47 protein-coding genes and 1 pseudogene (2 of these 48 cut by a window edge) are annotated in these 57,671 nt (G+C 39.5%); 14 read left to right on the top strand and 34 right to left on the bottom strand.

Annotation, left to right across the window (positions count from 1 at the left end; translation table 11 throughout):
* The 9 genes from trmB to tsf all read right to left on the bottom strand — a co-directional run.
* Positions 1–213, bottom strand: partial view of a tRNA (guanosine(46)-N7)-methyltransferase TrmB gene (trmB, locus tag ACED20_RS12100; RefSeq protein WP_345766629.1) — the start only. 465 nt of this gene lie to the left of the window's left edge; 213 of the gene's 678 nt are visible here — the first part of the coding sequence; its start codon is at positions 211–213; the stop codon falls past the left edge of the window.
* A gap of 82 nt (positions 214–295) precedes the next feature.
* On the bottom strand, positions 296–1,081 hold the full coding sequence (locus ACED20_RS12095) for a DUF6759 domain-containing protein (protein ID WP_294236416.1): 786 nt from the start codon (positions 1,079–1,081) through the stop codon (positions 296–298).
* A gap of 205 nt (positions 1,082–1,286) precedes the next feature.
* A complete protein-coding gene (locus ACED20_RS12090; protein ID WP_294201069.1) occupies positions 1,287–2,075 on the bottom strand; it encodes a hypothetical protein in 789 nt (262 codons plus the stop codon).
* A 164-nt stretch (positions 2,076–2,239) separates the two neighbouring features.
* The gene (locus ACED20_RS12085; RefSeq protein ID WP_345766628.1) at positions 2,240–5,641 is read right to left on the bottom strand and encodes a T9SS type B sorting domain-containing protein; all 3,402 of its coding nucleotides are present in this window, start codon (positions 5,639–5,641) and stop codon (positions 2,240–2,242) included.
* A 278-nt stretch (positions 5,642–5,919) separates the two neighbouring features.
* A complete protein-coding gene (locus ACED20_RS12080; protein ID WP_294236411.1) occupies positions 5,920–8,769 on the bottom strand; it encodes a T9SS type B sorting domain-containing protein in 2,850 nt (949 codons plus the stop codon).
* Positions 8,770–8,891: 122 nt separating this feature from the next.
* Positions 8,892–11,984, bottom strand: a complete 3,093-nt coding sequence (locus tag ACED20_RS12075) for a gliding motility-associated C-terminal domain-containing protein (RefSeq protein WP_294201075.1) — start codon at positions 11,982–11,984, stop codon at positions 8,892–8,894.
* A gap of 180 nt (positions 11,985–12,164) precedes the next feature.
* A complete protein-coding gene (locus ACED20_RS12070; protein WP_345766625.1) occupies positions 12,165–16,271 on the bottom strand; it encodes a T9SS type B sorting domain-containing protein in 4,107 nt (1,368 codons plus the stop codon).
* Positions 16,272–16,468: 197 nt separating this feature from the next.
* Positions 16,469–20,563 carry a gliding motility-associated C-terminal domain-containing protein gene (locus ACED20_RS12065; protein ID WP_378104788.1) on the bottom strand — a complete coding sequence of 1,365 codons (4,095 nt, stop codon included), beginning with the start codon at positions 20,561–20,563 and terminating at the stop codon, positions 16,469–16,471.
* Between the two features lie 196 nt (positions 20,564–20,759).
* Positions 20,760–21,584, bottom strand: a complete 825-nt coding sequence (tsf, locus tag ACED20_RS12060; RefSeq protein ID WP_294201079.1) for a translation elongation factor Ts — start codon at positions 21,582–21,584, stop codon at positions 20,760–20,762.
* Positions 21,585–21,729: 145 nt separating this feature from the next.
* On the opposite strand from tsf, the gene ACED20_RS12055 reads away from it, so the two are divergent.
* Positions 21,730–22,422, top strand: coding sequence for a DUF6759 domain-containing protein (locus ACED20_RS12055; protein WP_294236404.1), 693 nt, complete (start codon positions 21,730–21,732; stop codon positions 22,420–22,422).
* Positions 22,423–22,488: 66 nt separating this feature from the next.
* On the opposite strand, the gene ACED20_RS12050 is transcribed toward ACED20_RS12055, so the two are convergent.
* Positions 22,489–22,878: a helix-turn-helix domain-containing protein gene (locus ACED20_RS12050; protein WP_294236403.1), complete on the bottom strand. Its 390-nt coding sequence runs from the start codon at positions 22,876–22,878 to the stop codon at positions 22,489–22,491.
* Positions 22,879–23,049: 171 nt separating this feature from the next.
* On the opposite strand from ACED20_RS12050, the gene ACED20_RS12045 reads away from it, so the two are divergent.
* From ACED20_RS12045 to ACED20_RS12025, 5 genes are all read left to right on the top strand, one after another.
* The gene (locus tag ACED20_RS12045) at positions 23,050–24,351 is read left to right on the top strand and encodes a hypothetical protein (protein WP_294236401.1); all 1,302 of its coding nucleotides are present in this window, start codon (positions 23,050–23,052) and stop codon (positions 24,349–24,351) included.
* A gap of 10 nt (positions 24,352–24,361) precedes the next feature.
* A complete protein-coding gene (locus ACED20_RS12040; RefSeq protein WP_294236399.1) occupies positions 24,362–24,928 on the top strand; it encodes a DUF6705 family protein in 567 nt (188 codons plus the stop codon).
* 293 nt (positions 24,929–25,221) lie between these two features.
* Positions 25,222–25,485 (top strand): hypothetical protein, encoded by a 264-nt coding sequence (locus ACED20_RS12035; protein WP_294236396.1) that lies wholly within the window; start codon positions 25,222–25,224, stop codon positions 25,483–25,485.
* Positions 25,486–25,659: 174 nt separating this feature from the next.
* Positions 25,660–26,025 carry a hypothetical protein gene (locus ACED20_RS12030; RefSeq protein ID WP_294236394.1) on the top strand — a complete coding sequence of 122 codons (366 nt, stop codon included), beginning with the start codon at positions 25,660–25,662 and terminating at the stop codon, positions 26,023–26,025.
* Positions 26,026–26,088: 63 nt separating this feature from the next.
* The gene (locus ACED20_RS12025; RefSeq protein WP_294236392.1) at positions 26,089–26,301 is read left to right on the top strand and encodes a hypothetical protein; all 213 of its coding nucleotides are present in this window, start codon (positions 26,089–26,091) and stop codon (positions 26,299–26,301) included.
* Positions 26,302–26,432: 131 nt separating this feature from the next.
* Here the strand turns inward: ACED20_RS12025 and ACED20_RS12020 are convergent, their stop codons facing one another.
* Genes ACED20_RS12020 through ACED20_RS12010 form a run of 3 tightly spaced genes read right to left on the bottom strand, consistent with a single transcriptional unit; the run spans position 26,433 to position 29,911 of the window.
* Positions 26,433–27,389, bottom strand: a complete 957-nt coding sequence (locus tag ACED20_RS12020) for an acetyl-CoA carboxylase carboxyltransferase subunit alpha (protein WP_294202109.1) — start codon at positions 27,387–27,389, stop codon at positions 26,433–26,435.
* A 47-nt stretch (positions 27,390–27,436) separates the two neighbouring features.
* Positions 27,437–28,942, bottom strand: a complete 1,506-nt coding sequence (gene gltX, locus ACED20_RS12015; protein WP_294219790.1) for a glutamate--tRNA ligase — start codon at positions 28,940–28,942, stop codon at positions 27,437–27,439.
* Positions 28,943–28,996: 54 nt separating this feature from the next.
* Positions 28,997–29,911, bottom strand: a complete 915-nt coding sequence (locus ACED20_RS12010) for a hypothetical protein (RefSeq protein WP_294265998.1) — start codon at positions 29,909–29,911, stop codon at positions 28,997–28,999.
* Positions 29,912–30,217: 306 nt separating this feature from the next.
* On the opposite strand from ACED20_RS12010, the gene ACED20_RS12005 reads away from it, so the two are divergent.
* From ACED20_RS12005 to ACED20_RS11990, 4 genes and pseudogenes are all read left to right on the top strand, one after another.
* Positions 30,218–31,642 carry an MAC/perforin domain-containing protein gene (locus ACED20_RS12005; RefSeq protein WP_294318692.1) on the top strand — a complete coding sequence of 475 codons (1,425 nt, stop codon included), beginning with the start codon at positions 30,218–30,220 and terminating at the stop codon, positions 31,640–31,642.
* Between the two features lie 153 nt (positions 31,643–31,795).
* Entirely contained in the window at positions 31,796–32,140 is a 345-nt protein-coding gene (locus ACED20_RS12000; protein ID WP_294318694.1) for a phosphomannose isomerase type II C-terminal cupin domain, read from the top strand.
* Positions 32,141–32,241: 101 nt separating this feature from the next.
* Positions 32,242–33,402 (top strand): hypothetical protein, encoded by a 1,161-nt coding sequence (locus ACED20_RS11995; protein WP_294318696.1) that lies wholly within the window; start codon positions 32,242–32,244, stop codon positions 33,400–33,402.
* A gap of 228 nt (positions 33,403–33,630) precedes the next feature.
* Positions 33,631–34,446 (top strand): annotated as a pseudogene (locus ACED20_RS11990) (IS256 family transposase); the annotation flags it as partial.
* An 18-nt stretch (positions 34,447–34,464) separates the two neighbouring features.
* On the opposite strand, the gene ACED20_RS11985 reads toward ACED20_RS11990, so the two are convergent.
* The 14 genes from ACED20_RS11985 to pdxA all read right to left on the bottom strand — a co-directional run bounded on the left by ACED20_RS11985 (position 34,465) and on the right by pdxA (position 48,076).
* Positions 34,465–34,887, bottom strand: a complete 423-nt coding sequence (locus tag ACED20_RS11985; protein WP_378104778.1) for a transposase — start codon at positions 34,885–34,887, stop codon at positions 34,465–34,467.
* Between the two features lie 132 nt (positions 34,888–35,019).
* A complete protein-coding gene (locus ACED20_RS11980) occupies positions 35,020–35,829 on the bottom strand; it encodes a DUF6492 family protein (RefSeq protein WP_378104776.1) in 810 nt (269 codons plus the stop codon).
* A gap of 11 nt (positions 35,830–35,840) precedes the next feature.
* The gene (locus ACED20_RS11975) at positions 35,841–36,980 is read right to left on the bottom strand and encodes a glycosyltransferase family 4 protein (RefSeq protein WP_378104773.1); all 1,140 of its coding nucleotides are present in this window, start codon (positions 36,978–36,980) and stop codon (positions 35,841–35,843) included.
* Positions 36,981–38,228, bottom strand: coding sequence for a glycosyltransferase family 4 protein (locus ACED20_RS11970; RefSeq protein ID WP_378104771.1), 1,248 nt, complete (start codon positions 38,226–38,228; stop codon positions 36,981–36,983).
* A gap of 23 nt (positions 38,229–38,251) precedes the next feature.
* Positions 38,252–39,529: a glycosyltransferase family 4 protein gene (locus ACED20_RS11965; protein WP_378104769.1), complete on the bottom strand. Its 1,278-nt coding sequence runs from the start codon at positions 39,527–39,529 to the stop codon at positions 38,252–38,254.
* Position 39,530: 1 nt separating this feature from the next.
* Positions 39,531–40,523 (bottom strand): hypothetical protein, encoded by a 993-nt coding sequence (locus ACED20_RS11960; RefSeq protein WP_378104767.1) that lies wholly within the window; start codon positions 40,521–40,523, stop codon positions 39,531–39,533.
* 78 nt (positions 40,524–40,601) lie between these two features.
* Positions 40,602–41,555, bottom strand: a complete 954-nt coding sequence (locus ACED20_RS11955; protein ID WP_378104764.1) for a hypothetical protein — start codon at positions 41,553–41,555, stop codon at positions 40,602–40,604.
* Between the two features lie 24 nt (positions 41,556–41,579).
* Positions 41,580–42,584, bottom strand: coding sequence for a glycosyltransferase family 9 protein (locus ACED20_RS11950; RefSeq protein ID WP_294330635.1), 1,005 nt, complete (start codon positions 42,582–42,584; stop codon positions 41,580–41,582).
* On the bottom strand, positions 42,584–43,834 hold the full coding sequence (gene rocD / locus ACED20_RS11945; protein ID WP_378104761.1) for an ornithine--oxo-acid transaminase: 1,251 nt from the start codon (positions 43,832–43,834) through the stop codon (positions 42,584–42,586). The genes ACED20_RS11950 and rocD overlap by 1 nt, the downstream gene beginning before the upstream one ends.
* Before the next feature lie 214 nt (positions 43,835–44,048).
* Positions 44,049–45,404, bottom strand: a complete 1,356-nt coding sequence (accC, locus tag ACED20_RS11940) for an acetyl-CoA carboxylase biotin carboxylase subunit (RefSeq protein WP_294199287.1) — start codon at positions 45,402–45,404, stop codon at positions 44,049–44,051.
* 94 nt (positions 45,405–45,498) lie between these two features.
* Positions 45,499–45,984 (bottom strand): acetyl-CoA carboxylase biotin carboxyl carrier protein, encoded by a 486-nt coding sequence (accB, locus tag ACED20_RS11935; RefSeq protein WP_294199288.1) that lies wholly within the window; start codon positions 45,982–45,984, stop codon positions 45,499–45,501.
* 127 nt (positions 45,985–46,111) lie between these two features.
* A complete protein-coding gene (gene rpmF, locus ACED20_RS11930; protein ID WP_007843326.1) occupies positions 46,112–46,315 on the bottom strand; it encodes a 50S ribosomal protein L32 in 204 nt (67 codons plus the stop codon).
* Positions 46,316–46,374: 59 nt separating this feature from the next.
* On the bottom strand, positions 46,375–46,899 hold the full coding sequence (locus ACED20_RS11925) for a DUF177 domain-containing protein (protein WP_294199289.1): 525 nt from the start codon (positions 46,897–46,899) through the stop codon (positions 46,375–46,377).
* An 85-nt stretch (positions 46,900–46,984) separates the two neighbouring features.
* A complete protein-coding gene (pdxA, locus tag ACED20_RS11920) occupies positions 46,985–48,076 on the bottom strand; it encodes a 4-hydroxythreonine-4-phosphate dehydrogenase PdxA (RefSeq protein ID WP_294199290.1) in 1,092 nt (363 codons plus the stop codon).
* 49 nt (positions 48,077–48,125) lie between these two features.
* Between pdxA and ACED20_RS11915 the strand changes: the two genes are divergently transcribed.
* The 3 genes from ACED20_RS11915 to ACED20_RS11905 are packed head-to-tail and all read left to right on the top strand — an operon-like array spanning position 48,126 to position 50,863.
* The gene (locus ACED20_RS11915; RefSeq protein WP_294233469.1) at positions 48,126–48,710 is read left to right on the top strand and encodes a riboflavin synthase; all 585 of its coding nucleotides are present in this window, start codon (positions 48,126–48,128) and stop codon (positions 48,708–48,710) included.
* A gap of 3 nt (positions 48,711–48,713) precedes the next feature.
* Positions 48,714–50,168, top strand: a complete 1,455-nt coding sequence (locus ACED20_RS11910) for a HAMP domain-containing sensor histidine kinase (RefSeq protein ID WP_294199292.1) — start codon at positions 48,714–48,716, stop codon at positions 50,166–50,168.
* Positions 50,168–50,863, top strand: coding sequence for a tRNA1(Val) (adenine(37)-N6)-methyltransferase (locus ACED20_RS11905; protein WP_294219772.1), 696 nt, complete (start codon positions 50,168–50,170; stop codon positions 50,861–50,863). Before ACED20_RS11910 ends, ACED20_RS11905 begins: the two co-directional genes overlap by 1 nt.
* 6 nt (positions 50,864–50,869) lie before the next feature.
* Here the strand turns inward: ACED20_RS11905 and ACED20_RS11900 are convergent, their stop codons facing one another.
* Positions 50,870–51,580, bottom strand: a complete 711-nt coding sequence (locus ACED20_RS11900) for a cell division ATP-binding protein FtsE (RefSeq protein ID WP_294199294.1) — start codon at positions 51,578–51,580, stop codon at positions 50,870–50,872.
* A 154-nt stretch (positions 51,581–51,734) separates the two neighbouring features.
* Positions 51,735–51,893 carry a 50S ribosomal protein L34 gene (rpmH, locus tag ACED20_RS11895; protein ID WP_007843334.1) on the bottom strand — a complete coding sequence of 53 codons (159 nt, stop codon included), beginning with the start codon at positions 51,891–51,893 and terminating at the stop codon, positions 51,735–51,737.
* 233 nt (positions 51,894–52,126) lie between these two features.
* Between rpmH and ACED20_RS11890 the strand changes: the two genes are divergently transcribed.
* Positions 52,127–53,131: a bifunctional oligoribonuclease/PAP phosphatase NrnA gene (locus ACED20_RS11890; protein ID WP_294233527.1), complete on the top strand. Its 1,005-nt coding sequence runs from the start codon at positions 52,127–52,129 to the stop codon at positions 53,129–53,131.
* Positions 53,132–53,289: 158 nt separating this feature from the next.
* On the opposite strand, the gene ACED20_RS11885 is transcribed toward ACED20_RS11890, so the two are convergent.
* The 5 genes from ACED20_RS11885 to ACED20_RS11865 form a co-directional block, all read right to left on the bottom strand.
* Positions 53,290–54,099 (bottom strand): patatin-like phospholipase family protein, encoded by an 810-nt coding sequence (locus ACED20_RS11885; RefSeq protein WP_294199295.1) that lies wholly within the window; start codon positions 54,097–54,099, stop codon positions 53,290–53,292.
* A gap of 1 nt (position 54,100) precedes the next feature.
* The gene (locus ACED20_RS11880; protein ID WP_378104749.1) at positions 54,101–54,883 is read right to left on the bottom strand and encodes an alpha/beta fold hydrolase; all 783 of its coding nucleotides are present in this window, start codon (positions 54,881–54,883) and stop codon (positions 54,101–54,103) included.
* Positions 54,884–54,893: 10 nt separating this feature from the next.
* Positions 54,894–55,403 (bottom strand): hypothetical protein, encoded by a 510-nt coding sequence (locus ACED20_RS11875; RefSeq protein WP_345766609.1) that lies wholly within the window; start codon positions 55,401–55,403, stop codon positions 54,894–54,896.
* Between the two features lie 63 nt (positions 55,404–55,466).
* Positions 55,467–55,985 carry a biopolymer transporter ExbD gene (locus tag ACED20_RS11870; RefSeq protein WP_378104745.1) on the bottom strand — a complete coding sequence of 173 codons (519 nt, stop codon included), beginning with the start codon at positions 55,983–55,985 and terminating at the stop codon, positions 55,467–55,469.
* A gap of 250 nt (positions 55,986–56,235) precedes the next feature.
* Positions 56,236–57,671, bottom strand: partial view of a cytochrome c biogenesis protein CcdA gene (locus ACED20_RS11865; protein WP_378104743.1) — the 3' portion only. It continues 631 nt past the right edge of the window; the window shows 1,436 of its 2,067 coding nt (coding positions 632–2,067); the start codon falls outside the window, past its right edge — the gene reads right to left on this strand; it ends in the stop codon at positions 56,236–56,238.

Here is a 57,671-nt window from a genome sequence, read left to right as displayed (position 1 = left end):
AAAGTTCTTTTCCGGGAACGCTTTGGCAAGACCTACGGTGTATTCTCCCTTTCCGCATCCAAGCTCCAGAACGATAGGATTTTCATTTTTGAAGAAATCCTTTCTCCATTTTCCTTTAAGATCAAAACCATTCAGAGCTTCTTCTCTTGTCGGCTGGATTACGTTTGGTAATGTTTTGTTTTCGGCGAATCTTGCTAATTTATTTTTACCCATGAGAAATTTATAAAATCCCGCAAAAATAATGAATTTTACGCAAATGCCTCTTTTTTAGAGCTAAAAATAAGACCAGCCGTTTTTATTTCTTCGCAGAACTTCCCAAAGCAACCATAAGAGGTTTCTGTATGGTTTTCTGGGAGGCATACTGCGCACCGCAGACAATACTGGTAAAGAGATAATCTCCCTTCTCGACAACGATGGAATTGTCGCCGTGGGAAGGTACGGGAAGCCTGTATTTCGTGGTGCCTACTCCCTCTATTCTTACGATGATGTTACAGTCGGATTTGTTTTCGATCATGACGATGCATTCTTTCGCATTCGGGTCATTATCAAAAAGTGAATTTAAGATCTTTACGGTTTTGTTTTTATGTTCAGAAGGGTTTTCTGCCATCAGCATATTGAATTCCGATGCCTCGGCATCCGGAATCGCTGCAACCGTTGTTGTCGTAAAGGCAGCGGCGGCAACATATACATTTTTCGGATTACTTGGCGTGTACACTACGGCAGCCTGGCCCACCTGTAGTTCTTTCTGGTATTTCGCAATCTGCTTCTGCTTGATGATGGCATTCATTTCATCAAAGGATATTTTCGTGGAAGGACGCCTTTTCAGCATAGCCAGCCAGTCCTGCATCTGCTTCACTTTGATGTCTCCGGGCTTGGCATCTTTAATGTATTCTTTCATCATTTCCATCACCCGCGGCTTCAGTACACTTCTTCTCGGATCATCCGGATGGGCATCCCTCAGGAAGGCATTGATTTCGTAAATGCTTTTGCTCTTTAAAATGTTACTGTAATCTTTCCCTCTTGATTGTGCAGAAAGATTAATGCAAAGAATGGCAGTGAAAAATATAAGCAATTTATTCATTTACTAATATTTAGGATTAAAAAAGACAATAGCAATTTCTCTCTTTAAAGTGAATTCTTAAGGTTATCGGCGGATAAAACGCTGGTGTTGATCAAGCTGTCGCATGGCACACTTTAATTTTTGCTAAAATTAAACATTATTTGAATAAAACAAAAAATGTATACCGCGAATTTGCAATATACATTTTTTATAGACGTTATCTGAATTATTTTACAATATCCTGAAGATGAGAATTTCTCAGTCTCCTCTGGTAAATCGGCAGGTACTTTTCTATCGGAATTTTTACCGCTTCAAAATTGCCTGCAAGCACGTACGGCTCAATATTTTCCGAGGTATATACAAACTGAAGGAAATTATCGATCAGATTTTCAGGAATTTTGAACCTTGTGAAGTAATCCTTTCCCAGGTAATTTTTGATCTGGGTAATGGAGCTGTTCATTTTTTCGTACGCTACATACCGTTGTTTTTTCTTTCGTTCTCCGGAAAGAATATCATAAATGCTTTCCAGACTGAATGTGAGTCCGCCGTCACGTAACCCTGCCACCGGCAGCTGCGGAGGGGTGCCATCGCCTTTCGGCTCCGGAAGACCGATTACTTTTTTAATGGCCAGTGCTTTGTCTTCTTTCCGGATCGAATTGATATCGTACCTTAAGTTTCCGGTAGGCCTGAAACGGCTGATTACCACCTCCTGAATATCATGATAGGCAATTTTCAGTTCCACTAAATTTTTCTGATCAATCATTTGTGGCGTCAGCTTAATATCTTTCCTTTCGGTTACAATGGAAGTAAAACGGATCACGTCACCCGGGTTTGCCGAAATCGAAAAATCACCGTTGTAATCACTCAGAACTGTCTTAAGCGTTGAAAGATTGGTAACATAAATCTGGTTGAGATACAATACGGAATTATCTTTCAGGAATACTTCGCCGGAATATGACTGTGCGTTAATTTTTGCCAGAAAAACCAACAGCAATAAGGTAAATAGTTTATTCATACAATACTGCAAAATTACACAGAAATTGTCCTAATTCGTACCTGTTTTCACTTTGTAAGCTGGTTAAAGTTATATTAAACTTTAATTCAAAACTGTTAATGAATGTTATAATGTTCTGATTTAATTAGAATCTACGTCTGCCCACCTTACATTCATGGTTATGATTAATAATTTTTTACCAGCAGCCAGCTTGTATATTTCACTGTTGTTGATCCTCCGAATTCCGTCCAGCTGACGAAATACCAGTACGTTGCCGTATTTACGGGGCGTCCGGCTATTTTTCCGTCCCAGGTAAATTTATTGGAATTAGAGCCCCGGAAAACCTCTGCACCATACCGGTCGAAAATCCGGAATATGATATTTTCATTATTCATTAATGCAGAATAGTCAATCGCATCGTTGTAGCCGTCCAGATTCGGAGTAATGGTGTTGATCAGGTTGATGATTACAAATGGTCTGGTTGCTTCCTCACATCTGTTGGAGTCTCGTACGTGAGCAACATGATTTCCGCGCGGTACATTATAGAAAACATTGGAACTCTGCCAGGTTATACCGTCCACGGAATATTCATATGGTGGAGTCCCGCCGCTTGCCCCGATGGTTACGGTACTCCCGTTGATTTCGATCAGGGTAATCACCGGAAGGGTAGATTCCGTAACGTCTACCGTTTGCCGGTATGTACATCCGTCAAAAGTAAGATCTACATAATAAGCTCCGGAAGAAACGTTGGAGATAGACTGCGTTGTAGCTCCCGTACTCCAATGGTAGCTGTCGAAGCCAGGTCCTGCATCCAGGCTTGTTAAAGTGTTGGGGCAGATAATCTTATTGCTTAATACCGCAGAATGTTTCGGGATTTTAATGGTTACGGTGATGGATGCAATATTGGGGCATACTCCTGATTTCTGAAATCTTATGTAAATGGTGGTGGTGCCGGTTACATTCATAGGGTTCGTAAGCACTCCCGTATTGTTTTGGGCGTCCGGTAAAGTAGGATGGAAGGTTACCGTTACCTGTGGATCGGTTGTAAACTGGTTGATGAAAGACAGCAGGTCAATCGATTTGGTCCCGTCCAGATCATCATCACACATCGTCACGATATGAGTGGTTTTAAGCAGCGGAATTCTGGAACCGATCGTAAAAGTAAGAGGTTTAATGACAGGCGGGCATCCGTCCGGAGATTCCACACGGATATAAATTGTCGTTGTCGCCGTGTAAGACCAGTTATTAGGCAGCGTATTCGTGCTTCCAAGATTGGCCTCCGTAAGGTTTGCATAATATCTTACATTGGTAAAATAAGAAGGGTTGCTCAATACGATAGGGGTAATGTCTGATAGCGTCACATTCACCGTACCGTCAAGATTATCATCACAGAAAGTTCCCGTATAATTGCTGAGTACATTTGCGAAAGGGTATAAGTTTAGGGTAATCTGTGCAATCTCCTTACAGCCGATATTATTTTTTACGACTGCGTAAACCACGGTTCCGTTAGCTGCATTATAGGTGCCGGGAGTTGTAATGGCTGTTCCGGCAGTTTCATTCTGAGCATTCAGCAAAGACGTGTAATAGGTGATCGTTACCGGAGAATTGCCGGTAACATTCGCGGCGGTTAAATTGAATGTTCCTTGTCCTGAGCCGTTGTCACAGGCTTTAAGTACTGCATTATTCACCGTAAGAACCTGGATATTGATGGTTACCGTTACTGTTTCGCAATCGGGAAAATCAGGATTGTTTCCGCAGAATGTATAAGTGAATGTATCCGTACCGGTAGTTCCGGGATTGGTAACCGTGTAAGTGATGACCCCGGTAGTGGGGTTTACAGTGGCTGTTCCCAGTGTTGGTGCGGTAAGGATGGCTACCGTAGAAGGTACCGGTGTCTGGCTTGAGCTCGTAAACGTTGGAGTAATGGTTTTGGTAGTGCAGACTCCATAGGTTGTACTGGTAAGTTTTGTACAGTTCAATACTTTAAACTGTTCTGTGACCAAAGGGGCACAGCTTCCCATGGTTACGGAACAGGTGTAATAACCCGGCTGGGTCGGGGTGATCGATGAACCGGTAGCTCCCGGAATCAGTACCCCGCCGACATACCATTGGTAAGTATCGTAAATAATAGGATCTACGGTAAGTACAATTCCCGGGATACAGCTTCCTCCTGATGTCAGGATAACAGGCTGTGTGGGAAATCCGGCAAAAAAACCGCCGTAGCCGACAGCATCACTTCCTGCATTGATTCCGGCCGTAATGGCTTTTGATGAATTAACGGTAATTGTTCCTGTAATATTCGGGATGCCATAAGTTACCCAGTTATTTGTTCCGGTCATATCAAAAGGACCGGTAGCAGCAGGAGGAACAGTTCCGTTTACCGTTACAACGGCGCCTCTTTCGGTAATCAGGTTCAGCTTTGTAGGAATATTCAAAATCCCATTTGGATTTCCTTGGGAATAAACAAAATTCTCATTGATAAGACCAAGCTCATTGATCTGTTTCGGAAGGTAGCAGTTGAGCGCAGGAATAAAATTAAAACCACCTGTGGCTACTTCATCTCCTGCAGTGCCATTACCGGCAAGCACCTGATAAATGTAAGCGTTTTTGGTAGTCCTAATGTACAGGTTATAATGCCCGTTCCCCTGAAGCTGGTACTTCGTACCGGGAATCATAAAATATTGCCCGATATTTAAAACGGCAATGGGTGCGGTTTCGTTGTTGACCCGGACTTCCGTATTGTTCTCAGTGGCAATGACAAGTGCCCCTTCCATATTGGCCCCTATGCTTCCGTTGCCTTTTACAAGAGCAAATTCATTTCCGAGTCTTTCTACAGGAACGGCCTGATCCATCAGGATATCAGAACTAAAAGGAAGGTTGCCCGCGTACTGTCCGTTAAAGTTTCCGTTGGTTACATTTATGTTTTTATTGGCCACGATCTTGGCTCCGATGAAACCATCGGAATTTCCGGTATTGCTGCCGCTCCCGTCGATGATGTATGATTGTCCTTTGTTTAAAGTAAACGTCATGGTGGGGGTAGTAGCTCCTGTCGTTCCGTTTGAAAATTGTACGGTGGGCTTATATCCCGAAACGGTAACGGTGGTGTTATCATCCGTTGCTAGAATACTCGTCATAAAATTCAGGATCGAATTGTTAACAGTAATGGGAGCAGCGGCTGCATAGAACAGTTTTCCGGTAGAGGGTATCCCTTTGGAAGTTATAATTTCGGCATGATTGAAAACCGAAAACCGTAAGTTGGCATAGAAGGGAAATTCCGCTTTTACATAAATCCCCTTTGTGGTTGGCGTAAAAAGATCAGTTTGCTGGGTTGTAATGATATAATCCCGTAAAATGTCCACTTTCTGAGGATTTCCTTTGCTGATGGTTGCTGTTGCAATTAATATATTGTTATTGTAAATGCTTACCGGAAAAGGTGTTGTACGGTTGGTGGAAAGGTATAATTTCTGATAAGGATTGGGATTTCCCGTTCTGTCTACCATGGGGGCAAACCAATGTTCCCTATCCAGCTGAGCAAATGTAAAGGTGAAAAAATAAAATACAAATAAAAGGGATAGAATTTTCTTCATTTAAGTTGCCTTTTAACACAAATTTAATAATAAAAAGGATTATCCTGTTAAAAAATTAATAAAAACCCGCTAATTTCACATCATGAGTATCAGCATTTTATAATTTCCATTTTTTCCGGAATGTATATCTTTAATTTACAGCTCTGCCATTACCGTATCCAGCGGAATGCGCTCTGTCAATTCAGGTCATGCAGGATTTGTAAAGCCCGGTTATTTCAGAATGAGGCAAAAAAAAGCACAGTCTTACACTGTGCTTTGATTATAGATTACCAATGATATTAATCTCTGTTTTTAACGACAATCCAGCCTGAATATTTTATTGGAGTCTGTTTGCTGTTCGGCTCGTTCCAGCTCAGATCAAACCAGTAATTTCCGGTAGGTACCTTTGTGCCTCCTACACTGCCATTCCATTTGTATCCGTTGGTTTTATTCCCCTGATGCATTTTTGCTCCGTAACGGTCATAAATATTAAATACGAAATTCGGTTTATGGGCCAGTGCCGAATAATCCAGTACGTCATTTATTCCGTCTCCGTTTGGTGTAATGATATTGATAAGGTTCGGAACCGTAACTTCTACATCAATAGGATCACAATCGTAAGAATCTTTAAGATAGAATGTATTATTTCCTCTCGGAACGTTGGTAAACACATTGGAATCCTGCCATTTGATATTATCGATAGAATACTGGTAAGGGGCTGTTCCTCCTGTCGCATTCACGGTAACGGTATTGTTTGAAATATCGATACTTGAAATTACCGGTTGCTCGGAAGCATACACTTTTACGGTTTGTTTTGTGACGCATTCTCCCGTTTTAAGTTCCACCCAGTATGTTCCTACCGTTACATTAGTAATGCTTTGGCTTGTAGCCCCGGTACTCCATTTATAGGATGTGAATCCTGGGCCTGCATCCAGGGTTGTAGTATCTTCCATACAGATGATCTTATCGTCAAGAAGGCTGGAATATACAGGAGGAAGTACTAGCAGCGTAATTTTAGCTATCCTGAAACATCCGTTTGCATTGGCCACTCTTACAAAAACAACTCCGTTAGGAGCAACATAATTTGAAAAATTTAAAATTTGGTTCGTTCCGTTTTGTGCATCTGTAAGAGAGGGATAATATTTTTTTGTGGTTCCCGGCGTATTTGTCACTAAAGCCGTTGTAAGATCAAACTGTGCCATAGCAGGAGTCGCTGTAATGAAACATGATCTTAAAGTCGCATCGCTTACATCCGGACTCGCCGAAACCGTGAACGTCAAGGTTACCTGTTCGCAGTCTGTAAATTCAGGATCGTTTCCGCAGAATTTGTAAACAACGGTATCCGTTCCTGCAAACCCGAAAGTCGGAGTATAGACAATAACCCCGTTAGGATCAATAGCTGTCGTACCGTTAGTTGGGGGTGTTACAATCGTTACCGTACTCGGCACATAGGTTTGGGTAGAATTGGTAAACGAAGGAACTATCGCCTGAAATCCTTCACATACAGTAAGTGCTTTTGTCGTTTGGTTAAGACAGGTAAATACTTTAAATACAGGAGTTACAACCGGCGCACAGGTACCCACGACAACCCGTACCGTATAATTACCGGATTGGGTAGGTGTGAAGGTGTTTGAAGTGGCTCCCGGAACAGGTGTGTTTCCTCTGAACCACTGGTAAGAATCGAACCCGTCGTCTACTTCAAGAATAAGCCCCGGAATACAGTCTCCGGCCTGTTTTGCAATAACCGGTATGGAAGAGAAACCTGCAAAATAACCACCATATCCTACAACACCGCTGCCTCCGGAAATACCGGCTGTGACAGCTTTTGTAGAAGTAATCGTCATATTCCCGGTGACATTGGGAACGGAGTAGGAAACCCAGTTATTGGTTCCTGTCACATTATAAGGTCCCTGGGCTGGTGTAGGAGTAGCTCCGTTTACCGTTACTGCAGCTCCTTTTTCCGTAAGAATGTTTAATTTTACACTGTTCGTTGTTGGCGGAAGGATGTTAATCATCCCAATTTCATCAATTTTCCTCGGTAAATAACAGTTTAACGGTGGAATATAATTAAACCCGATCGTCGCGTTGCTGTTGGCCACCCCGGCTAATAACTGATAAACATATACATTCTTTGTTGTTTTAATGTACATATTATAATGGCCATTCCCCTGGTCGATGTAGTTTGTATTGCTTACTTCATTTACACGGTAACTTTGTCCTTCGTTAAGAACAGCAGCAGGAGTGGTTCCTGCATTAATGTATACTTCGGTATTGTCTTCCGTTGCCACAATCAGGGCATCTTCCATTCTTTTGCTGATATCTCCGTTTCCTTTTACCACTACGAATTCATTTCCAAGCCTGTCAGTGGGTACAGACTGGTCCATAACGGTATCGGATCCGTCATAAAAACCGGTGGTAATAGCAAATTGCCCGTTAAAATTTCCGTTGGTTACCGAAACCGGTTTGTTGGATACAATTTTGGCACCGATAAATGATTTCTTATTGGCAGCTGTATTTCCGATCCCTTCGATAACATAGGATTGCCCTTTGTTTAAGGTAAAAGTGAGCGTAGGATTGGTAGCGCCTGTCCATCCGTTGGTAAATACAATGTTTGGAGAATAGCCGGAAACAGTAACGGTTGTATTGTCTTCAGTTGCTAAAATTCCTGCTGTGAAATTAAGAATTGCAGAGGAAGCAGATCCTGTTGTGATATTTTCTATCGGTGATACAACGGCATAAAATTTTGTACCGATTCCTGCTTTTCCTTTCGATGTAAGAATTTCACCGTGGCTTAATACGGAAAAACGCAGGGTAGCATAATAAGGTTTTGTACCTTTTGTATATAATCCTTTATTAACAGGTGTAAAAAGATCCGAATCTGAGGAAGTAATAATTGATGCCAAAGGAACAGGAAATGTCTGTGGATTTCCCTTACTGATAGTTACCGTACCGATTAGAGCATTATTACTGAATATCTGCACAGGAAACGGAGTTGCGGAGTCCGTCGAAAAATATAAAGCCTGTTGCGGACTGTTGAGAACAGGGCTTCTGGCTGCCATAGGAGCAAACCAGTGATCTGTATCCCTTTGTGCAAAGGCTGTATTAATCCCAAAAAGAATCAATACGAACGATAATAAAATTTTATTCATAGTTATGGAATATGGATTTTCACAAAAATAATATAAAATGCAATAGATATTGCAATTATTGTTGAAAATTGCAGAAATGTCCATAAAAAAACCACGATTTCAAAATCGTGGCTTAAGAATTTTTAGTCTATATTTTTTACCATAATCCAACCGGAATATTTGATCGGTGTCTTTTCTTTATTCGGTTCATTCCAGTTGATGTGGAACCAATAAGTCCCTGTGGAAATTTTCTTATCGAAATGTCTGCCGTCCCATTTATAGTTATTGAATTTATCTCCGGTAAAAATTTTGTTTCCGTACCGGTCATAGATCACAAAGCTGAGATTTTCTTTATAACCTAATGCACTGTAATCAATATAATCATTTTTGTTATCACCGTTTGGCGTAATGGTGTTTATTAAATTCGGTACGGTAACTTCTACGGAAACCGGTGTACAGTTGTAAGAGTCTTTTACATAAAATATATGCTGACCTCTTGAGAGACCTGTAAATACGTTGGAGTCCTGCCAGTTTGCAGGAGAATCTACGGCGTATTGATAAGGTGACTTTCCTCCTTTTACATGAACGGTTGCCGTATTGTTGGAAATTTCAATTTCTGAAATTACAGGATCTTCAGCCTTTTTCACACTTACGAGCTGCTTAACAGAACATCCGTTATCTTTAAGAATTACCCAGTAGTTTCCTACGCCTACCCCTGTAATTGCCTGTGTGGTAGCGCCTGTGCTCCAAAGGTAAGACTGATAACCAGGTCCGGCATCAAGATTGGTTCTTGCGTCGATACAGATGGTCTTGTCTGCCAATACAGCGGATCTTTTCGGTGGAATAACGGTAAGATTTACTTTTGCAATGGCATAACATCCGTTAGAATTATATACTCTGATATATACGGTTCCGTTTCCTGAAATGTAAGCCAGAGGATTCAGTATTTCGTTGGTTGCATTGCTGGCATCCACCAAAGTAGGATAATACTTTTTGGTAATAGGCGTTTGCGTTGAAACATTGGCAAGGGAAAGATTGAATGCCGCTTTTGTTTCGTCGATTGCCAGGAAGCACTCGCTTACGGTCGCTTCGGTCACCACCGGTGTAGGAAGGAAATCCAGGGTAATTTTTGCATTCCCGGTACAGCCTTCATTCGTAGTTACCTTTACGTACACGAAACCGGCTCCTGAGAAATAGTTTGTAATATTGGTCGTGATTTCGTTGGTTCCTGCATTCAGGTCCGCCAGTGTCGGATAGAATTTCTTAACTACAGGGTTGTAAGTTGTTACGTTGGCTGCTGTAAGATCGAAGAATCCTTTTCCGTTGTATTGGCATGCCTTGATGGTGGTATCCGTTAAAATAAAAGGAACGACCGTCAGGTTTAGGGTTACCTGTTCACAATCCACAAATTCCGGTGCGTTTCCGCAGAACTTGTAGACGATTTTATCAGGGCCCAGATATCCGGGATTCGGAATATAAGTGATCTGTCCGGCAGAATTTACCGTGGCCGTTCCATTCATAGGTTGTGTAACAATGGTCACTGTACTCGGTACCGGTGTTTGTGTCGTTGTAAATGAAAACGCAGGTGTAATCACTTTTGTAGCACATGCATTCAGAGCTGCTGTTGTATTTTTTAGACAGGTAAATACTTTATAGGGTGGAGTGGTAACAGGCGGACAGCTTCCGATGGTTACCTTTACAGTATAATTTCCAGCTACCGAAGGCGTAATCGTATTTTGAGTAGCACCTGTAATGGCTACACCGTTTAAATACCATTGGTAAGTGTCATAGCTGTCTGCAACTTCAAGGATGATTCCGGGAATACATTCTCCGGTTTGTTTTGCAATAACAGGGATCGAAGAGAATCCTGCGAAATAACCTCCATATCCGGCAGAGCTGTATCCTCCGTTTACCCCGGCAGTTACTGCTTTCGTAGAGTTTACCGTCAGATTACCTGAGATTCCTTGTATGGCATAGGTTACCCAGTTTGCATTTCCTGTTAAAGGATATGGTCCCTCGGCGGCGGTTGGAGTTACTGCGGGACCACCGTTTGTACTGTAGGTAACAGTTGCTCCAGCTTCCGTAAGAATATTCAATTTTAAAGTAATACCCGTCACACTAGGCATTTCATCAATTTTTCCTATTTCGTCTATTTTTCTTGGCAGGAAGCAGTTTAAAGGTGGAATATAGTTGTATCCTCCCGTATTATTGTTGGTTCCTACGCCTACCAGCTGATACAGGTATACGTTTTTGGATGTGGAAACCAGCATGTTGAAATGCCCGCTTCCCGGAGTCTGTTCAATATAATTGGTTTCGTTGATTCTGTACCATTGACCTGCATTAATTGTTGCCAACGGTGTGGTTCCGCCGTTTACAAAGATTTGGGTATTGTCTTCCGTTGCAATAACGATTCCTCCTTCCATATTTTCAGAAGGTGCGGTAGACCTTGTTTTTACCATGGCAAATGTGCTGCCTAATCTTTCTACGGGAACCGACTGGTCCATAATCAGGTCGGAACCGGAAGAGCCTAGCGCTCCAAAGTTACCGTTAGCACTACCATTGGTTAAACTGATGGGTTTATCAGAAACAATTTTTGCCCCTATAAAGCCTGTAAGATTGGCAGTGGTTGAATTATTCCCTGCCATGATATAGGATTGTCCTTTATTCAGTGTGAAAGACTGGGAGTTTCCCGCCGGCGTTCCACCGATGAAAACCAGCCCGGGAGTCGTCCAGGTTACCGTTACCAGTGTGTTGTCTTCAGTCGCCAAAACACCTGCCGTGAAATTATTTCCGGAGCCGGTACCCGCGTTGGTATTGGGTGCATTGGCTACATAAAATAATTTACCGATTCCGGCTTTCCCTTTAGAGGTGATGATTTCGCCGTGAGAGATCTGTGCAGATCTTAGGGTACAATAGAAAGGCTTGTCTCCTTTCAGGTAAAGCCCTTTCGTAATTACCTGCAAAGCTTCAGATGTCGCAGTTGCAGAAACGAGGCCTACCGCTACGGTATAGGATTGCGGATTCCCTTTGCTGATGGTAACCGTCTGGATCAGGTTGTTGTTGTTATAAATTTTGACGTCAAAGGGAGTCGTTGAATCTGTCGAAAGGTACAACGCATTGGTGTATCCCGTTACGGATGCATAATAAGGTGCGATCCAATGGTCCGTATCCCTTTGGGCAAAAATGGTATTAAAACTGAGGAGTAATAATACGAAAGATAATAGAAATCTTTTCATGTACAATGATTTAGGATTTTTACAAATTTAAATAATTATATACATATTGTTACTAAAATGTAAATAAAATTTTAGATTTATTCACGANTAGAAATCTTTTCATGTACAATGATTTAGGATTTTTACAAATTTAAATAATTATATACATATTGTTACTAAAATGTAAATAAAATTTTAGATTTATTCACGATTTTTAATTAAAATCCATCCGGAATAGGAAACCGGCAATTTGGTATCGGGTTCGATCCAACGTAATAAATACCAATATGTTCCGGTAGGCAGTGGAGATCCGTTAAGTTTTCCGTCCCAGATATAATTCTTATCGGAAGATTTATGAACAATGGCTCCGTAGCGGTCCGCAATCTCAATGGAAACATTCTGCTTGATTTTCAGATCGGAGTAGTTCAGAACATCGTTATGGCCGTCCCCATTCGGTGTTATGGCATTAATAAGGTTGAGAACCAGAAAGTCTGCCGTTACCGGAGAACAGCCGTCTGCACTTGTTACATAAACGGTATGCACCCCTCTTGAAAGGCCGGTAAAAATATTGGAAAATTGATAATCGATTCCGTTTAACGAATATTTATAAGGCGGTGTTCCTCCTGATACGGAAATGGTGGCATTATAACCTGAAACTTCAACTTTCATAATCTTAGGAGCAGGAGCGGTTGTCACATTAACAAACTGACGGTATATGCAACCATTGAATCCCAAGTCTACATAGTAACTTCCTGCACCTACGTTAACAGACTGGGTGGTTGCTCCCGTACTCCAAAGATATGAGGTAAATCCGGAACCTGCATCTAATGTTGCGTTCTCATCAGGACAAATTACTTTATCACTTAACAACGATGACTTTCTCGGTGTTTTCAGAGTGATCATTAACACTCCTGTATTCGGACAGGCCGTAGCGCTTGTAAATCTTATATAGAACGTTTGGGTACCTGTGATGGTCTGAACAGAGGTAACCGCATTAGTTGCTGTCTGCGCATTGGCCAGAGTTGTGTAAAAGGTCATGCTTACCCCGGGATCGGCGGTAAAAAGATTCTTATAATCGTTCAGATTGGCGCTTTCGGAGCCGTTGATGTCGGCGTCACAAATTTCAGCTGCCGCATTTCCTGCAATTAAAGTAACCCTGTTGCCGATCTTAAAATTAATCTGCCCGAAAGCAGGAGGACATGTTCCCGTAAGGGCATCCACTCTTACATATACGGTGGTGTTGGCATTATACGTCCAGTTTGCCGATAAAGTATTATTATTTCCTGCCGTAGCATCGGCCTGTAAAAGGTAATATCTTACATTAAAGTTTGTGGAACCCGTCACAATCTGAGGAGTAATACTTGGGAAATTAACATTCACTAACCCATCGAAATTATCATCACAAAGTGTCGAGTTATAATTATTGGTGTTGATATTAGGCAGCGGGGTAACCGTTAAGGTGATCTGGGTAACCTTTGAACATCCTACCGCTGAAATTACATTGGCATAAACCGTTCCTGCCGGTCCGTTGTATGTTGCGGGATTAGCAATCGGTGTTCCTGTTAAGGCCGCATTGGTAAAATACTGTATCGTTGTTCCCGAATCCGGAGTTACATTGACAGAAGTAAGGTTAAAGGTTCCGTTTCCGTTTGCATCCGCACAGGAATTTAACGAACCGTTAATTACATTAGGGAGTGGATTTACCGTTAAGGTGATCTGAGCAATTTTTGAGCAACCTGCCGATGAGGTTACGTTGGCATAGATAATCCCTGAAGGCCCTGAGTAGGTTGCCGGATTGTTAATCTGGCCGGTTAAGTTTGAATTGGTAAAATAAGTTACCGTTACTCCCGGATCCGCGGAAAGATTTACTGAGGTAAGATTAAAAGTTCCGTTTCCGTTCGTTCCGGCACAGACAGTGAGAGAGCCGTTGGTTACATTAGGCAGCGGATTTACCGTCAAAGTAATTTGAGCTGTTTTTGAACATCCTGACGGTGCCGTTACATTAGCATAAATAATTCCAGAAGGTCCTGAATATGCCGTAGGATTGGTAATTTGTCCGGTTAAATTCGGATTGGTGAAATACGTAATCGTAACCCCGGGATCGGAAGAAATATTGGCTGAAGTAAGGTTAAAGGCTCCGTTTCCGTTTGTTCCCGCACACGTACTTAATGCAGTGTTGTTTGCGTTCGGGGCCGGAGTAACGGTTAATGTAATCTGAGCAACCTTTGAACATCCTGCCGATGAGGTTACATTGGCATAAATGATTCCTGCCGGTCCGTTGTATGTTGCCGGATTGGCAATCGGTGTTCCAGTTAAGGCCGCATTGGCAAAATACTGGACCGTTGTTCCCGAATCCGGAGTTACATTAACGGAAGTAAGATTAAAGGTTCCGTTTCCGTTTGCATCTGCACAGGAATTTAAAGAACCGTTGGCCGTTTGAAGGACGTCAATATTAATAACAATTTTAAAATATTCAAAGTCGGCAGGATTTCCGTTTCCCTGAACATAATAAATAAATGTATCCGTCGTGTCTGCTGTAAGCCCTGCATTTGGCGTGTAGGTAATCTGTCCTGTTGTTGGATTTACTGTGGCAGTTCCGGAGGTCGGCGCCAGAATAATGCTGGTATTGGATGGAACGATGGTCTGCGTGGAATTGGAAAATACCGGAGAGATCACTTTTGTTTTGCACGATCCTATATTATACGTTGTCGTTGTGATAGGAGGGCAAAGCGTATATACATATGCATTCGTGGTTACACTTCCGCAATTGTTTTTGGTAACCACACAGGTATAATTACCCGCTCCGTACACTTCTGGATTTATAGAATAGGTAGTTGCTCCCGGAATAATAGCCCCGTTAAGATACCACTGATAAGTATCATAGGTGTTGTCAACCTGTAGTAAAATCCCTGTATAACAATCTCCTGTTTTGGAAATTACAGGAACAGACGAAAACCCGGCAAAATATCCGCCATATCCCACGGCACCGCTTCCTGCGGCAATTCCGGCTGTAACGGATTTTGTAGAATTCACGGTTGCTGTTCCGCTTACGTTAAGAACCGTATAGGTAACCCAGTTTGGATTCCCGTTTACTGGGAAAGGCCCGTTTGCCGCAGCAAGCGGGTTTCCGTTTAAGGTAACGGTTGCTCCGGTCTGGGTAATGATATTTAATCTGGTATTAAAAGTCTGGCTTCCAATCTTATTGATGAAACCGATCTCATCCACCTTATTCGGCATATAACAGCTTAATGGCGGAATGAAGTTCATTCCACCGGTAGCATATTCGTTTCCATTAAGACTGGAAACCCCTGCCAGCAACTGGTAGACATAGATGTTATTATTCGACGAAATGCCCATATTGTAATTATCCCCGGTTCCGTGCTGTATATAATTGATGCTTGGAACCATATAATACTGTCCCGCATTCAGGGTAATACCTGAGGGAATGCCATTAAGGGTAATATTCGTACCGTTCTGGGTAGCGACAATCAAAGCCGTTTCCATTTCGGAGGCTACGGTCCCGTTGCCCTTTACCACAACAAATTCTTTTCCTAACCGGTCGACCGGCACTGCCTGGTCCATCAGGATGTCATTATTCGAAAAATTCAGGCTGGTATAAATTCCGTTGAAATTTCCGTTGGTTACTGAAATGGGTTTCGTCGACTGTATTTTTGCCCCTATCAGGCCATCCAGGTTATAGACGGAATCTGTGCTTAATGCATCCAGAATATAGGATTCTCCCTTATTTAAAGTAAACGTTTTGGTTGGGCTTGAAGTTCCGTCTGAGAAAACAACATTGGGATTATAACCTGAAATGACCACGGAAGTATTGTCTTCCGTTGCCGTAACACCTATGGTGGAATTTACATAGTTCGCAGTCCCTGTTATCGGCGCCATCCCTACGTAAAAAGTAGTTCCCAGACCAGCCAGTCCTTTAGAGGTAATGATTTCCGCATGATTGGTAAGTGAAAATCTGTAGTTGGCAAAAAACTTCTTAGTACCTTTCAGATACAGGCCCATGGAATTGGGCGTGAAAAGATTGGATGGATTGTCCGTAATCAAAAAATTATTAGGAATACTTACCTGCGCAGGGTTTCCTTTACTCACCTGAACCGTGGTAAAAAGGGAATTGGAATTATAAATCTGTACGGAAAAAGGCGTTACTTCATCTGTAGAAAGGTATAGAAAACCTTGCAGATTGCTTGTTCCTGCTTTGGACGCCATTGGCGCAAACCAGTGATCCGTATCAAGCTGGGCATTGCATAATAAACAAAGAAACGTACAAATGGTTAGTAGAAGTTTTTTCATAATTCTCAATAAGGGATGCAAATGTAAATATTAAAAATCAATTTTTTACATAAAATTTAATTACTAATTTCTATAATAATATATATTGTTGAATTTTTAATATTTTTTTAATATTGAAGGGTATTTTATAAAAAGAGGAATAAAAATCCCGATGATTCTCTGTCATCGGGATTGCAGCTTTATATTTTGATAAGTGATTATTCACGGTTTTTAATTAAAATCCATCCGGAATAGGAAACCGGCAATTTGGTATCCGGCTCTATCCATTTCAGAATATACCAGTAGGTTCCGGTAGGAAGTGCCCTGCCTCCGGATTTTCCGTCCCAGCTGTACGTATTGCCGGTAGATTTGTACACCGAAGCACCGTAACGATCAGAAATATCGATGGATACATTCTGCTTTATTCTTAAATCCGAATAATTCAGTATGTCATTAATTCCGTCGCCATTTGGTGTAATGGCGTTAATGAGATTTAATACTAAAAATTCTTTGATTGTCGGCGAACACCCGTCTTTTCCTAAAACATATATTGTATGAACGCCTCTGCTCAAACCGGTAAAAGTATTGGAAGCTTGATAATCAATTCCATTCAGGGAATATTGATATGGTGAAGTTCCGCCTGAAACCTGTATGGTTGCGCTGGATCCGGTAATATTAATGTTTGTAATGCTTGGGGCCTGTGAAACGGTAACGTTTACGTATTGGCGGTATACGCAGCCGTTAAAACCTAAGTCTACGTAATAATTTCCGGCACCTGCAAGGATGGTTTGTGAAGTGGCCCCGGTACTCCATGTATAAGAAGTAAAATCAGGTCCGGCATCCAGCAGTGCCTTTTCTGTAGAGCAGATAATCTGGTCCCGTAATTTTTCCGATTTTTTAGGTGTATTCAAAGTAAAAGTAACTGTTCCTGTATTCGCACATTCCGTTGCACTTGTAAATCGAAGATAAAATGTTTTCGGAGCAGTAATCGTCTGGTTGGAAGAAACTGTGTTTGTGCCATTTTGGGCATCTGTCAGCGTAGCATGGAAAGTTACCGTGACGGCAGGATTGGCTGTAAATAGATTTTTGTAATCATTAAGGTTTACATTCTCCGAACTGTTCAGGTCATTATCACAAACCTCCATATTGGCAGCATTTGAAATTAAAGATATTCTGTTTCCTGTTTTGAAATTAATCTGTCCGAATGCCGCAGGACATGTTCCGCTAAGGGCGTCTACCCTTACATAGACTGTTGTATTGGTTGTGTACGTCCAGTTGGCAGGTATGGTATTATTGTTTCCGGCATTTGCATCTGCCTGGCTAAGGTAATACCGTACATTGAAATTCGCCGAATTGGTAACAATCTGGGGCGTAATGCCCGGGAAATTTACATTGATAATGCCGTCGAAATTATCATCACAAAGATTGGCATTATAGTTTGCCGTATTGATATCTGGAGACGGGGTAACCGTTAGTGTAATCTGAGCCGTTTTTGAGCATCCTGCGGATGAGGTTACATTGGCGTAAATAATTCCTGCAGGCCCGGAGTAGGTTGCCGGATTCATAATCTGACCCGTTAAGTTTAAATTGGTAAAATACGTAACCGTTATTCCCGGATCAGAAGAAATATTGGTTGAGGTAAGATTAAAAGTTCCGTTTCCGTTTGCTCCGGCACAGGATATAAGAGTAGCATTGTTTACATTCGGCAACGGATTGACCGTTAAAGTAATCTGGGCTGTTTTGGAACATCCTGCCGGTGAGGTTATATTGGCATAAATTATTCCTGAAGGTCCTGAATACGTAGGGGGATTCGTAATCTGTCCGGTTAAATTTGAATTGGTAAAATACGTAATGGTAGTCCCCGGATCAGAAGAAAGGTTTACTGAAGTCAGGTTGAATGTTCCGTTTCCGTTGGTTCCGGCACAGGCAGCCAGAGAACCGTTGCTCACATTCGGCAGCGGACTTACCGTCAAAGTAATCTTGGCTGTTTTGGAACATCCTGCGGGCGAAGTTACATTCGCATAGATGATTCCCGGAGGTCCTGAATAGGTCGCCGGGTTGGTGATTTGTCCGGTTAAATTCGGATTGGTAAAATATGTAACCGTTATCCCCGGATCGGAAGAAATATTGGAGGAAGTAAGGTTAAAAGTTCCGTTCCCGTTGGGTCCTGCGCAGGCCGTTAAGGAAGCATTATTAACTGTCGGGGCCGGTGTAATTGTTAAGGTAATCTGGCCTGTTTTTGAGCAGCCGTATTGCGAAGTTACATTAGCATAAATAATTCCTGCCGGTCCGTTATAGGCTGACGGATTGGCAATCGGTGTTCCCGTTAAGGCGGGATTGGTGAAATACGTAACGGTGGTTCCCGGATCAGAAGATAGATTTACGGAAGTAAGGTTATAGATACCGTTTCCGCTGGTGTCTGCGCACGAAGCAAGCGCGCTGTTATTTATCTGTAAAACATGAGTGTTAATAATAATTTTGAAATATTCAAAATCAAAAGGGTTCCCATTTCCCTGAATATAATAAATGAAAGTATCGGTAGTGTTTGTTGCAGAAGGATTTGGCGTATAAGTAATTTGTCCTGTTGTTGGATTTACTGTAGCAGTTCCTGAAGTAGGCGGTGAAATGATGTTTGTAAGCGATGGAACGATAGTCTGCGTAGAATTGGTAAATGCAGGAGTGATAACCTTCGTATTACAGGATCCGATGGTGTATGTTGTCGTAGAAATCGGAGGGCATAGCGTATAGTTGTAAACACCGGTCAGCCTGGTTTCGCAGTTGTTTTTGGTAATCAGGCAGGTGTAATCTCCTGCTCCGTACAATTCAGGATTAATGGAAAAGGCAGTCGCTCCGGGAATAGGATTTCCGTTTAAAAACCATTGGTAGCTATCGTAATTATTATCTACCTGCAAAAGAATCCCGGAATAACAGTCTCCTGTTTTGGTAATGGCCGGTACGGAAGAAAAGCCGGCAAAATATCCGCCATAACCTACGGCACCGTTTCCGGCAGCAATTCCGGCAGTTACCGGTAACGTTGAATTGACGGTTACATTTCCGGTAACCCCCTGAAGAGAATAGGTTACCCAGCTCGGATTTCCGTTAACGGGATAAGGCCCGCTTATATTACCTATGGCACTTCCGTTAAATGTAACATTGGCGCCGGTCTGAGTGATAATGTTCAGTTTTGTATCAAAAGAATTGCTTCCTATTTTATTGATGAATCCGATTTCATTAATTTCTTTCGGCAGGAAACAGCTCAGCGGCGGGATAAAGTTCATGCCGCCGGTAGCATAAACCGTACTGCCTGATGTTCCGGCAAGAAGCTGATAAACATATACATTATTGGTAGCAGCAATACTCATATTATAATGTCCGTTCCCCTGATTGATGTAATTGGTTCCCTGTATAATATAATACTGTCCTGCGTTTAACGTGATATTCCCCAGCAGATTGCCGTTTACGGTAAGCTTGGTGTTGTTTTCTGTCGCAATAACCAGCGCTGCTTCCATTCCTGAATTCGCCGGCCCGTTTCCTTTGACCATAACAAAATTTTTGCCCAGTCTTTCCACAGGGACGGCCTGGTCCATCAGGATATCGACATTGCTGTTGTTCTGTGTCGTATAGATGCTGTTGAAATTTCCATTGGTGACGGAAATCGGTTTGTTGGAAGTGATTTTCGCTCCGACTAATCCATTTAAATTATTATTGGAAAGATCGCTTTGTGCTTCGATGATATAGGATTTCCCTTTATTAATCGTAAACGTTCTCGAGGGTGCGGAGATGCCGTCGGAAAAAACTACTCCGGGATTATATCCTGATAAGGTTACGGTGGTATTGTCTTCCGTTGCTACAACTCCGATGGTGGAATTTACGTAAGGTTTTGCCGTCGTATTCGGAGCGACTCCTACAAAAAAGTTTTTACCGATGCCTGCCAGTCCTTTGGAAGTTATGATTTCGGCCTGGTTGGGGACTGCAAACCGGAAATTGGCAAAGAATTTTTTGTTGCCTTGTGCATGAAGACCCATGTTCCGCTGGACAAAAAGGTTTGACAGGGTAGAGGCAATCATAAAATTATTCGGAACCGTTACCTGAACGGGATTTCCTTTGCTGATCTGTACTGTGGAAAAGACAACATTGTTGTTGGAGATCTGTACCGGGAAAGGAACCGTTTCATTCGTAGAAAGATACAGGTAACATTCCGGGGTTCCCTGCAGGGAGCTTGCGGACATCGGGGCAAACCAATGTTCCGTATCCAGTTGCGCATTAAAGATTAAATAAAAAAAAGTGCAAAAGATTAGTAGAAATTTTTTCATGTCTATTAATAAAGGGCTGCAAATTTAAGCATTAATAACCGGCTTTATGATGAAATTTTCCTTCGTAATGTGTTAATTGATGAAATTGTTAAATATTTAATAATCAGTTAATATTGTGCTGACCTGATTATTTCAGGGAATAAAAAAATCCCGATGATAAAAATCACCGGGATCCAATATTTTAAACCTGAAAAGATTATAAGCTTACTCTTACAAATCCAGTTACTTTAAGGTCTCCGTTTACAGATTTTACATAGTCGGCAACAGACATGCTGCTGTCTTTAATGAAATCCTGGTGTACCAAAGTGTTGTCTTTGTAGAATCTCTGCATTTTACCTTTAAGGATATTATCGATAATATTGGCAGGCTTCCCTTCTTCCGTAAGTTTATGTCTTTCGATTTCCAGTTCTTTGTCGATCGTCGCCTGAGAAACGGAATTCTCATCAAGAGCGATCGGGTTCATAGCAGCTACCTGCATAGAAACCGCTTTTGCTGCTTCACTTGCACCTTCTACATTTGCAGAAAGAGCCGTGATAGAAGCGATCTTGTTTCCTGCGTGGATGTAAGCACCTAAGAAAGGACCTTCGATTCTTTCGAATGCACCGATCTCGATTTTTTCACCGATAACTCCGGTCTGCTCGATTAATTTTTCAGCAACCGTAAGTCCGTGGAAATCCGTAGCCAGTAATTCTTCTTTTGTAGCCGCGAAGATTGCCATTTCAGCCAATTCGTAAGCCAATTCGATGAACGCTTCGTTCTTAGCCACGAAATCGGTTTCACAGTTCAAAGAGATTACAACCCCTAAAGTGTTGTCTTCGTTTACTCTTGCGATTACTGCACCTTCAGTAGACTCTCTGTCCGCTCTGTTAGCCGCAACTTTCTGTCCTTTTTTTCTAAGGATGTCTACTGCTTTTTCGAAATCTCCTTCAGCTTCTACTAAAGCTTTTTTGCAGTCCATCATACCTGCACCTGTTTGGTTTCTCAATTTTGCTACGTCTGCAGCAGCTGGTGTATAAGACATAATATCTATTATTTTTTTATTTAAGGTTTAGTATTAATTTTTAGCTTAATTTTAAAGCGATGCAAAGATAATGATTTTAATGATAAACTAAAAAATGACTTTTTGCGTTATTTGTATATTTAATAAATTTTTAAATGTTTGCTTAATGAAAAAAATATTCCTCCTCATATTTTTATGTATTTTCACCCTGGGTTTTTCTCAAAAAAAGAAAAAAACGAAATCCAAAGCCATCGTAGAAAAGGAAACAGCGATCATCTACACCGAGAATGACGCCGAAACGACGGCAGAAGCAAGGGTGGTGGCTGGCTTCCTGAAACAGAATCCCGGACATGCCAAAACCGATTATTTCAAAAAGAAACTCATCCAGATGATTATGGCCAACAATTCCCCGGAAGCGAAGCCGACGATTAAAGCCGTCAGTGAAGACAAAATCCGCCAGATGGTGCTTGATAACAACAAACTGAATAACGCCAAAACCATAGCCGCGGCCGGTACAGCAGGTTCTGTAAAAATGGAAAGCGCAACGGGCAGCAGCAAAAAATCTTCCGGGCCAAGCGAACAGAACAAAAGGACGGCTGCGATGCTTACCCACCTTTTCAACAATGACCCGATGGATAAGGAAGCTTACATCAACATCAAGAACCGCTCTAAATGCCGTCTGATCGTAAAAATAAGCGGAAAAAAATATTATAACCTCGACGTTCCGGCCAACGGACAGAATTTCCTGCTGGTGGAAAAAGGGGAATATGTCCTTACCACGATGGTTTGCGATGCCAAGTATTCTTCCCTGAAAAAGATCAATAAGGATATTGAGATCGAGCTGAATCTGAGCGAGTAAATAATATAAAAAGAAAAGCAATAAAAAAAGTCGGTTTTAGGAATTCCTAAACCGACTTTTTGCTTATTAATAAGTGGAGTTACCGGTATTTCCTGCTTTGTCTTTCCAGAATTCCACCTGCTCCTTTAATTCTTTGATGCGTTCTTCATATTGTTCTACTAACTTTTCAGATAGAAAAGAATTTATTGTAGTGATGGTTCCCACATTTTGAAAAGCGAAACCTCCTAACTGGTCGAGATTACTAAAATTATTGGTTTCATCCGATAAAAAATTCTCCGGCTTCATTTCGAAAATTTCGCTCAGCTTTTCGATGTGATGAATCCATGAGCTGCTTTCCCCACTTTCGATCCGGGCGTAGGCCGACTGCGAAATATGCAGCTTCTCTGCCATGTCATCCTGGGAAAACCCTTTGGATTTTCTCAGCCTTTTTATTTTCTCCGCTACGGTATTGGTCATCGGTATAGATATTTAAAAACAAATATAAAAAAATATTTCCATTGATTCCGTTTACCCGATAATCGGGTAATTTTATGCAAAAACCGGTTTTGCCTACCACATTTTTTTCCACATCTTTGTTGAGCAATTGAAAAAATATTTATCTTTAACCCATAAAAAACAACAATAACCATGACGAAAAAAATGATTTCGTGGCTGGCCTGTATGGCGGTTTTTCTTTTTACCCAGTATTCTTGTGTACACGATGAGATCTATTCTTCCTCCGATCCTGATTCTAAAGAGTACCGCTCTAAAAGTCTCTGGAAAGAAGATGAAAAGTATATTAAAAAAGTGATGAAAATTTACAACGAACATGAAAAGGATATCAAAAAGTCCTCTGGGATTCCCGATTGGGATTATGCCATGAGTATGGGCAAATACGATGAAAGTTTCATGGCAGTTCCTATTGTAGAAAATGGGAAAGTTGTAAATACCCTTGTATGCGGTCGTTTCGATAGTAAGGTGTATTTCCGCTATGAAAATTCAGAAAGCAATAACTCTTTCTTTCAGGGCATTATGTTCGGGAAATATACACGATATAAGACGGGTCCAGAAAACAATGTAAATTCATATACACAGAAAGGCATAGTTTGTATTACAAACAGTATATCTATGTGGTATCCTAATAATGAATCCAATCCTGATGCGGGAGGTCACTGGGAAACCAACTACTATACCAATTGTTATAGCTTTTTAGATTATTCCAGTCCGGGATGGGAAGATAACGGCGGTGGCGGTTATGACTACGGCGATGGCGGCGATGGAAATAATGACCCGAATAATCCAGACAATCAGAATCCCTGCGAGAAAACAAGAAATATTGTAAACAACCCGCAAGTAAAAGATTCTTTAAACTCTCTTAGAAACTATGCGCAAAATGCATCAAAGAAAACTGAAAGAGGATTTCAACAATTAAAAAGTGGAACTCTTGTTTCAGGAAATGTTAACGGCAACAATCAAATGTATTTTGGAATAGGATCAAGCTCATTAGGAACTGTACATACACATCAACCCGGAACCATAGGTATTTTTGCGCCACAAGATATTGTTACTTTTTTGCATATTGTTCGGGAACAAGATGCAAATGATCTAGGAAATGCATATAGCGGAACTGTTTCCTCTGTTGGAACTTATTTTATTAGCTTTACAGGAACTGCTTCAGATTTACCACCCGCTATGACAGACGCAGAAGAGGCGATATATGTTAATAATTTAGTAATAGATTATATAGATTTTACTAAATTATTATTGAAAAAAGAAGGAAAAGGTTTTAAACAAAATTTATCTACTAGTGGTTTAGAAAAACTTTTTAATTACTTACTAAATAATATGGGACTAAATGGTAAAATAACTCTTATAAAAGAACAAGATGGTAACACTTCTACAATAGAATTTAATCCTGATGGAACTCCTAAAGTATCAAATCCTTGTTAAAACAAACATTATGAAAAATAAAATATTCTTATACTTACCAATTATTTTATTGTCTATAGGCTGTAAAGCACAGCAGTATCCATTAGATGCAGACTTTACAATAATCCCTAATAATTCTTACATAAAAGATTTGAACAATGAATACAATAAATTTGTTGGTAATTGGAAAGCTGTATTAGGAACTAAAGAAGTCTATCTCTATATTTCTAAACAGGAAAATAGATCAATAAATCGATTAAACAAAAATTTTTTCCGAGATGTGTTGTTAGTTAAGTATAAAGTTTTAATTAATAATCAGATAGTAGAAAATACTACTAATATTACCGATGATAAAATTAATATTATTAGTTTAGGAACAGAAATAGATAATTCGGTTACTTTTGGCTACACCGGAGGAAAATGTACAGTGGGATGGGGAACAATTAATATTGGATATGTTGATCCCACACATTTGAAATGGAATTATCAGCCTCAATCTACAATGGTAACAAACAAAAATTGTCCGGATTATCCTGTAGATGGTATAAAGATAAATTTACCTTATGAACCTGATGATATAATTTTTACAAAACAGTAGTGAAAAATTTGATAACAATTTTAGGAATTTTCCTTGTGTTTTATTGTAATGCACAATACCCTTTAAATACAAATTATAGAATTATTCCCGACAATTCTTATATTAAAGATACTAATAATGAGTACAATAAATTTATTGGAAATTGAAAAACTACAATCAATGGAAAACAAATCACTCTATTAATTAGTAAGGAAGATAACAGAAGTACAAGTTTATTTAATCGACATTTTTATAGAGATGTTTTATTAATACGATATAAAGTTTTAGTTAATAATCAAATTGTTGAAGATACTATGAATTCTTCAAATGATATGGTTAACGCAATTAGCATGGGAACACAAATTGATGGCTCCGTTATCTTTGATTATAAGGGATTAAAATGTTTGATAGGAAATGGATTTATAACTCTTGAATATATTGATTCTACGCATTTAAAATGGAATTATCAGCCACAATCTACAGTTGTTACAAATAAAAATTGTTCAGATTATCCGGCAAATGGGATAAAAATAAATTTGCCATATGAAACCAGTGATATCATTTTCACAAAAAAATAATAGAAGCCTCTTCGGAGGCTTTTTTAAATGATGAAATATGAAACAGATCTTACCTATTTTATTCTTACTATCTGCGTATTGCCATTCCCAGATTATAAAAGATACGGTTTTGGGTAAGCTCAAATCTGTAAAAGAATATGTGGAGTTTTTAATAATTCCGTTCCATTCACTTTTATGAGAGGAGATGATGAATATGGCCACGCCACAATTATAGTACCTGAAATTTTAAGAGAAAGGGTGAGAAGTACCTGGTTTGAAACCGATTTTTGCAGGTACATCAACAATGAAACTTATTATGATAAAAACCGGAATATTACAAAAGAAACATGGTGTCATAAATCGGGGAGAATGGTAGATGATTACGAGTATACTTATGATTATCTGAACAGATTAATCACGGAAAGATCAAGAAATGATTATTCGGAAGATACATCACATTATTTCTATGAAAAAGACAGCCGAACAAGAAAGTTCAGGGAATCTATTTTCAAATGGAAAAGCGAACCTGAAAAAAGGTTATTACCAATTTCGGGGCGGTAAAGTCTTTGCTAATAACAAAATTCAATACCTTTACAAAAACAGACAGCATTTTTATCCTAACCAATGAGATATGGAGAAAAGCAGGTAATAGCTATGAAAAATGGAAAGACTCCGTCTATCACAAAAGATCAAAAGCTAGTCAGAGAAATTGTTTATTATGATAATAAAGTTTCCTCTGATATAAATTTTGAGTATAATGGCAATTATTTAACAAAGCTCTACTATCTGGATAAATTCGGAGGAAAAAATAAAGAACCTGTAGAAGTTATTTTTTAGATATAAATTTGACAAGCATAAAAACTGGACAGAGATCATCAAAAATGTAAACGGAAAAGATTTATACAGGTGGGTCAGGCATATCGAATATTACTAAAAGAAAAAACCACCGGAATCCCGGTGGTTTTGTTTTATCCTTTAAATTGCCCCATGGCAATAAATTTGTCCTGTCGCTGGGTTTCCAGTTCTTTTCCTGTGAATTTTGAAAAGGCTTTGATATTCTGTAAGATCGAACTCTTTAGATTGGCATAGGTCGTTTCGGGGTCGTAATGTGCTCCTCCCAGCGGTTCTTCCACAATGCCGTCGATGAATTTTTCTCTCAGGGCATCTTTTGGGGTAAGGTTTAGGGCGTTGGCCGCATCTTCCTTATGGTCCCAGTTTCTCCAGAGGATGGAAGAGCAGCTTTCCGGTGCAATTACGGTATACCAGGTGTTTTCCAGCATGTATACTTTGTTTCCGACACCTATTCCTAAGGCTCCGCCGCTGGCTCCTTCACCGATGATGTAGGTAAAGATCGGGGTTTTAAGCATTGTCATTTCGAAAATATTTCTGGCAATGGCTTCACCCTGTCCTCTTTCTTCCGCTTCAAGTCCCGGATAAGCTCCCGGTGTATCCACTAATGTTATTACAGGGATTCTGAATTTCTCAGCCAGCTTCATCAGCCGCAATGCTTTCCGGTATCCTTCAGGATTCGGCATCCCGAATCTTCTGTGCTGTCTTTCTTTGGTGGTTCTTCCTTTCTGGGTACCGATGATCATTACTTTCTGTCCGTCAAGGGTGGCCAGGCCGCCGATCATGGCAGGATCATCTGCAAAATTCCGGTCTCCGTGAAGTTCCAGGAAGCTTCCTTTGTCTACCATCCCGTTGATATAGTCCAGGGTATAAGGACGGTCTGGATGGCGGGAAAGCTGTACCCGCTGCCAGGGCGTAAGATTTCCATAGATCTCTTTTTTCTTTTCTATGATTTTATCCTCGATCTGGCTGCATGCTAATTTTACATCAACACCACTTTCTTCTCCTACTAAAGAACAGGTTTGGTATTGGTCCATTAATTCTTTTATAGGAAGTTCGAAACTTAAATATTCCATTCTTGAAGTAAATTAAATCTTTCAAATGTATGAAAAATTATCAAAATCTATTTAAAATTATTAATCGCATTGTTTATCCGGGAGGTAGTTTCTTCTTTTCCAAGAAGTTCCATAATGTCCGGGACATCCGGGCCTTTCAGTTCGCCTACCAGAGATAATCTAAGCGGCATCATTACTTTACCCATTCCCAGACCTTTGCTTTCTGCAAAATCATGAACGGCCTGCTTCAGATTTTCAGCGCTGAATTCCACGGTTTCCAGTTGTTGGGCAAGCTCCTGTAAAATTCCGGAAGTTTCTTCATTCCATGCTTTTTTCGCTGCTTTTTCATCATAAGAAGCCGGTGCTTCAAAGAAGAATTTCCCGTTTTCATAAATGTCTTTCGGGAAAGTAGCCCTTTCTTTCATCAGGTGAATAACTCTTAATAATTTATCGTCGGAAAGCGCCAGGTTTAAATCAGAATCTTTTAAAATCTGAAGCAGGTCTTCGTTAGATTTCTGCTGAATATATTGGTGGTTGAACCATTCTGCTTTTTCCTTACTGAATCTTGCTCCGGCTTTATGGACTTTATTCAGGTCAAATTCTTTTGCCATTTCATCCAGGGATAAAATTTCTTTATCATCTGCCGGCGACCATCCCAGCAGGGCCACCATATTGATGAATGCTTCCGGAAGATAACCGCTTTCCCGGTATCCTTTGGAAACATTTCCTGTGGCAGGATCCGTAAAGTTCAGCGGAAATACCGGGAACCCGAATTTATCGCCATCCCTTTTGCTCAGTTTTCCTTTGCCTTCCGGTTTTAAAATAAGAGACAGATGGGCAAACTGAGGAGCTGACCAGTTCATTGCTTCATATAATAAAGTATGCAGTCCCAAAGACGGCAGCCATTCTTCACCCCGGATCACATGGGAAATTTCCATTTCATGATCGTCGATGATGTTCGCGAAATGGTAAGTTGGCATTCCATCGTTTTTTACGAGAACCTTATCGTCTAAAGTATTGGTATTGACTGAGAATTTTCCACGGATGATATCTTCAAGGTTCAAAGTACGATCTACCGGCATTCTGAAACGAACTACATAAGGCGTCTTTTCATCCAGTAATTTCTGAATTTCTTCTTCAGAAAGCGTTAAACTGTTTCTCAGCTGATTTCTGGTTTTGTTATCATAAGAGAAAACGTCGCCTCGCGCCTCATACTCAGCACGGATGGCGTCTAGTTCTTCAGCCGTATCGAAAGCGATGTAGGCATAATCTGTTTTTAAGATCTGCTCTGTATACCGGTTGTAAATGTCTCTTCTTTCGGATTGTCTGTACGGAGCAAATTTTCCTCCTTTTTTAGGGCTTTCATCGGCGATGATTCCACACCATTCGAGGGCTTCCTCGATGTATTCTTCTGCGCCTTCCACGTATCTGGCAGTATCCGTATCTTCAATCCTCAATACAAATTCACCACCCTGGTTTTTAGCAAAAAGATAATCATATAATGCCGTTCTTACGCCACCCAAGTGTAATGGTCCCGTAGGACTCGGAGCAAAACGTACTCTTACTTTGTCCATTTCAATTTATTTTGGTGCAAAGTTAAAGAGACTTTCTTTTAAAAAAAAGGAATTCTATTTTGGATTTTTAATAAGGATGTAATTTTTATATTCTCCAAAACGGATTTTCAGAAGGTCTTCGATAGGTTGTAAGTACCGGTCTTTCTTTTTCCATACCGCCTGGGATTTGTCATGATTGAAAACAAAATCATAGGCTGCAATGGCCTCTGCCATTACCTGGGGATGTGTCCCTTTGAATCGGGTTACCCGATCTACAGTATTATAATTAAATTCGTCTTTCGGCGCTTCTTCCAGCTTTTTATCCGTATGGCCGTAGTAATAGACAAAATTATTAGCTTTCAGAGACATTGTCCTTTTGGATTTTACGGAACTGTAATGGTAAACAGGTGCGTTTAAGGCCAGTACTTTCAGCTTTTCTCCTCTTTCGGAACCGTTTTCATAGTTTTCAATGGAATTGAATTTCCTGAACCCCTGCGAATCGATATAGGCTCTTATATTAGGATTGTATTTAAACATCCGGATTTCATTCTTATGAACCCTTCTGCTGTTCCGGATGTGGTTGTAGTCGCCCCAGAAATGAATAAATGGCTGAAGAAGGCCTTCAATTTCTTTATATTGATCAGCTTCTTTCATCTTCTCCAGGATCAGCGGATAATCCTTCTCATGCAAAACTTCATCTGCCTGGATATGGATCACCCAATCTGCTGATGGAGACACATGGGTAAATGCAATATTGCATTGCTGGGCAAATATTTTACCTCCGCGCGTCAACGAGTCGTCCCATACCGTATCGATGATCTTTATTTTCGGATCTCCGATATTTTCTATGGCTTCTCTTGTTCCGTCTGTGGAATCTCCTACGGCAATAACAAATTCCTGACAAAGAGGAAGGACGGATCTGATTGATTCTATGAAAGGTACTCCATAAGTAAAGCCATTTCTGACATAGCTGAATGCGCTGATTTTCATTTAGTAATATTAGCAAAAGCAAAAATCTTACTTTTTTTTTGAAGCCGCAATTATTTTGGAAAATTAATTTGTATTCTCTGATGCCTATTTGGTCGGGATATATGGATAAGTGATTTAAAAGCAATCTAAAATCAGTTCGAGGTAAAATAAGTAATTGAATTTTCTTCTTTTATAGTGAATTTTTCTTCATTATCAGGGATATTTAACGTTAAATTATTTTCATTAAGTTGTGATATATATCATTTTTGTGATTTTTTTTCACATGTTGTAGAATAGTATCTTTGCCGAAAATTATATAATAATAGTATGAAAAAACAAATTCTATTTTGCTTTAGTAGTCTGCTAATGCTTTTACTGGCTTCGTGTTCTTCAGAAGAACTGAATAATGAGGTTACAGAAAATTTGAAAAAGTCTGAACGGTCTGTGGCTGGAAAGTCAGCTGGAGATGGAATCTATGATGTTTTAGGGCATGGGTATAATGCTGCAGGCGAATATGCTAATTCCAATTCTGCAGGATTCAAGGTGATAGATGTCAACAGGTTTCAAGCGGAACAGCCAGGAAGATTAATTACTGAAAATATTTTTTCTCAAGAATATATAGAGGAATATGGAGAAAATGCAGAGGCTTATTCCAAAATGGTTTCTACAAAAGTAGATGTCACGGCAGGATTTAAATTATTTGGTCAGTCGATAAAAGCAGGATTTAATTCTTCGGTAACCAATACCAATAAATTTGATGCTAAGTATATCTATGGAAGCTATAATCTTGTCATCAAGCAGCGAAGACTTAGATTTAATGCATTACCTGATATGTTGGGTGATTATCTTACTTCTGAGTTTATACAGGATTTACAAACAAAAACACCACAACAAATTGTTCAGGATTATGGAACTCACGTAACGTTGGATATCTATACAGGAGCGAAAATGGACTTAATGTTTCAGTCTGAAACGACGAACCAGGATCGTGAGCGGGCTGCTAGAATTGGAGTAAAAGTAGGAGTAGGAAGTATTTTTGATATTAATGTAACTAATGATGTGAATACCACAGAATCTAATAAAAACTATTCTAGGAAGTTATCTTACAGAACAAGAGGAGGAGATCCGTCCAAAGGACTTGTAGGTGAGGTAAATTTAGAACAGACTAATCCTAAAATTAATATTTCAAACTGGCAAAATAGTTCTACTCCTAGTAATTCTGTATTAGTTGATTTTGGAAATAAAGGCTTAATTCTTATTTACGATCTGGTTAAAGACCCAACGAAGAAAGCTCAACTAAAATCATATGTAGATCAATATTTGATTGACAATAAGGTTAATTTAGATTATATAACAAATATTTATTCCTATTGGAATAGTATATCAAAAGATCATTATTATACGCCTAAATATGCTAATAATATTGGAGATTGGAATTATGAGCGTATTTCTTTTAAAGCGCCTTCAAAACAAATTGATGATGCCGTGGCTATTTATTCATATTGGAATGATACAGATTATGATCACTACTATACAACAGTTAACGCGGCGACAGTAGGGGGTGGGAAATGGAAAAGCGATGGAATTTTATTTTACGCCTATTCATATCAAAAAGGTGGGACTGTCCCAATCTATCAATATTGGAACGCAACCGATAAAGATCATTATTATAGTGTAGATAATTTACCAACTGCCGGAGGAGGTAAATGGATTAATGAAGGAATTGCTTTTTATGCTTATCCTGCCAATTAACTCCGCAAAAAATATTTAGTATAATGAAGTTTCCCAAGGAAGCTTCATTTTTATTTATAAAGTTGTTATTTTGATTTTCAATATCTGAAATAGTTTTTTTTTCATCTGTTATTTTGAAAATTAATTTACTTTTGTAACCTTAAACATTAGAATATGTTAGAAATCGGAGAAAGACCTTGGGGCAAATATTTTGTTTTGGCAGATGAGGCGAATTACAAATTAAAAAGAATTGAAGTAAACCCGGGGCAGAAATTATCTTACCAGTATCATCATAAAAGACAGGAACAGTGGACGATCATTGAAGGGCATGCTACCGTTGTTCTTGATGATAAAGAAATCAGTCTGAATTATGGTGAAAGTATATTCATTCCTCTGGGGGCAAAGCACCGGATAATGAATCTTTCCGATAAGCCCGTTGTTTTTATTGAGGTACAGACAGGGACTTATTTTGGGGAGGATGATATTGTGAGGCTGGAAGATGAATACCACCGGCAATAAATAATTCTACACTAAGGATGTCCGCTTATATAAGAAAACAGAATATTCTGATTATTCTGCTTCTGATTTTTTCGTTTTCCTGCTCAAACGAGGAAGAGAGCTTGTTTGCTGAAAATGTTCCCCAAGAAAGTAATAATAATGATTATAATGGATTGCCGGATTACCTGACAGATATAGGAACCATCAATATCAATGTCCTGGCCAATGGAAATCACCCGGGAAAGAATGACCAGGCATTTATTAAAAATATCAATGCCCCAAATTTCGGATACTGTCATCCGGATGTCCAGTATTTTCCCAATGGATTCAACGGGTATAAGTACTGGATGGTTTTCACTCCGTATTTCGGTACTATCGGAGCAAATCCAAATGCTACTAGATATGAAAATCCTACTGTTGTCGTTTCAAATGATGGGTTGAATTGGATTTCTCCGAAAGGAATTACTTCTCCGCTTCAAAAATGTCCGTCTGATAAAGAAAGTTTTACAGAAAATAAAGATGACGTAAAGCAAGGATATTGGTCTGATGTAGATATGACATTTGAAAACGGTAAGTTTTCTCTATATTACAGGGCAAGCTTTGTAAAGGCATCTTCTTTATTGTCTAGAGGTGCCAGGAATAACAATAATATGCGTAAGCTTTCTAAAAATACCCAAAGAACAATTGTAAGGCAAACATCTACAGATGGTATACATTGGAATCCTTTGGAAGCTGCTTATACAAGCAATTCTCCATATGCCCCCAAAAATAATCATATGCTTTCACCAAGCTTTGTTTATACAGGAAATCAATATGTGAGTTATGAGGTTGAAAATAATATAAGTCCTAACTTTCCGGGGAATGATCCCTCTTATGTCATAAGAAGAACTTCTAATAACGGTTTGGATTTTTCAAATTTTAAACAATGTAAAGTGGTGAATTTTATTAATAAACCATGGACTGAAACAAACTCAGCTTTTGCTCCCTGGCATATTCAGGCAACTTATGTAGAAGGATACTATTTTTTATGTATTGCTGCTGGTGATGTAAAAAATTATACTGCGGATATTCTTTATCTGGCATTCTCTAAAGACGGATTGAATTTTAAGGTATTGCCTAAACCTTTGGTTGAACATAATACCTACAGATCATGCGTTTTTCCAATGACAACTACGAATGAAGCCATTAATTTTGGTGCTGTAATTGCCTATAAAACCGGTGTATTTAAGTATAGAGAATTTCAGCTGAATAAAAAGAAACTAGAAGCTTGCCTAATTAAGTAAAATTACCTTAATATTATGATAAGAATAACATATTAAAATAAATAAAAAATTGCTTTTTGGATTTTGTATAAATGACTAATATTTAGAGCATGTCTAAAAAAGATTTCTATTATTTATTTAATTCTATTGAGAATAATTTGACAATTTTGCCATAATACCCAATATTCCTGATTTTAAGGTGTTTTTTCATGGTCTTTATCAAGCCTTCTGAAGAAATTAAAGGTCCCTTTTGAAATATCAACCTCCGCCATTTCCAAAATCACCAATGCCGTTGCAAAGGAGTTCGTTAGCTGGCAAAGCCGTCCTTTGGAAGATTTATATCTCATTGTCTGGATGGACGGAATCGTATTCAAAGTTCGTGAAAACTCCAAAGTCATTAACAAAACCATCTATTTGGCAGTAGGATTAAATCGTGAAGGGAAAAAAGAAGTTCTTGGAATGTGGCTCGGCAAGAATGAAAGTTCGAGCTTCTGGATGAGTGTTTTAACGGATCTTAAAGCACGTGGTGTGGAGGATATTCTCATCACCGCTACCGATAACTTAAACGGGTTTACCCAGACCATCCGTTCCGTCTTTCCTGAATCTCAAACCCAGATCTGTGTAGTCCATCAAATCAGAAATGCCTGTAAATATGTGGTCTGGAAGGACAGAAAAGAATTTTCCGCCGATATGAAACATATTTACACCGCTCCTACAAAACAGGCTGCTCAAGCCGCTCTAAATGATTTTGCAGAAAAATGGGAATCCAAATATTCTTACGCCATCAAATCCTGGAGAGATAATTGGGATGAATTGACCGTATTTTTTGAATTTCCTCTGGAAATCCGTAAAATCATTTACACCACCAATTTAATCGAGAATCTCAACGGTAAAATCCGAAAATACACCAAAAACAAAATGTCTTTTCCTACGGATGATGCGGTCTTAAAATCGGTTTACCTTGCTTTAAAAGAAGCCACTAAAAAATGGTCGATGCCGATTCAGAACTGGGGTATTGTTCTCAACCAATTTATGCTTATTTTTGAAGAAAGGCTCAGATTATAAAATCAAAGCCCTAACTTTTTAACTTACACACTTTATGGGAGAGTGTCTTTCAAAATCATATAACTCTTTCACCTGTTCTTCAATATCGCTCACACTCATGCCTTTGGCGTAGAAGGAGATAATAATATTCTCCAGGCCTTCGATGATGTTATGTCTTTTGGGCACCAACACGGGCTCAAAACTACCTGCCCGGTCTCTGGGAACCTTGATTTCACTCTCTCCGAAAGAGGATTTTATTTTCTTGTTTCCATGGCCGTTTCGGTAATTGCCGTCTTTGGTCTTTTCATGTTTTTCATTGTCCAGATGAGCATCAAGTTCTGCTTCCAGCATGTGTTCAACTGCACGTTTGTGCATCTGTTTGAAGAAAGTGGTTAAATCTTCTCCATTCTTAAAGGATCTGTAGAAATCCTTGTTGTTTAATAATTCTTCTTTGTCGATCATAACTATATAGGTTAAAAATAATAAAAAGTTATTTCCGTAAAATTTTCTGAGCTGTAAGGGCTCAAAATTTTCCAGAATAACTTTTTAACTTACACAGTTAGTGAGACACTACCAAATATTATTTTTTTTCAATTAAAAGAATCTAATTTTCTTTCTTATTTTCCAATTACTTTGGAAAATAATACCTAGATATATCTTTTTTAATCTGTCGATATTGTGAAATTTTTTTTCTAATTTATACTGTTTTTCATAATGATATACTTTAAAAAAACCTTCAATCGGATAGATATCGATTAATCTACTTTTTAAAAGATATTCTCCATATATAACACATTCCGATGGAGAGGTCACTTTATCGATTTCATTGAAAAAATCTACAAAAGTTTTGTTTTGTTGTTTTAAATAAACTTCTATAAAATGACTCCATACCTTACAACTCCAAAGATAAGGAGAAGGGCCATAATCCCATTCTTTCCCCTTATTTCCGAATAAAGGTCGGGTTGCTCTTAATGCTTCTTTAAAGAAAATATTTTCAGAGTCCAGACCTATATTTTCCATTGTTTCTAAAAAGGGCTTTGATTCATGCATTATGGTATATGGGGTGCTTTCATCATACATAAAATCCGAGTAATAGAAATTTTTAATAAACTCTGAATCAGAATCAATGCATAAATAATTTTCGCATATATTTAGTTTATAAACGTGAGATTTAACTATTTGTTGATACCTCCATCCATCTTTATTATCTGCATTAATAATATCAGAATCTTTATAAATATCATACTCTTTCAACTTATTTTTAAAAAAATCAAAGTCTTCATCATTAACAGAAATAACAACAGGAATATCATCTTCATTGTACTTTTCAATTGAATGTATGAGTTTTTTAACCCTTTCAAAATCTGGCCGATATGTTTTAATAAATAAAATTAGGGAATGCATTTGTATATTATTTAATTTATTATATCATTCCAAAGTTTAAGAGTTTTATTTTCAGAAAAATTATTTTTAAAATAATCTTCAGCCCGGTTTCTCATAGTCTCGTAGTAAGCTCTATCCTGTAGTAGTGCTATGATGTAGTCCTTGAATATTTCCGGATCATTATTCACTAGACATCCATTGTCTAATTTCGAAGAAAAGCCGTCAACAGCCCTTTCCGTTCCTACCACAGGAAGTTTATAAGATAATGCTTCTACAACTTTTATTTTTATACCAGTTCCTTTGATCATAGGGCAGATGGCTATTCTGCTTTGTGTGTAATAACTACTGAGATCTTCCGCAAAAATAATTTTGGTTATATTTCTATAATCAGGGACATGTTTGCAAACCCTTCCTACTATACATATTTTTATAGTTTCCGAAAGCAACGGCAAAACGTTCTTCAAAAACCACTGTATTCCTTCTATATTAAAAGGGTTGTCTGAACCTGTAAAAATAAGATCGTATTGCTTTTCTCTATTTTCATCAATAAAGTTTTTTGGGAAACTCGGTGGGATATTGACGACCCGATCTCCTAAAAAGCTTTTAAAAACAAAAAACTCCTCATTGGAAATTGTAACTATTTTATCAAATTTGGATAAGTTGTTTATTTCTTCATTAAATCGTCGGCCAACATCTAATGATTTGTTTTTATAAAATTCATTTAATGTAATCCAATCATGAGTATCTACAATTTTAAGACAATTTTTCATAGAGTTTGGATCTAATAAACCCGCCCAGAATTCATAATTAATGATAAGAACATCGTATTTCTTTTTGTTAAAAATATCTCTGAATTCTTTTTTAGTAAAGTCTGTTAATGACTGATTGGATGAGCTTGGTTTTTTATAAGCTTTTAAAATTTTATATTTCCAATATTCTATTGTTGTTTTTTTCTTAGGAGGTCTGGGCGATATGAAAAATAAATTGTCGATAATTTTTTCATCAAAATCATTAGTGTCTTGCATATCTTTATAAATATGCTTTACTCCAACCAGATCGATGCTATGTCCTAGTTTTTTTAGAATAGCAAGGGTGGTTTTGGCCCGCGTTACATTTCCGGCTCTGTTCGAAAATGGATTTTCCGGGAAAAAAAATAAAATCTTTTTTGACATTTATAATGTTTTAATGGCTGAATTGAATGTATTGATGATAGAATCCCAGGAGTAGTTTTCCAGCACGTAGTTTTTTGCCCTGCTTCCTTCGGCTGCAGATTTCTCCGGAGTCAGGGTAAGATAATAAAGAAGGGCTTCCGAAAATTCAGTATTGCCGGAAAAGCTTTTCCCGGTTTTGCTTTTTTCAATATGGTCATGTAAAACCTCACAGTTTCCGTTAACGATCACCGGAACTTTCAGCAGCATGGCTTCCAAGGTGATTAGCGAAAGGCTTTCGTAGAATGAAGGCATAATCAGGGCTGCGGCATGGGTGAGCAATGCGTTTTTTAGGGCATGATCCACAAATCCGGTGAGAATGATATCTTCGCCCTGGGTGATTTTTTCATCCAGCGTATTTTTACCGGCCAGCACCAGTTTGAGGTCACGGTATTCAGGATGTTCTTTTTTGAAGTTCCTGAAATAATCGATCATCATCACACAGCCTTTGTCTTCTACAATTCTTCCCACATAGGCAAAGTATTTTCCGGCAGAAAGATTTTCCGGTAACGGACCAGCAGTGGGATCATAATCATCAAATCCGATCCCTGCGATTCCTGAATGGATGTTTTTTGTTTCAGGATAGACCTTTTCCACAAGATCCTTTTCGGTTTGGGTATTATAGATGATGAATTTCGGCAGGGAGAACAGCGTTTGATAACCTTCAAGATAAAACTGGGGCTCATCATGCGCTGTCGGGATCAGTATGCTTTTTTCGGGTATTTCCTGAATCCCTATATTGGTAGGATGGTACAGATAAGTGAAAAAAACAAAGGCTTTGTAATCCTCTTTTTTTTCTTTGATAAAATGAATCAAGTCTGCAGAAAAAGGCCCCTGTGTTTCCAGCCATTCGTTAAAATTAAATCCTTCTTTATTATATTTTTTTCTCTTGTACAAAAGATAGGCAAAATTCAGCGGAGTCAGTTTGCGGGTACTGTATTTACGGATATTCCGGACTGTCTTACTCAGCTTATTGAATTTCTGAAGATCTTTTTTCAGGGTTTTAAAACGCCTGATTTTAATTCCGTTAATATCTTCTGCACCTTCCGGATAGTAATTATCCCAGAATTCATATTCAATTGCACAGGTCGTCAGGACTTCCACCTCATAAAGGGAAGAAAGCTTTTCAGCCAGAAGCTTCGCATGAAACTCTGCTCCTCCGTTGATCCCCGGGCCGTATCTCTGGACAACTATGGCAATTTTATCTTTCATATAATAACGTTATTGAAGCTGTATTATCTTCCTTTTATCTTCTTTAAAATTTCGTTTACCTTTTTTCTGGCTTTATTATACAGTCCTTTTTCCAGGTATTTTACCCGTTTTTCTAAAATCTTGTTTTCACTTATAATTTTAAGCAGATTGTTTTGTGCTTCAAAATCATTCCTTTCCGTGAGGATTTTATTTTCAATAATATCAAGTCTGGTTTTCATCCGGTTGCCGATGGCTTCTAAGGAAAAATAAGTCTGGATGTCTTCCTTTGCCTTCCGCCCGGTCTCTGCAGCATGCTCCTGATTTTCGAATACGAATTTCATCAGCTCAGCAGCGTGATCCGTATCCGGTTCAGACCAATAATTGTTTTTTGGCAGAACGCTTAAATCTACTTCATGCTTAAGCATTTTATATTTAACCAGAAAAGAATTGTTGACATGCGTAAAATCCAAATTACCGGAATATGCTGTTGTAATCACAGGTTTTCCTAAAGCCATTGCTTCCGCTATCGTAAGGCCAAACCCCTCTGAACGATGTAAGGAAATATAGCAGTCGGCTTTGTTCATCAGCGATAGTAATTCCGGCCTGCGCAGCATTTCCTCTTTATAAATGATGCTTGTGTTATTTCCGATCCTATCCATAACCTTTTTCTTGGATTTTCCGTGTTGATTGGAAAGAGAGGTTTTCAGGACCAGCTTTACTTTTTCGTTGTTGAGTCCGAAAGCTTTCTCATAAGCATCAATCAGCCCGATAGGGTTCTTCCTTTCAATTAAGCTGTTATAGTCGAAAACAAACAGAAAATTAAAACAATCTTCTGATAATCCCGTTTCGAAAGCCGAATCAATATCTGCTTGTTTTATGTCAATCGGATGGGGGATGTTTACCACAGGAATGGGCGCTTTCAGCGACATGGAATCCAGGCAATACCTTGAGCACGTCCATATTTCATCATAAAATTTAAAATATTCGGCATACACATCCGGAAATTCTTCCATTTCCCATGCCCAATACCCGATGTTGTATTTTCCCTGGAAATAATCGGTCGATTTTTCCTGGATGAAACTTAGGATGGCATCAATGTTCAGGTGTACAATATTTACCGGATAATTGTTGATGTTATCCTCAAAACTCACCGAGGTATCATTAAGACGGTTTCTTACGTTTTGGTTAAAATTAATTGGTTTTGCAGGAACTCCTACTTTTTTAAGTGCATTCAAGTTATTTCGGATTGCTTCTCCGAATCCGATTTCGGCATTAAAAAAGCCAGACATATTTACGCCAAATATCTCTTTATTGTTGCTCATATCAATTAATTTTAAAAATTTCTTTTAATTTTTTCTCAAACAAAGCTTCTTCTCCCAAAACCATTTCTCTATAAACTTTAAAATGAGAAATATGGTTCGGATAGTCTTTCAGGACGGATTTTATTTTGCTGATGATTTCAGGAATCCGGTCTTCCCGGAAATCGAATTTATAGCCCTCAGGAATCATCAGGTCTTCATAATAGGCTGAAGAGCCGTTTCTGCCGGAAATGATACAGCAATCTTGGGATACCGATTCCCTGAGCATCTTATCTCTTCCGGGGTTTTCTCCGAAATCTACGTACAGGAGCGATTTCGACATGATATCTTTTATTTGGGCAGCATTCATGTCCTGGATCGGGATCCATTCCAATTCTGGAGAAGCCTGAATAAGTGCGGCAATTTCCTTCTTCCCTTTTTTCGGGTTATAAAGGATGGTTTTATCGTTCAGATCTTTGGACACAGGCTGGCTGCTTTCCGTAAAAATAGGATTGATATAATCGCAGACATAATCGATCTGGTTCTCAGGAATCCCGTGATTCTTCAAATAAATTCCGGACCGGAAAGACTGTGCCCATTGAAAAACATTCGGAAGCGGTTCAAAATGGTATTCCTTGTCCTTTTGCTGATAAAACAATTTGGTGAAGAAACTTTGTTTCCTGATTCGGTAATCCATTAATATTTTATAAAAATCAACACTGAGCCACCAGATGATTTTCTGGCTTTTAGGATATTTTTTAACCAGGTATGTCATCGATTCCGGAATGATCAGAATATTTTCCTCGTTGTCTTCAAATGAGCTGATTTCAAGGGTTTTATAAACATCATAGTTCTTTGCTTTGGCATGGCTCCTCTGCGGGACATAATGCATATACACATTTTCATAATTCAGCTCATAAAGCTTGTTCGACAGCTGATGCAATGCTTCCGGACCACCTGTGACTTTTCTTGGAGGGCAGAATATGATGATACGGGAAGTATTTTTATAGGAGATCATAGGAAACTTGTTAATGATGGAAAGCGCTTATCGTTTGATGATGCTATAATATCAATTAATTTTCAAAATTACAATTTATTACTCTACCAATTCATCCACCCAGTTATCAATTAGGTATTTATTGAAAATTTCTTTCGGAATTTCAGTATAGGGCGTAGTAAAAAAAGAAGCGGGGATCTGAATGTTGTTGATGTCTTTAATAACAAAGATGTTTTCGGGATTGTAAAAATCATAAGTCACGATGTCTGTATTGGTCGTGATTAGTTTCTTTTTTAGCCCCATGCCCTCAAAAATCCGGAAACTCAGGCCCTGCTGCCCGGCTCTGCTTACATCAAGGATGATCTCGGATTCTTCCATGAAGGCATTGATTTCCGAAATAGATAGGGGAAGGTTTACGAATTCAAGATGAGGTTCGCTGTTTTTTTTAGGCTTAAAAACAATAATTTTACTCTTGATCTCCATCCGGTAAAGTGCCTTGGCGATTTTCTCTAAAACAGAGAACCTATTGTCGTAAGAACTGATATTAAATACCTGATATGTAGAAGATGAACGAACTTGCTCTGCCGTCTTGTAAATAAAATTCGTTTTAAAAGCCAGATTGTATTTTTTACAGTCTTTCTTTTCAAATGAAAAAACCTTATCAAATAAGGAAAGTATCTTTTTGGTTTTCGGATACCGGTTGATGGAATCGCTGATAATAAAAACAGATCGGCGCGATTTTTTATTGATGGCCTGTATGGTTTCAGGGGATAAAAAATCTGCTTTTATATAAATAGAAGTATCTATCGATTCTAAATCCTGTATTTCTTTCAGGATAATTTCGTTGTAATGGATATGTTTAAGGTTGGAAATACCTAAGTTTTTAGTGAAAAAATTTAAAGCTTTATGTCTGAAGCTGGGGTATTTATATCGGAAACTGTGGAAATTGATATGTTTTACCGTGAAAGATTTTCTCTCCAGTGCATCGGCAATATATTGATTATACCCCCAATTGTCATAGGTAATCAGCAGTATATTTTTCTTTTCTTTCATCTCTGTTTTTTCTTTGTAATCAAATTACTTTAATGTTTTATCTAAAAATTGTTCCAGATCTTTCTTTAAAAGTGAGGGCTTAAAATCCTCATAGCTATCCGAGCCTTCCACAAAACTGCTGACATGCAGGAACCTGTCTGTTTCGGGATTGCTGCTCCAGGCCCAGTCCGAAAGCTGGATGTGAGGAGAAAAGATGGTGAAAGTGGGAATATTCAGTGCTTTGCTTACGTTTGTTGCACCACCTTCATTTCCGATAAGGCACCGGCAAAGGCTGGTAACCGCTGCAAATTCCCGCAGATCATTCGTATCGAATTGCTGTACGATCGATTTTTTTGTTTCAGCGGATACTAGGTGAAGTAGCTCTTCAAAAAGTTTCTTCTGAGAAGGAAGATAATTGCAGAGAATTTTTGCATCAGGCTTATATCCTGCAATGTAATTCAGCAGTTCAGCCATGTACTCTACAGGGTAGGTTTTCTCCTCCGAGCTTCCGAAGGTGCTGATCATAATTAAATGATCATTTTCAAACAACCCGTATTTTGCCAAAACTTCATGGGCATTCCTGATTTCCTCATCCGTCAGGTAAACTTTGGGAAATGCTTCTTGAAAGGGGATACCTAAAGGCTCCAGCAGCAGCAGCCGGTGTTCAATACCCAGTGTCGTGTTCTTTGATTTTACCTTTTTATCTCTTTTTACCGGATCATTATAAAAAAACTGAGTATAATTTTTAAAAAAGCCGATCCGTTTTTTCGCTCCGGAAAAATACGTGATGAGCGCCGTCTCAAGCTTTGAATAAAGATCGATTACCAGATCGAATTTTTCAGACCTGATTTCAGATAAAGTATTCATCAGGCTATCTTTAAAAAAGATTACCTGATGGATGTAAGGATTGCCGATTAAAATCTGGGCATATCGCTCTTCCAGAAGAAAGCTGATTTCAGCTTCCGGATATTTTTCTTGTAAAAGAGGCAGGATTGTACTCGTAACAAGTACGTCTCCCATGAATTTTTTCTGTATGATTAAAATCTTCATTAATTTTTATATTCCAGCACCGTCTTCTCAATAATCTTTACACAGTCCGTCAGCTGCTCTTCGGTAATGACCAACGGCGGTGCAAGTCGGATGATGTTTCCATGCGTAGGCTTGGCAAGAAGTCCGTTTTCTTTCAGCTGGAGGCAAAGATTCCAGGCGGTGGAACTGTCAGGCGTATCGTTGATTAAAATGGCGTTTAACAAACCTTTACCTCTTACTTTGGTAATCAGGTCCGTCTTTTCAATCAGTTTATCAATTTCAGAACGGAATAATTTTCCTAATTCTTCCGCTCTCTCGGAAAGTTTTTCTTCTTCTACAACATCCAGAGCAGCAACCGCAACGGCACAGGCAATCGGGTTTCCTCCAAACGTAGAACCGTGCTGCCCCGGCTTGATAACATTCATGATCTCATTATCAGCGAGTACTGCCGAAACGGGATACATTCCCCCGGAAAGGGCTTTTCCTAAAATCAGGATATCCGGTTGTACGTCTTCATGGTGACAGGCGATCAGTCTTCCCGTTCTTGCGATTCCCGTCTGTACTTCATCGGCAATGAAAAGAACGTTATGCTTTTTACATAATTCGGAAGCATTTTTCAGGAATCCGCCGTCCGGAACATATACTCCGGCTTCTCCCTGGATAGGCTCTACTAAAAATGCAGCAATATTTCCAGCTTCTCGGCTTAAAACTTCTTCCAGCGCAGTAATGTCGTTGTAAGGAATTTTAACGAATCCCGGGGTAAATGGTCCGTAATTTTGGTTAGCATCCGGATCGTTGGAGAAAGATACAATGGTGGTAGTCCTTCCGTGGAAATTATTTTCGCACACTATGATTTTCGCAGCATTTTCAGAAATACCTTTCACTTCATAGCTCCATTTTCTGGCTAGTTTTACGGCCGTTTCCACCGCTTCGGCGCCCGAGTTCATCGGAAGCACTTTATCGAAGCCGAACAGGGTAGTGATCTTCTGCTCGTACTCGCCCAATTTAGAATTGTAGAAAGCTCTTGAAGTAAGCGCCAGTTTCTGAGCCTGCTCTACCAATGCTTCTACAATTTTCGGGTGAGAATGTCCCTGGTTGACAGCAGAATAAGCCGAAAGAAAATCATAATATTTCCGTCCTTCCACATCCCATACAAAAACACCTTCTCCGCGGTCCAGAACGACGGGAAGTGGGTGGTAATTGTGGGCACCGTGCTTATCTTCAAGTTCAATAAAATATTGTGAGTCTTTTACTGTTTCTGCTGTTGACATAAATTTAGGTTTTCGGCAAATTTAAACAATATAAATGACATGAATAAAACAGAAATCTACTGGAAATTTTTCTGAATGAAGTACATTTTGTAAGTTCTGCACGATGGATCAGAGATTATTGCTGATCCACGTTAAAAGTTGCAGGTTTAATATCTTTTTCAGTATAAAAAAACCGCTCCAAAATGAAGCGGTTTATATCTTATATCCAATAATCTTAGTGATTATCGTATTTTCTGTCCATTACAAAATCCTCCATGAATTTTGTCGTGTAGTTTCCTGCCAGATAATCCTCATGATCCATCAGTTGTCTGTGGAACGGAATGGTGGTTTTCACGCCTTCAATATAGAATTCCTCCAGAGCTCTTCTCATTTTGGCGATCGCTTCCTCACGCGTTTGAGCGGTCGTGATCAGCTTGGCAATCATAGAATCGTAGTTGGAAGGGATCGTATATCCTGAATAAACGTGGGTATCTACTCTTACGCCGTGTCCGCCCGGGATATTCAATCCTGTGATTTTCCCCGGAGACGGTCTGAAATCCATATAAGGGTCTTCCGCATTAATTCTGCACTCGATGGAGTGAAGCTTAGGATAATGGTTGATTCCAGAAATCGGTGTTCCCGCCGCCAATAAGATCTGTTCTCTGATCAGGTCGTAATCAATTACCTGCTCGGTGATCGGGTGCTCTACCTGGATTCTGGTATTCATTTCCATGAAATAGAAATTCCGGTGCTTGTCTACAAGGAATTCAATGGTTCCCACACCTTCGTATCCGATAAATTCTGCTGCTTTCACGGCGGCGTCCCCCATTTTCTCACGAAGCTCGTCCGTCATGAACGGAGAAGGGGTTTCTTCCGTTAACTTCTGGTTTCTTCGCTGTACGGAACAATCTCTTTCAGAAAGGTGGCAGGCTTTGCCGTATTGGTCACCCGCAACCTGGATCTCGATATGTCTTGGCTCCTCGATCAGTTTTTCCATGTACATCCCACCGTTTCCGAATGCGGCTACTGCTTCCTGAATCGCAGATTCCCAATGGTCTTTCAGGTCTTCAGCCTTCCATACCGCCCGCATTCCTTTTCCACCGCCTCCTGCAGTTGCTTTGATCATTACCGGATACCCGATTTCTTCAGCTGTTTTAGCAGCAATTTCATAAGATTCGATCAGGCCGTCAGAACCTGGTACACATGGAACGCCTGCTGCTTTCATGGTTGCTTTGGCATTGGCTTTATCTCCCATTTTCTCAATCTGCTCAGGCGTGGCACCGATAAATTTAATACCGTTTTTCTGGCATATTCTGGAGAAGTTGGAATTCTCTGAAAGGAATCCGTAACCTGGGTGAATCGCATCTGCATTAGTAATTTCAGCTGCTGCGATAATGTTAGGGATTTTCAGGTATGAGTCTTTACTCATAGCAGGACCGATGCAAACCGCTTCGTCAGCAAACCTTACATGAAGGCTGTCTTTATCCGCAGTAGAGTATACCGCAACGGTTTTGATCCCCATCTCTTTACAAGTACGTAAGATACGCATTGCGATTTCGCCACGATTGGCTATTAATATTTTTTTGAACATCTCTCCGAAATTTTAAATTATAAATTTTGAATTTTAAATTATTTTAAATGAAAAAGGATTCATCTAAAATTTATAATCTTGAATCTAAAATTCCTTAAGATGGATCTACCAAGAATAAAGGTTGGTCGTATTCTACCGGCGTGGCATCATCCACTAAAATCTTAACGATTTTTCCGCTTACTTCAGATTCGATCTGGTTGAAAAGCTTCATCGCTTCGATCACACACACTACTTTGCCGTTGGAAACTTCATCTCCTACGTTTATGAAAACCTCTTTATCAGGAGAAGGCTTTCTGTAGAAAGTACCGATCATCGGAGATTTGATGGTTACATATTTACTGTCGTCAGATGCCGCTTCTGTATTTTGTGCAGGGGCTGCAGCCGGAGCAGCAGCTGGTGCAGGTGCTGCAGCCATTTGCTGAGGTGCCGTGTGGTAGACCGCAGGCTGTGCATACGCTACTTCGCTTCCCGCTAATGGAGTTTTAATGGTGATTTCGAAATCTTTAGTCTTGTATTTTACCTCAGATACTTCTGCTTTAGATACAAACTTGATAAGATTTTGTATGTCTTTAATGTCCATAAAATTGATATTTGATTTTGCTCCAAAGATACCAAAAAAACATAAAAAACAACAAAAAACCGCCAAATTTTATCAAAATCGGGCGGTTTTTGTATTAAAACGAGTGTTTTCGGGCGAAAACGGACTCTTAGTTTTCTTCAGTAGTCGCTACTTCTTTTTCCAATACGACTTTACCTCTGTAGTAAAGTTTTCCTTCATGCCAGTGAGCTCTGTGGTAAAGGTGAAGCTCTCCTGTTGTTGCATCTTTAGCCAATTGAGGAACTACCGCTTTGTAGTGTGTTCTTCTCTTATCTCTTCTTGTAGACGACTGTCTTCTCTTTGGATGTGCCATTGTGTAATAACTTTTTTAATTGATGAGCGATGAGATTCATCATCTCATCATTAAACTATTTAATTTTTATTCTTTAAATTTTTTAAGGCGTCCCATCTCGGGTCGCTTTCGTGTTCTTCCTCTTCTTCAGTTTCTTTCGGACTGAACTTTTCCAGGATCGCCAGATCTTCATCACTTACATTCGGTGAAATTTTCTTCATCGGAATGGAAAGAGCGACGCTTTCATAGATCAGCTGGGCAACATTAAAGGCATGGTCTGCGGTTGGGATTGTAATCACGTCTTCTTCGCTGTCGTCATATTCCTCCCCGAATTTCACCAATACTTTAATTTCATTTTCAATGGGATGATCGAAATTTTCGCTTGAAATATCACAAACCAATTCTACTGTCCCGTTTACTTTGATCTCAAATTCCAGAAATGTGCTGTGCTTGTCCAATAGAACATCTACCGCAATTTTAGGATTTGTAAATTCCTGTTCAGTGTCAAACAATTGAAAGAACTCTTTATCTATCTCAAACCTGAACTCGTGCTTGCCGGTTTTCAGCCCGGAAAAGCTTACATCATAGTTTCTTAACTTGTCCATAAAATGAGTGTGCAAAAATATGCAATTTTTTTATAATAACAAATAAAATTTCTAACAAATTAATTTTAAAATCTTCTTTAAAGATTTAGGCTTCAGAATCCTCCGGCAGATCTTCATCTATTCCGTTATCTACCGCCATTTTTCTGGGCTGAAGGCGGTTATTCATCAAATCATTGTATTCGCTTCTGTGCTTAAAAATCTTAATAGCCGTAAAAATAGCTTCCGTAAAACTCTGAGGATCTGCTATGTTTTTACCCGCAATATCATATGCTGTCCCGTGATCCGGTGAAGTTCTGATAAATGGCAGCCCGGCTGTATAATTCACGCCTTCTTCATAAGCCAGTGTTTTAAACGGCGCCAGGCCCTGATCATGGTACATTGCTAATACCGCATCGAAGTTCCTGTATTTTTCCGGCTGGAAAAAGCTGTCGGCAGGGAAGGGTCCGAAAGTCATGATGCCGTTATCCGATAATTCCTTGATGGCAGGAGAAATAATTTCAATTTCCTCATTTCCTATGACGCCACCGTCTCCTGAATGTGGATTCAATCCTAAAACCGCAATTTTAGGCCTTACAATATTGAAATCTTCAATTAATGTCTGATTTAGAATCCTGATCTGTTTTTTGATCTTTTCTTTGGAAATATTTTCAGCAACCTGTGAAAGAGGAATGTGGTGAGTAAGAACGGCTACCTTAAGATCGTCCGTCACCAGGAACATCAGCCCTTTTTTATTGAATTTTTCCTCAAAATATCCTGTGTGCCCTGCATGCTTGAAACCCATTTTTACCATTTCATCCTTATTGATAGGAGCGGTTACCAGAACATCAATTTCTCCTTTCAGTAAAGCTTCTGTGGCAGCTTCCAGAGAGTCGATAGCCATTTTGGTGGATTCTTCCGTCGGGGTTCCCAGTTCTACCGTAGAATTTTCTTTCACAAGGTTTACCATATTCAGTTTTCCGGCGTGGGCCTGTGAAGCATCGTTGATATAATTGAAATTCAGATTGAGTTTAAAAATATTTTTCTGATAGGTAAATAATTTTCCCGAACCAAAAATTACCGGCGTAAAAAAATCCGTGATGGTTTTGTCCGCCAGGGATTTCATAATGATTTCGGGACCGATGCCATTGAAATCTCCTATTGAAATTCCTACTCTTACTGTATGGTTTTTTGGGTTCATTTTGATTATCTTTGAAGATTAATAAACTACAAATTTAGCAAAAAATAATATGTTCACAGGAATTATTGAAGCAGTCGGGATAATTGAGAAGATCGAAGAAAACGGAAGCAATATCGATTTTACTTTAACCTGTCCTTTTACCGATGAATTGAAAATAGACCAAAGCCTCGCCCATAACGGCTGTTGTTTAACCGTAGTAAAAATCGAAGGCAGCCAATATGTTGTAACGGCCATCAACGAAACCCTGGAAAAAACCAACCTTGGAAAATGGGAAACGGGAACGGCAGTCAACCTTGAGCGCTGCATGAAAATGGACGGAAGGCTGGACGGGCACATTGTGCAGGGACACGTCGACAAGACAGGGGAAGTCGTGAGCATAGAAAATAAAGACGGAAGCTACTTTATTACCATACAATATGAAGATGACGGAAATTTTGTAACGGTACCACAGGGATCCATTACCGTAAACGGGATCAGCCTGACGGTTGCCAAAAGCGAGGATTCGCGGTTTTCAGTAGCTATCATCCCTTACACCTGGGAATTTACAAATATGAAACATTTAAAAGCCGGGGATAAAGTTAATTTAGAATTTGATATAGTTGGTAAGTATATTGCTAGGTTAATTAAAAAGTAGCGAATGTCAATTAATATGTATAAGGGATACAGCTTAAGAAACCGTGTTTTTTTCGGCTTTCTTCTGGTGTGCCTTTTAAGTGTTGTAGCTTCTTCGCTTGTCCCGTACTTCGTTTTGCGGAATAATTCTGAAAAGCAAAGCGAAATCGACATGCAGAATAAAACCGGTGCCGTTATGAGATTTCTGGATTATGCCATAAGCATGAAGCACACAGAAGCCCGGGATCTGCCTGAAATGCTTGATAACAAAATCTACGAAATCGCAGATATCAATCAGCATCCTATTGTCCTCTACGATCTAAGAGGAAATTATCTACTGTCCAGTGTAGAGGGAAACGAATCTTACCGTAAAGCGATACCGATTACTATTGTCAATAAAATTCTGGCTACGAAAGCCAGGGTCGACATAAAAGGATATGATGCTTCCAAAGATGCTGTTCTCACCTCTTCTTATTTATTGCTCAGAAATAATGATTTTGAACCGATTGCAATTGTGTATATTCCTTTATATCATGATGAAGGTTCTTATCTTGATGTTCTCAATACGTATCTGAAGTATATCGTTTTGGTTGATGTTTTACTGATTCTTTTCAGCGTATGGTTTAGTTGGGTGATGTCCAATAACCTGGCGAAAAATATCACCAAGTTTTCGGATATGATTACGCGTATTACGTTATTTGAAAATGAAATGCGCCCGATCCGCTATTATAAAAATGACGAACTTAATGCCTTGGCAAGGGCCTACAACCGGATGATTCTTCAGATTCAGGATCAGAAGGAAAGGCTTCGTTTTAAAGCTTCGGAAGAAGCCTGGAGAGAGATGGCGAAGCAGGTAGCACATGAGGTGAAAAACCCATTAACGCCGATGAAGCTGACCATTCAGAATTTTGAAAGGAAATTCGATCCCGAAGATCCGAATATCCGGGAGCGGGTAAAGCAGATGAGCAAAACAATGGTGGACCAGATCGATCTCATTGCCACTGTTGCTTCCGCATTTTCCGAATTTGCCAAGCTTCCCGAAAAACATAACGAGGTAATCAATCTGAATCTGGAGGTAGAAGATATTCTGCGTGTATTTAATGACGAAAGTGTTTTTATGCATGCCAATAAAAACAATATCATGATCAGCATGGATAAGATTTATCTGTCCAGGATCATTACCAATCTCGTGACCAATGCCAAGCAGGCAGAAAGCGAAGACAGGAAACTGATCGTTAATGTAGATATTGAACAGCATCAGCGCAGGGTTATGATTTCCGTGCAGGATAATGGGGTAGGAATTCCGGAAAATATGTACGAAAGGATTTTCGAACCTAATTTTACATCCAAGAACAGCGGAATGGGATTAGGTCTTTCCATGGTAAGAAAAATGGTGGAAGACTATAAAGGCGAAATTACCGTGAAATCCGAAGTGGGGAAGGGCACGACATTTATCATTACTTTACCTACCAATTTATAGTGAAATCTTTTACGTTCAGACAATTTGAGCTCCGGCAGTCGAAAGAGGTGTTCCGTGTGGGTACGGACGGTGTGCTGCTGGGTACTTCAGCAACGGTAGCTCATGCTTCCAAAGTATTGGAAGTCGGTACCGGAACAGGACTTATTTCCCTGATGCTCGCCCAAAGAAATCATCAGGCAGAATTTTTAGGAATCGATATAAACAAAGAAGCTACCGAACTGACCCGGCTTAATTTTGAAAATTCTCCTTTTGCATCCAGGATGAAAAATATTCATCAGGATTTTAAATATTTTGATACCGCAGAAAGATTTGATCTGATTGTATCCAATCCTCCTTACTTTGAAACTTCAGACTCTGAAAAAGATAAAATTGCCCGTCAGAACGTGGAATTGAATTTCAGACAACTGATTTCAAAATCAGCAGGATTGCTTACGGGAAATGGTACTTTTTCTGTGATTATCCCTGTGGAGGCCGGAATAGGATTTATGCAAATTGCGGAAGAGCACAGCCTTAAACTGACTCGCAGGATTAATATCAAAGGTATTGAGACGTCCGGTGTAAAAAGGTTGATCCTTGAATTTTCTTTAACAAAGCAACCTCTTTCAGAATCAGAATTCATTATAGAAAAAAGTCCGAGGCAATACTCGGACTCATATCTTGAACTCACCAAAGAGTTTCATGTTTTTCGTAAATAAAATATTTTATTCAAATAATTCAGCAGTATCCAATACGGAAACTTTCCCGTCCTCACATCGAATTGCCTCTCCCGGGAAATTCTGGATCATGTGATAATCGTGGGTGGCCATAACCACGGCCGCTCCGTTTTCCAAGGCTACCTGCTTCAGTAGGGTCATGATTTCATTGGAAGTCTCAGGGTCCAGGTTTCCTGTCGGCTCATCCGCTAAGATGAGGTCCGGATGATTCAGTAAAGCCCTTGCAATAGCGATACGCTGCTGTTCCCCTCCTGAAAGTTCATGCGGCATCTTGTGCTTTTTACTCTTCATATTTACACTTGCCAATACTTCATTGATGCGTTCTTCTATTTTTGCCTTATCGCTCCAGCCTGTGGCTTCCAGTACGAATCTCAGGTTTTTCTCAACCGTTCTGTCGGACAGCAGCTGGAAATCCTGGAAAACAATGCCTAATTTTCTTCTCAGGTTCGGTACATCGGAAGCTCTCAGCTTAGCAAGGTCGAAACCTACGACTGCTCCGTGTCCGGAAGCTAATGGAATATGCCCGTACAGGGTTTTCAGCAACGAACTTTTCCCGGAACCTGTTTTTCCGATAAGGTAGCAGAATCTTCCTTTTTTGATGTTCAGATTAACATCAGAAAGAACCGTGAAGTTTTTTTGTGCAATCTTCGCATGCTGCAGGCTTATGATGTTGTCTCCGGCGATATGGGTATGTGGCATAATTCAGTTTTAAAAGTACTATTCTAAAATATTTTTTCAGATTTTAAAAATAGGAAAAAGAAGACTTAGAAACCTAAGTTTTAGGAAATTTTAACAACAAAAAATGCCTGAAAAAATTCTTTTCAAGCATGATTTGTATATGATAATAAAAAGATTATCTCTTAGCGCGTGATGCACTTACAGTTAAACTCTTTCTGCCTTTAGCTCTTCTCGCAGCCAAAACTCTTCTTCCATTTGGCGTAGACATTCTTTCTCTGAAACCGTGTTTGTTTCTTCTTTTTCTTTCTGATGGCTGGAATGTTCTTTTACTCATTACTTTATGTTTAAATCGTAATTATCTATTAATTTTCAGGTTGCAAAGATATGGAATTTTTTAAAAGTTGCAAACTTTACCAATATTTTTTTGAATTTTTTAATCTCTTTTTTAGCCGGCTTTTTATAAAGCCAGGCCGGCAGACGGTTTCCCGATCATTAAAAATAATCGCCGTGATTTATTTAAAAGCTCTATCTTTGGAGACTCAAATTTAAAGAAATATAAACATCATGATGTTTACACCGGCAGAACTTTTAGAAATCAACACGTTACTTACTCCAGAAAACAAAATTGTAATCCTTACGCACTACAATCCGGATGGTGATGCGGTCGGTTCGAGTCTTGGCCTTAAACATTATCTGAGAGCAAAAGGCATTCATGCCGAAGTGATCGTTCCGAATGATTTCCCGAAATTTCTGAAGTGGATGCCGGAAGCCAAAAGGATCCTGATTGCCGACTACAAAAGGAAATTTGCTTCCGATCTCATCTACGAAGCCGATGTTATTTTCTGCCTGGATTTCAATGCTCCTTCTAGAATCGGGATCTTAGGAGACTGGCTCACCAATGCAAGAGGGAAGAAGATCCTCATCGATCATCACCAGCAGCCGGAAAAATTCGATTTTGTGTACTCCGATACCATTATTCCGGCGACCTGCCAGATGGTATATCATTTTATTGAAGCGATGGGTGACGAAAAGCTTGTGAATAAAGATATCGCGGAATGCCTGTATACCGGAATCATGACGGACACCGGTGGCTTCCGTTTCCGTTCCACCAGCGCAGCAACACATAGAATCGTTGCAAACCTTATTGAAAAAGGCGCAGATCCTGCCATGATCACTTCAAGTACATGGGATACCAACACTGTTTCACGTCTTCATTTATTGGCTTTGATCTTAGGAAGGATTGAAGTGGTAAAAGACGGGAAAGTAGCGGTATTGTACCTTACCCGTGACGAACTGAAGGAATATGGTTTCCAGAAAGGGGATACCGAAGGTTTTGTTAATTACGGATTAAGCATTATGGGGGTGAAAATGGCGGCTTTCTTTATGGAAGACCTGTATGAAGATTTCATTAAAATCTCTTTCAGAAGCAAGGATGATATGGATGTGAACCAGTTTTCAAGAAAATATTTCAATGGGGGAGGGCACATCAATGCAGCAGGAGGAAAGTCTCTTGAATCTTTGCCGGGAACTATTGAAACCTTTAAAGCCAGAGTAGAGGGAGAAGATTTATAACCGTCAACTTATTTCAATAGGCCAGCGTTTAATAAAATGACAGCAGTATCTGATATTAAAGGCTTTCAGTCGGAATTTTGATAGAAAACTTTCCGCATCCGGTTTCCCTATTCCGGCTGACTAACTGATTTTTACCTTAGGCTTAGGTTGGTTTAAACTTAAATATTACCCTTGTCAAACCGTGAATATCCCTTCTCTTCCAGCTCCTTGCATGTGTGTTCATATACTTCCTGGAACATTAGATCCAGAAACTTCTTATTGAATAAACTGAACTTTGTCATCTTAGGAGGGTCCAGGAAAATATCACAGGATTTTGCTTTGGAATACACCGATTTGGCAATGGCAAGATGTAAAATCCGGTCAAATTCTTTCATCAGACTCATTTTTTCCAGATTGTCATAGCTGATAGAATTTACGTGAGAGCCGATCAGGAAATCACATTTATCCATAATGGGTTCTATGGGAAGATTGTCCAGAACTCCTCCGTCTACATAGATTTTATCACCTATTTTTACAGGAGGTAAGATAAACGGAACGCTGGAAGACGCCAGTAACGGAGCAAACAGCTCACCTTCCGAAAAGAAATCCACAATACCGTGCGTCATTTCTGTAGCAGCAACATAAACCGGGATTTTCAGGATGTTGAAATTATCTTCCGGAAAATAATCTGTAAACAGCTTCATGATAAACTTAGAGCTGAAAATGCCGTTCTTGGAAAGCTTCAGATAAGATCTGGAGAAAAAAGTGGTCTGTTTTACGATGTCCATCATTTCATCCGGAGTTTTCCCCAGAGAATAAAAGGCGCCGACAATGGAGCCTGCACTGGTTCCCGAGATAATATCAGGCTTCAGATTGTACTCTTCCAAAGCTTTGAGAACGGCGATATGGGCGATTCCGCGCATGCCCCCGCCTGAGAGCGTCAGGCCGATCACCGGCTTCTTTTTTTTGAAGGAGAAAAAATCAAACATATCAGAAAACCAGGTGTTTCGGAAGATTATGAAGGAGTTCGGTATTGATGATCGCTGCACAGACAGCGGGTTTTTCCCAGTGGCCGTTGTGTCCGCAGTCGAGGATGTACGATTTAATGTTGGTACGGTCGGGCAGGCCTTTGATAAGAGCTTCTGTTTTTACGGCATTATCATGTTTCCCGGCAAGGACCAAAATTTTAGCCTCCAGGTTTTCGAGGATATGCTTTTTATCGGTCCGTTTCACCATTCCTTTTACGGAGGCGAGTACACCCAGATTATTGGTGGAAAGAGCAACCTCAAGGGCGGTTTCTATCTTCCCCTCCAGAATATCTCTTTCATTGGGATTAAACAGATTCGGGACGCCGGCTCTGGCGTAATGGGGAAATGCATCTTTAATGATCCGGTAACTCTTAATGCGTTGTTCTTTTTTTTCTGCATCATCAGGGAGATAGGTAGAGAAAAACAGCGTAAGGCTTTTCAGAGATTCCGGATATTTCTCTGCAAAGCCCAGGGAAATATAGCCTCCCATGGAATGCCCGAGCAGATGGACTTTATCCAGGTTCTGATCGTCGAGTACTTTTTTTACCTCTTCCGCCATCATTTCCATGGTCTGGACTTCTGCGACAATTTCCGATTGGCCGTGGCCGGGAAGATCGATTTTCAGCAGTGAAAAATGCTCGGATAGGTAAGGTTCCATATCGCTCCATATCGAAAGGTTTTCCATAAAGCCGTGCAACAGGACGAGGATTTCCTTTCCGTTTCCTTTTCTCTCGAAATTCAGCATAATTCAATAATTAAAAGTGAATGTCAATATATTCAACAAATCCCGAACCATTTACCATATCCTGCAGTCTGTACGTTTTTCCGCCGTCTTTAGACATAAAGGTTTTTGTTCCCCGTCTTACGTACAGTTTTCCGTTTTCGCTTCCAGCAACACTTTCGGAAATATTTCCTGTGAAATTCATGTGCTTGTCGGAGACTACTGCCATAAAACCATCGATGTGTACATAGCTTTTACCGGATTTTATATCTCCTTTAATATTATAATGGTCGGCTTCTCCCTTTATTTTTTCAAAATGTACAGAACCTGGATTTTTTATCGAATTATGAGTGAATGTATGGGGCCCGCTGAAATCCTTAAAATGGTTTTTAGACCGGATGCTGTCATTGATTTTCGTTCTCGCAGCATTAATGGAATCTACTATTTTGGCAGTGTCTGCTTTTTCGGGAACAGGAGTAGCTTCTTTTTTAGAACATGAAACAAGTACGGCCGAAACAGCGAGTGCGGATAAAAAGTTTTTCATTCAGTAAAATAATTATATCCAAAAATAAATAAAAAAAGAGCATTCTAAAAATGCCCTTCCTGTTTATTTGGTTAATTCTTCGTAAACTTTCTTTTCCCACGGTTTGATGTCGGTAATGCCATAGCGTTCTTTTTTAGAGATGGCAATATTATCCAGTACATCAACGAAGTTTTTATAATTCGCATCATCGGTCGGCTCAATAATGATCGTGAAATTTTCTTTTTTAGGTGCTTTGTTGTAAGCCTCGGAGATGATTTTGGTAATATTTAGTCCGTTGAAATCCGTTTCTTTCAGATTGTCTTTACTCAAATCTTCTTTAGCCTGCTGGTGGTAAAATACCCTGTTGTCTTTGCCGAGGATAAAGGTAACCTGGTTTCTGACATCAACTACATCACCTGGATTATGCAGTCCTTTTGCCGGCAATCCCAGATCCATCACATTCGGTTTTGTAAAATTGGTGGTGAACATAAAAAAGGTAATCAACAAAAATCCCAGATCGACCATCGGCGTCATATCTACGCGGATCAGTTTTCTTTTTTGTTTACTGCCGCCCTGTTTTTCCTGTGCAATTACTTCTGCCATAATTATTAGTTTTTAAATGTTAAACAGTTTTAATAAGGTATTGAATACTTCTCATTATGAAATAATAAATACAAAATTTGTACCCAAAAAATAAAATTAGTGTTAAATATTTAATTGAATAATGGTTTTTGTATTAAATAGGTTATGTGTCATTAGAATGAGTCATTATCCGTTAATTAATGACCTGTTCCGCAGGTAAAACAAAAAACTCACGCCTTTCAGCATGAGTTTTAAAAATATTTTGAAATTCTTATTTATTCTGTTTGTAATAATTGACACCGCACTCAAGGAACTTTTTGAATTTTTCCTTTTCCATATATCCGGAAACCGGGGTATTGATTACTTTTCCGTCCGGAGTGAGCAACACGTAATGCGGCTGGGAATTGTTGTTGAAATTCGCGGTTTGGAACAGGCTCCAACGGTCTCCGATGGTCTGTACTTTTTTCATCTGTCCGTCACCGAGATCGATTTTGGTCTTCTGTTCTTCAGGAAGCTCTTCTTTATCATCTACATACAGGGAAGCAAGGACTACGTCGTTCTGAAGGATCGGCAGAATATCCTCCTGGCTCCAGACGAACTCTTCCATTTTACGGCAGTTTTCGCAGCCATAGCCCGTAAAGTCGATCAGGATCGGTTTATCTTCCTTCTTGGCAATTTCAATGGCTTTGAAGAAATCGTGTTCAGGATGCATGCCTAGGATTCCGTCTTTTTCATCATGGAAATAGCTTACGTTCAGCGGAGGTAAAATTCCACTTAGCAATTGCAGTTTTGGCCGGTCGGATGGGATCAGTCCCTGGATCAGGTAAATTACGAAACCGATTCCCAAAATACCCAATACTTTTCTGGTGATGGAAATTTTAGGCTTTTTATCATCATGAGGGAATCTGATCAATCCGAACAAATAGATCGCCAGGCCGATGGCCACAATGATCCAGATACCGATGAACAGTTCTCTTTTAATTAAAAATGTTTTGGAAACAAGATCTGCTTTTGAAAGGAATTTTAAAGCCAGAGCCAGCTCTACAAACCCTAAAACAACCTTTACCGTATTCATCCATCCTCCGGATTTAGGAAGGCTCTGCAAAGCCTGCGGGAATAAAGCCAGCAATCCGAAAACAATGGCCCACGCCAGTCCGAAACCACCCAAAGCGAAGGTCAAAAGCATCGGAACGTTGGCTGATCCGGTAATGGCGCTTCCCAGTAAACTTCCCAAAATTGGTCCTGTACAGGAGAAGGAAACAATCACAAGGGTTAAAGCCATAAAGAAAATTCCGATAATTCCACCGGCTTCTTCAGCTTTGGAAGATTTATTGGCAATGGAACTTGGCAGTGTAATATCATAATATCCGAAAAAGCTTCCTGCAAAGAAAATAAAAATGATAAAGAAAGCAATATTCAGCCAGACATTGGTTGAAATTTCATTGAAAATATTTCCGGCTATCCCGTCGATCAGGTGGAAAGGAATACTTAACAGAACAAAGATCAGAAGGATGAAAAACCCGTAGATCAGAGCGTCTCTCTTTCCTTTTGCCGGGTTTTTATTGCCTTTCGTAAAGAAAGAAACAGTTAGCGGAATCATTGGGAATACACAAGGTGTAAGTAATGCAATCAGTCCGCCGATAAACCCTAACAAAAGATAGGTCCAGTAATTTTCATTGATTTTGGAAGATCCGGTTCCGCAGTCCG

It is taken from the genome of Chryseobacterium sp. sg2396 (genome assembly GCF_042610505.1).
Taxonomy (GTDB): Bacteria; Bacteroidota; Bacteroidia; order Flavobacteriales; family Weeksellaceae; genus Chryseobacterium.
This window is presented reverse-complemented; position numbering and strand designations above follow the sequence as displayed.

Excerpts from the sequence above, each read along its gene's own strand:
- ACED20_RS12095 (WP_294236416.1), bottom strand. The coding sequence starts at position 1,081 with ATGAATAAATTGCTTATATTTTTCACTGCCATTCTTTGCATTAATCTT.
- ACED20_RS12090 (WP_294201069.1), bottom strand. The coding sequence starts at position 2,075 with ATGAATAAACTATTTACCTTATTGCTGTTGGTTTTTCTGGCAAAAATT.
- ACED20_RS12085 (WP_345766628.1), bottom strand. The coding sequence starts at position 5,641 with ATGAAGAAAATTCTATCCCTTTTATTTGTATTTTATTTTTTCACCTTT.
- ACED20_RS12080 (WP_294236411.1), bottom strand. The coding sequence starts at position 8,769 with ATGAATAAAATTTTATTATCGTTCGTATTGATTCTTTTTGGGATTAAT.
- ACED20_RS12075 (WP_294201075.1), bottom strand. The coding sequence starts at position 11,984 with ATGAAAAGATTTCTATTATCTTTCGTATTATTACTCCTCAGTTTTAAT.
- ACED20_RS12070 (WP_345766625.1), bottom strand. The coding sequence starts at position 16,271 with ATGAAAAAACTTCTACTAACCATTTGTACGTTTCTTTGTTTATTATGC.
- ACED20_RS12065 (WP_378104788.1), bottom strand. The coding sequence starts at position 20,563 with ATGAAAAAATTTCTACTAATCTTTTGCACTTTTTTTTATTTAATCTTT.
- tsf (WP_294201079.1), bottom strand. The coding sequence starts at position 21,584 with ATGTCTTATACACCAGCTGCTGCAGACGTAGCAAAATTGAGAAACCAA.
- ACED20_RS12055 (WP_294236404.1), top strand. The coding sequence starts at position 21,730 with ATGAAAAAAATATTCCTCCTCATATTTTTATGTATTTTCACCCTGGGT.
- ACED20_RS12050 (WP_294236403.1), bottom strand. The coding sequence starts at position 22,878 with ATGACCAATACCGTAGCGGAGAAAATAAAAAGGCTGAGAAAATCCAAA.
- ACED20_RS12045 (WP_294236401.1), top strand. The coding sequence starts at position 23,050 with ATGACGAAAAAAATGATTTCGTGGCTGGCCTGTATGGCGGTTTTTCTT.
- ACED20_RS12040 (WP_294236399.1), top strand. The coding sequence starts at position 24,362 with ATGAAAAATAAAATATTCTTATACTTACCAATTATTTTATTGTCTATA.
- ACED20_RS12035 (WP_294236396.1), top strand. The coding sequence starts at position 25,222 with ATGAATTCTTCAAATGATATGGTTAACGCAATTAGCATGGGAACACAA.
- ACED20_RS12030 (WP_294236394.1), top strand. The coding sequence starts at position 25,660 with ATGAGAGGAGATGATGAATATGGCCACGCCACAATTATAGTACCTGAA.
- ACED20_RS12025 (WP_294236392.1), top strand. The coding sequence starts at position 26,089 with ATGAGATATGGAGAAAAGCAGGTAATAGCTATGAAAAATGGAAAGACT.
- ACED20_RS12020 (WP_294202109.1), bottom strand. The coding sequence starts at position 27,389 with ATGGAATATTTAAGTTTCGAACTTCCTATAAAAGAATTAATGGACCAA.
- gltX (WP_294219790.1), bottom strand. The coding sequence starts at position 28,942 with ATGGACAAAGTAAGAGTACGTTTTGCTCCGAGTCCTACGGGACCATTA.
- ACED20_RS12010 (WP_294265998.1), bottom strand. The coding sequence starts at position 29,911 with ATGAAAATCAGCGCATTCAGCTATGTCAGAAATGGCTTTACTTATGGA.
- ACED20_RS12005 (WP_294318692.1), top strand. The coding sequence starts at position 30,218 with ATGAAAAAACAAATTCTATTTTGCTTTAGTAGTCTGCTAATGCTTTTA.
- ACED20_RS12000 (WP_294318694.1), top strand. The coding sequence starts at position 31,796 with ATGTTAGAAATCGGAGAAAGACCTTGGGGCAAATATTTTGTTTTGGCA.
- ACED20_RS11985 (WP_378104778.1), bottom strand. The coding sequence starts at position 34,887 with ATGATCGACAAAGAAGAATTATTAAACAACAAGGATTTCTACAGATCC.
- ACED20_RS11980 (WP_378104776.1), bottom strand. The coding sequence starts at position 35,829 with ATGCATTCCCTAATTTTATTTATTAAAACATATCGGCCAGATTTTGAA.
- ACED20_RS11975 (WP_378104773.1), bottom strand. The coding sequence starts at position 36,980 with ATGTCAAAAAAGATTTTATTTTTTTTCCCGGAAAATCCATTTTCGAAC.
- ACED20_RS11970 (WP_378104771.1), bottom strand. The coding sequence starts at position 38,228 with ATGAAAGATAAAATTGCCATAGTTGTCCAGAGATACGGCCCGGGGATC.
- ACED20_RS11965 (WP_378104769.1), bottom strand. The coding sequence starts at position 39,529 with ATGAGCAACAATAAAGAGATATTTGGCGTAAATATGTCTGGCTTTTTT.
- ACED20_RS11960 (WP_378104767.1), bottom strand. The coding sequence starts at position 40,523 with ATGATCTCCTATAAAAATACTTCCCGTATCATCATATTCTGCCCTCCA.
- ACED20_RS11955 (WP_378104764.1), bottom strand. The coding sequence starts at position 41,555 with ATGAAAGAAAAGAAAAATATACTGCTGATTACCTATGACAATTGGGGG.
- ACED20_RS11950 (WP_294330635.1), bottom strand. The coding sequence starts at position 42,584 with ATGAAGATTTTAATCATACAGAAAAAATTCATGGGAGACGTACTTGTT.
- rocD (WP_378104761.1), bottom strand. The coding sequence starts at position 43,834 with ATGTCAACAGCAGAAACAGTAAAAGACTCACAATATTTTATTGAACTT.
- accC (WP_294199287.1), bottom strand. The coding sequence starts at position 45,404 with ATGTTCAAAAAAATATTAATAGCCAATCGTGGCGAAATCGCAATGCGT.
- accB (WP_294199288.1), bottom strand. The coding sequence starts at position 45,984 with ATGGACATTAAAGACATACAAAATCTTATCAAGTTTGTATCTAAAGCA.
- rpmF (WP_007843326.1), bottom strand. The coding sequence starts at position 46,315 with ATGGCACATCCAAAGAGAAGACAGTCGTCTACAAGAAGAGATAAGAGA.
- ACED20_RS11925 (WP_294199289.1), bottom strand. The coding sequence starts at position 46,899 with ATGGACAAGTTAAGAAACTATGATGTAAGCTTTTCCGGGCTGAAAACC.
- pdxA (WP_294199290.1), bottom strand. The coding sequence starts at position 48,076 with ATGAACCCAAAAAACCATACAGTAAGAGTAGGAATTTCAATAGGAGAT.
- ACED20_RS11915 (WP_294233469.1), top strand. The coding sequence starts at position 48,126 with ATGTTCACAGGAATTATTGAAGCAGTCGGGATAATTGAGAAGATCGAA.
- ACED20_RS11910 (WP_294199292.1), top strand. The coding sequence starts at position 48,714 with ATGTCAATTAATATGTATAAGGGATACAGCTTAAGAAACCGTGTTTTT.
- ACED20_RS11900 (WP_294199294.1), bottom strand. The coding sequence starts at position 51,580 with ATGCCACATACCCATATCGCCGGAGACAACATCATAAGCCTGCAGCAT.
- rpmH (WP_007843334.1), bottom strand. The coding sequence starts at position 51,893 with ATGAGTAAAAGAACATTCCAGCCATCAGAAAGAAAAAGAAGAAACAAA.
- ACED20_RS11890 (WP_294233527.1), top strand. The coding sequence starts at position 52,127 with ATGTTTACACCGGCAGAACTTTTAGAAATCAACACGTTACTTACTCCA.
- ACED20_RS11885 (WP_294199295.1), bottom strand. The coding sequence starts at position 54,099 with ATGTTTGATTTTTTCTCCTTCAAAAAAAAGAAGCCGGTGATCGGCCTG.
- ACED20_RS11880 (WP_378104749.1), bottom strand. The coding sequence starts at position 54,883 with ATGCTGAATTTCGAGAGAAAAGGAAACGGAAAGGAAATCCTCGTCCTG.
- ACED20_RS11875 (WP_345766609.1), bottom strand. The coding sequence starts at position 55,403 with ATGAAAAACTTTTTATCCGCACTCGCTGTTTCGGCCGTACTTGTTTCA.
- ACED20_RS11870 (WP_378104745.1), bottom strand. The coding sequence starts at position 55,985 with ATGGCAGAAGTAATTGCACAGGAAAAACAGGGCGGCAGTAAACAAAAA.